Origin of the sequence: Pedobacter nyackensis, from assembly GCF_900176505.1 — a bacterium.
Classification (GTDB): Bacteria; Bacteroidota; Bacteroidia; order Sphingobacteriales; family Sphingobacteriaceae; genus Pedobacter; species Pedobacter nyackensis.
The window spans coordinates 1-57,671 of the sequence record NZ_FWYB01000020.1 but is presented as its reverse complement, the minus strand read 5'-3'; the positions used below and the strand labels follow the sequence as shown (position 1 = coordinate 57,671).

Annotated in this window: 52 protein-coding genes (1 of these 52 running past the window's edge); 30 read left to right on the top strand and 22 right to left on the bottom strand. The window is 38.7% G+C overall.

Annotated elements, in window-relative coordinates:
• On the bottom strand, window positions 1-240 hold the 5' portion of the coding sequence (locus tag B9A18_RS23300; RefSeq protein ID WP_084292061.1) for a YybH family protein. It extends 129 nt beyond the left edge of the window; only the first 240 of its 369 coding nucleotides appear in the window; the start codon lies at window positions 238-240; its stop codon lies beyond the left edge, outside the window.
• An 83-nt stretch (window positions 241-323) separates the two neighbouring features.
• On the opposite strand from B9A18_RS23300, the gene B9A18_RS23295 reads away from it, so the two are divergent.
• Window positions 324-509 (top strand): hypothetical protein, encoded by a 186-nt coding sequence (locus tag B9A18_RS23295; protein WP_084292059.1) that lies wholly within the window; start codon window positions 324-326, stop codon window positions 507-509.
• A 2-nt stretch (window positions 510-511) separates the two neighbouring features.
• Here the strand turns inward: B9A18_RS23295 and B9A18_RS23290 are convergent, their stop codons facing one another.
• Window positions 512-1,027 (bottom strand): ExbD/TolR family protein, encoded by a 516-nt coding sequence (locus tag B9A18_RS23290; protein WP_084292109.1) that lies wholly within the window; start codon window positions 1,025-1,027, stop codon window positions 512-514.
• Between the two features lie 90 nt (window positions 1,028-1,117).
• Here B9A18_RS23290 and B9A18_RS23285 point away from each other — a divergent pair, with 90 nt between their 5' ends.
• The 6 genes from B9A18_RS23285 to B9A18_RS23260 all read left to right on the top strand — a co-directional run bounded on the left by B9A18_RS23285 (window position 1,118) and on the right by B9A18_RS23260 (window position 4,666).
• Entirely contained in the window at window positions 1,118-1,813 is a 696-nt protein-coding gene (locus B9A18_RS23285) for an SIR2 family NAD-dependent protein deacylase (RefSeq protein ID WP_084292057.1), read from the top strand.
• An 83-nt stretch (window positions 1,814-1,896) separates the two neighbouring features.
• Window positions 1,897-2,226 carry an ArsR/SmtB family transcription factor gene (locus B9A18_RS23280; protein WP_084292055.1) on the top strand — a complete coding sequence of 110 codons (330 nt, stop codon included), beginning with the start codon at window positions 1,897-1,899 and terminating at the stop codon, window positions 2,224-2,226.
• A gap of 37 nt (window positions 2,227-2,263) precedes the next feature.
• Window positions 2,264-2,839, top strand: coding sequence for a DUF6428 family protein (locus tag B9A18_RS23275; protein ID WP_084292053.1), 576 nt, complete (start codon window positions 2,264-2,266; stop codon window positions 2,837-2,839).
• A gap of 25 nt (window positions 2,840-2,864) precedes the next feature.
• Window positions 2,865-3,284, top strand: a complete 420-nt coding sequence (locus B9A18_RS23270) for an arsenate reductase ArsC (RefSeq protein WP_084292051.1) — start codon at window positions 2,865-2,867, stop codon at window positions 3,282-3,284.
• Between the two features lie 30 nt (window positions 3,285-3,314).
• Window positions 3,315-4,397, top strand: a complete 1,083-nt coding sequence (arsB, locus tag B9A18_RS23265; protein ID WP_084292049.1) for an ACR3 family arsenite efflux transporter — start codon at window positions 3,315-3,317, stop codon at window positions 4,395-4,397.
• Between the two features lie 26 nt (window positions 4,398-4,423).
• Window positions 4,424-4,666 carry a hypothetical protein gene (locus B9A18_RS23260; RefSeq protein ID WP_084292047.1) on the top strand — a complete coding sequence of 81 codons (243 nt, stop codon included), beginning with the start codon at window positions 4,424-4,426 and terminating at the stop codon, window positions 4,664-4,666.
• Window positions 4,667-4,737: 71 nt separating this feature from the next.
• Here the strand turns inward: B9A18_RS23260 and alaS are convergent, their stop codons facing one another.
• On the bottom strand, window positions 4,738-7,437 hold the full coding sequence (gene alaS, locus B9A18_RS23255; RefSeq protein WP_084292045.1) for an alanine--tRNA ligase: 2,700 nt from the start codon (window positions 7,435-7,437) through the stop codon (window positions 4,738-4,740).
• A gap of 210 nt (window positions 7,438-7,647) precedes the next feature.
• Between alaS and B9A18_RS23250 the strand changes: the two genes are divergently transcribed.
• The 7 genes from B9A18_RS23250 (at window position 7,648) to B9A18_RS23220 (ending at window position 17,552) form a co-directional block, all read left to right on the top strand.
• Window positions 7,648-7,983: a MerR family transcriptional regulator gene (locus tag B9A18_RS23250; protein WP_084239758.1), complete on the top strand. Its 336-nt coding sequence runs from the start codon at window positions 7,648-7,650 to the stop codon at window positions 7,981-7,983.
• A 69-nt stretch (window positions 7,984-8,052) separates the two neighbouring features.
• The gene (locus B9A18_RS23245; protein ID WP_084292043.1) at window positions 8,053-10,074 is read left to right on the top strand and encodes a hypothetical protein; all 2,022 of its coding nucleotides are present in this window, start codon (window positions 8,053-8,055) and stop codon (window positions 10,072-10,074) included.
• Window positions 10,071-11,909, top strand: a complete 1,839-nt coding sequence (locus B9A18_RS23240; RefSeq protein ID WP_084292041.1) for a ComEC/Rec2 family competence protein — start codon at window positions 10,071-10,073, stop codon at window positions 11,907-11,909. Before B9A18_RS23245 ends, B9A18_RS23240 begins: the two co-directional genes overlap by 4 nt.
• A gap of 111 nt (window positions 11,910-12,020) precedes the next feature.
• Window positions 12,021-12,800 (top strand): enoyl-CoA hydratase/isomerase family protein, encoded by a 780-nt coding sequence (locus B9A18_RS23235; protein ID WP_084292039.1) that lies wholly within the window; start codon window positions 12,021-12,023, stop codon window positions 12,798-12,800.
• Window positions 12,801-12,819: 19 nt separating this feature from the next.
• Window positions 12,820-13,497: a hypothetical protein gene (locus tag B9A18_RS23230; protein WP_084292037.1), complete on the top strand. Its 678-nt coding sequence runs from the start codon at window positions 12,820-12,822 to the stop codon at window positions 13,495-13,497.
• Between the two features lie 13 nt (window positions 13,498-13,510).
• Window positions 13,511-15,376, top strand: a complete 1,866-nt coding sequence (locus B9A18_RS23225) for an LTA synthase family protein (protein WP_084292035.1) — start codon at window positions 13,511-13,513, stop codon at window positions 15,374-15,376.
• A gap of 4 nt (window positions 15,377-15,380) precedes the next feature.
• Entirely contained in the window at window positions 15,381-17,552 is a 2,172-nt protein-coding gene (locus tag B9A18_RS23220) for a S9 family peptidase (RefSeq protein ID WP_084292033.1), read from the top strand.
• Between the two features lie 110 nt (window positions 17,553-17,662).
• Here B9A18_RS23220 and B9A18_RS23215 read toward each other — a convergent pair whose 3' ends face one another.
• The 3 genes from B9A18_RS23215 to B9A18_RS23205 all read right to left on the bottom strand — a co-directional run bounded on the left by B9A18_RS23215 (window position 17,663) and on the right by B9A18_RS23205 (window position 22,062).
• Complete coding sequence (locus B9A18_RS23215) at window positions 17,663-18,850, bottom strand: GAF domain-containing sensor histidine kinase (protein ID WP_084292031.1); 1,188 nt, start codon at window positions 18,848-18,850, stop codon at window positions 17,663-17,665.
• A gap of 64 nt (window positions 18,851-18,914) precedes the next feature.
• Window positions 18,915-19,727: a DUF4249 domain-containing protein gene (locus tag B9A18_RS23210; protein WP_235005424.1), complete on the bottom strand. Its 813-nt coding sequence runs from the start codon at window positions 19,725-19,727 to the stop codon at window positions 18,915-18,917.
• Between the two features lie 4 nt (window positions 19,728-19,731).
• Window positions 19,732-22,062: a TonB-dependent receptor gene (locus B9A18_RS23205; protein WP_084292029.1), complete on the bottom strand. Its 2,331-nt coding sequence runs from the start codon at window positions 22,060-22,062 to the stop codon at window positions 19,732-19,734.
• Window positions 22,063-22,150: 88 nt separating this feature from the next.
• On the opposite strand from B9A18_RS23205, the gene B9A18_RS23200 reads away from it, so the two are divergent.
• A complete protein-coding gene (locus B9A18_RS23200) occupies window positions 22,151-22,651 on the top strand; it encodes a DinB family protein (RefSeq protein WP_084292027.1) in 501 nt (166 codons plus the stop codon).
• Between the two features lie 21 nt (window positions 22,652-22,672).
• Window positions 22,673-23,485, top strand: a complete 813-nt coding sequence (locus tag B9A18_RS23195; protein ID WP_084292025.1) for an alpha/beta hydrolase — start codon at window positions 22,673-22,675, stop codon at window positions 23,483-23,485.
• Between the two features lie 49 nt (window positions 23,486-23,534).
• Here the strand turns inward: B9A18_RS23195 and B9A18_RS23190 are convergent, their stop codons facing one another.
• The 6 genes from B9A18_RS23190 to B9A18_RS23165 all read right to left on the bottom strand — a co-directional run bounded on the left by B9A18_RS23190 (window position 23,535) and on the right by B9A18_RS23165 (window position 28,276).
• Window positions 23,535-24,029 carry an Lrp/AsnC family transcriptional regulator gene (locus tag B9A18_RS23190; protein ID WP_084292023.1) on the bottom strand — a complete coding sequence of 165 codons (495 nt, stop codon included), beginning with the start codon at window positions 24,027-24,029 and terminating at the stop codon, window positions 23,535-23,537.
• An 84-nt stretch (window positions 24,030-24,113) separates the two neighbouring features.
• A complete protein-coding gene (locus tag B9A18_RS23185; protein ID WP_084292021.1) occupies window positions 24,114-24,818 on the bottom strand; it encodes a Crp/Fnr family transcriptional regulator in 705 nt (234 codons plus the stop codon).
• A 167-nt stretch (window positions 24,819-24,985) separates the two neighbouring features.
• Complete coding sequence (locus B9A18_RS23180; protein WP_200816428.1) at window positions 24,986-25,594, bottom strand: hypothetical protein; 609 nt, start codon at window positions 25,592-25,594, stop codon at window positions 24,986-24,988.
• 2 nt (window positions 25,595-25,596) lie between these two features.
• Window positions 25,597-26,865, bottom strand: coding sequence for an adenosylmethionine--8-amino-7-oxononanoate transaminase (gene bioA / locus B9A18_RS23175; protein ID WP_084292019.1), 1,269 nt, complete (start codon window positions 26,863-26,865; stop codon window positions 25,597-25,599).
• Window positions 26,862-27,302, bottom strand: coding sequence for an NUDIX domain-containing protein (locus B9A18_RS23170; RefSeq protein WP_084292017.1), 441 nt, complete (start codon window positions 27,300-27,302; stop codon window positions 26,862-26,864). Before B9A18_RS23170 ends, bioA begins: the two co-directional genes overlap by 4 nt.
• Window positions 27,299-28,276 (bottom strand): cation diffusion facilitator family transporter, encoded by a 978-nt coding sequence (locus B9A18_RS23165; RefSeq protein WP_200816427.1) that lies wholly within the window; start codon window positions 28,274-28,276, stop codon window positions 27,299-27,301. Before B9A18_RS23165 ends, B9A18_RS23170 begins: the two co-directional genes overlap by 4 nt.
• Before the next feature lie 135 nt (window positions 28,277-28,411).
• Between B9A18_RS23165 and B9A18_RS23160 the strand changes: the two genes are divergently transcribed.
• On the top strand, window positions 28,412-29,605 hold the full coding sequence (locus tag B9A18_RS23160) for a pyridoxal phosphate-dependent aminotransferase (protein ID WP_200816426.1): 1,194 nt from the start codon (window positions 28,412-28,414) through the stop codon (window positions 29,603-29,605).
• A 270-nt stretch (window positions 29,606-29,875) separates the two neighbouring features.
• Here the strand turns inward: B9A18_RS23160 and B9A18_RS23155 are convergent, their stop codons facing one another.
• Window positions 29,876-31,117 carry an ABC transporter permease gene (locus B9A18_RS23155; protein WP_084292015.1) on the bottom strand — a complete coding sequence of 414 codons (1,242 nt, stop codon included), beginning with the start codon at window positions 31,115-31,117 and terminating at the stop codon, window positions 29,876-29,878.
• Between the two features lie 174 nt (window positions 31,118-31,291).
• On the opposite strand from B9A18_RS23155, the gene queA reads away from it, so the two are divergent.
• Complete coding sequence (gene queA / locus B9A18_RS23150; RefSeq protein WP_084292014.1) at window positions 31,292-32,341, top strand: tRNA preQ1(34) S-adenosylmethionine ribosyltransferase-isomerase QueA; 1,050 nt, start codon at window positions 31,292-31,294, stop codon at window positions 32,339-32,341.
• A gap of 95 nt (window positions 32,342-32,436) precedes the next feature.
• Window positions 32,437-33,123 (top strand): 2-C-methyl-D-erythritol 4-phosphate cytidylyltransferase, encoded by a 687-nt coding sequence (locus tag B9A18_RS23145; RefSeq protein ID WP_084292013.1) that lies wholly within the window; start codon window positions 32,437-32,439, stop codon window positions 33,121-33,123.
• Window positions 33,124-33,147: 24 nt separating this feature from the next.
• On the opposite strand, the gene B9A18_RS23140 is transcribed toward B9A18_RS23145, so the two are convergent.
• From B9A18_RS23140 to B9A18_RS23120, 5 genes are all read right to left on the bottom strand, one after another.
• Window positions 33,148-33,369, bottom strand: a complete 222-nt coding sequence (locus B9A18_RS23140; protein ID WP_008240955.1) for a DUF2795 domain-containing protein — start codon at window positions 33,367-33,369, stop codon at window positions 33,148-33,150.
• A gap of 131 nt (window positions 33,370-33,500) precedes the next feature.
• On the bottom strand, window positions 33,501-34,049 hold the full coding sequence (locus tag B9A18_RS23135) for a cob(I)yrinic acid a,c-diamide adenosyltransferase (RefSeq protein ID WP_084292011.1): 549 nt from the start codon (window positions 34,047-34,049) through the stop codon (window positions 33,501-33,503).
• A 3-nt stretch (window positions 34,050-34,052) separates the two neighbouring features.
• Window positions 34,053-34,838 (bottom strand): ABC transporter ATP-binding protein, encoded by a 786-nt coding sequence (locus B9A18_RS23130; RefSeq protein WP_084292009.1) that lies wholly within the window; start codon window positions 34,836-34,838, stop codon window positions 34,053-34,055.
• Between the two features lie 53 nt (window positions 34,839-34,891).
• Window positions 34,892-35,182, bottom strand: a complete 291-nt coding sequence (gatC, locus tag B9A18_RS23125) for an Asp-tRNA(Asn)/Glu-tRNA(Gln) amidotransferase subunit GatC (protein WP_084292007.1) — start codon at window positions 35,180-35,182, stop codon at window positions 34,892-34,894.
• Window positions 35,179-35,913, bottom strand: a complete 735-nt coding sequence (locus B9A18_RS23120) for a lysophospholipid acyltransferase family protein (RefSeq protein ID WP_084292005.1) — start codon at window positions 35,911-35,913, stop codon at window positions 35,179-35,181. Before B9A18_RS23120 ends, gatC begins: the two co-directional genes overlap by 4 nt.
• 197 nt (window positions 35,914-36,110) lie before the next feature.
• Here B9A18_RS23120 and trpS point away from each other — a divergent pair, with 197 nt between their 5' ends.
• From trpS to B9A18_RS23070, 10 genes are all read left to right on the top strand, one after another.
• A complete protein-coding gene (trpS, locus tag B9A18_RS23115; RefSeq protein ID WP_084292003.1) occupies window positions 36,111-37,109 on the top strand; it encodes a tryptophan--tRNA ligase in 999 nt (332 codons plus the stop codon).
• Between the two features lie 70 nt (window positions 37,110-37,179).
• Window positions 37,180-37,794, top strand: coding sequence for a deoxynucleoside kinase (locus tag B9A18_RS23110; RefSeq protein ID WP_084292001.1), 615 nt, complete (start codon window positions 37,180-37,182; stop codon window positions 37,792-37,794).
• 1 nt (window position 37,795) lies between these two features.
• Window positions 37,796-38,518, top strand: coding sequence for a 3-deoxy-manno-octulosonate cytidylyltransferase (gene kdsB, locus B9A18_RS23105; protein ID WP_084291999.1), 723 nt, complete (start codon window positions 37,796-37,798; stop codon window positions 38,516-38,518).
• A complete protein-coding gene (locus B9A18_RS23100) occupies window positions 38,515-39,048 on the top strand; it encodes a hypothetical protein (protein ID WP_084291997.1) in 534 nt (177 codons plus the stop codon). Before kdsB ends, B9A18_RS23100 begins: the two co-directional genes overlap by 4 nt.
• Before the next feature lie 726 nt (window positions 39,049-39,774).
• Entirely contained in the window at window positions 39,775-42,561 is a 2,787-nt protein-coding gene (locus B9A18_RS23095) for an outer membrane beta-barrel protein (protein WP_084291995.1), read from the top strand.
• Window positions 42,562-43,326, top strand: a complete 765-nt coding sequence (locus B9A18_RS23090; protein WP_084291993.1) for a GLPGLI family protein — start codon at window positions 42,562-42,564, stop codon at window positions 43,324-43,326.
• Between the two features lie 155 nt (window positions 43,327-43,481).
• Window positions 43,482-45,098, top strand: a complete 1,617-nt coding sequence (locus B9A18_RS23085) for a CTP synthase (protein WP_084291991.1) — start codon at window positions 43,482-43,484, stop codon at window positions 45,096-45,098.
• Window positions 45,099-45,118: 20 nt separating this feature from the next.
• Window positions 45,119-46,918, top strand: coding sequence for a membrane protein insertase YidC (gene yidC / locus B9A18_RS23080; protein ID WP_084291989.1), 1,800 nt, complete (start codon window positions 45,119-45,121; stop codon window positions 46,916-46,918).
• A gap of 174 nt (window positions 46,919-47,092) precedes the next feature.
• On the top strand, window positions 47,093-49,945 hold the full coding sequence (locus B9A18_RS23075) for an alpha/beta hydrolase family protein (RefSeq protein WP_084291987.1): 2,853 nt from the start codon (window positions 47,093-47,095) through the stop codon (window positions 49,943-49,945).
• Between the two features lie 62 nt (window positions 49,946-50,007).
• The gene (locus B9A18_RS23070; protein WP_084291985.1) at window positions 50,008-51,279 is read left to right on the top strand and encodes a nucleoside recognition domain-containing protein; all 1,272 of its coding nucleotides are present in this window, start codon (window positions 50,008-50,010) and stop codon (window positions 51,277-51,279) included.
• A 52-nt stretch (window positions 51,280-51,331) separates the two neighbouring features.
• On the opposite strand, the gene B9A18_RS23065 is transcribed toward B9A18_RS23070, so the two are convergent.
• Window positions 51,332-52,228: a LysR family transcriptional regulator gene (locus B9A18_RS23065; protein ID WP_084291983.1), complete on the bottom strand. Its 897-nt coding sequence runs from the start codon at window positions 52,226-52,228 to the stop codon at window positions 51,332-51,334.
• A gap of 95 nt (window positions 52,229-52,323) precedes the next feature.
• Between B9A18_RS23065 and B9A18_RS23060 the strand changes: the two genes are divergently transcribed.
• Window positions 52,324-52,941 carry an NAD(P)H-dependent oxidoreductase gene (locus tag B9A18_RS23060; protein ID WP_084291981.1) on the top strand — a complete coding sequence of 206 codons (618 nt, stop codon included), beginning with the start codon at window positions 52,324-52,326 and terminating at the stop codon, window positions 52,939-52,941.
• A gap of 70 nt (window positions 52,942-53,011) precedes the next feature.
• Here B9A18_RS23060 and B9A18_RS23055 read toward each other — a convergent pair whose 3' ends face one another.
• The 3 genes from B9A18_RS23055 to B9A18_RS23045 all read right to left on the bottom strand — a co-directional run.
• On the bottom strand, window positions 53,012-53,863 hold the full coding sequence (locus B9A18_RS23055) for an energy transducer TonB (protein ID WP_235005423.1): 852 nt from the start codon (window positions 53,861-53,863) through the stop codon (window positions 53,012-53,014).
• A 112-nt stretch (window positions 53,864-53,975) separates the two neighbouring features.
• Window positions 53,976-54,971 (bottom strand): PorP/SprF family type IX secretion system membrane protein, encoded by a 996-nt coding sequence (locus tag B9A18_RS23050; RefSeq protein WP_235005422.1) that lies wholly within the window; start codon window positions 54,969-54,971, stop codon window positions 53,976-53,978.
• Between the two features lie 6 nt (window positions 54,972-54,977).
• The coding region (locus tag B9A18_RS23045) for a DUF7507 domain-containing protein (RefSeq protein WP_144009598.1) at window positions 54,978-57,671 on the bottom strand (2,694 nt) is incomplete at its 5' end.

The following is a 57,671-nucleotide window of genomic DNA, read 5'->3' as shown; positions in this document are numbered from 1 at the left end:
TCCGGATTCATTTATCGTAATGGTATCGGGGATACGCTCAAATAGCGGGCTGCTTTTAGAAAACATATATTTCCAATCAGCAGCAATTTTAGCTTTTCCCACGGTATAACTCCCATCTCCGGCAATCTGCACAAAGTCTTTCATCCAATATTTTGAAACTCCCGCTACATCCTTTTTGGCAATACAGCTGTTTGAATCAAGTCTTGCTTCTTTGATTAATAAAGTATCTGTTGAATTCATAAGCCCAAAGGTAGGTATTGCTACAAAACAGTTATCAAACTTTTATACATCCAACTTGTTTACTTTATACTAATCATCAGAACATGGGACTATTAAAGACCGCATTACTAGGTGCCGTAGTATACGGTGCAGTTAAATACCTTACCAAAAAAGACCTAAACGGTCGCTCCATCGTAGACGACATAAAAGAGAGAGCACCAGAATGGATGGAAAAAGCCAAAAGCATTAAGAACGACATTAAAGTAGAATTAGAGCGCCAGCGATATTAAGATCAATAAATATTTTGCTGCTTCATAAAATCCACTTCTTCTTTGGTAATGTGCTCATCATCAATTGCCGGGGCAGCAGTTATTTTTGCTACTTTTAATTCATCCATAATGTCTACAAAGTTTTTATAGCTGGCAGCTTCTGTGGGCTTAATGATAACAAATAATGACTTTTTAGGGTCGCTAGCATTTGCGGCTTCAACTTTAGTTTTGTTAATCATTAACGATTTTCTAATCCCATCAAACCCTTCAATTACAGGCTGACTTTTACCAGTTTCGCCCATATACCAGGCTAGTTTATTGTTTTTACCTAGTAAGATCGTCATTGAACGGGATGCAGGGACAGGCTCCTGCGTATCATCCATTGCCTTGTCAGGCTTGGCTATATCCATTGCTATAGGTTTAGATAAAGAGGTAGTGAGCATAAAAAAAGTGATCAGCAAAAATGCTAGGTCAACCATAGCAGTTAAATCAACTTTTGGTACAGCTCTTCTGTTTCGGGAAATGCTTAGTTCAGCCATAATCTTTTGGTTTAAGTTAAAATGATGATGTGAAAAGGCTGAATATTCCATAATGTTTATATTCGTATTTAGAATTTAGCCATAAAACAAATGAACAACATAGTGATATTAACCGGTGCCGGCATTAGTGCAGAGAGCGGACTTAAAACATTCAGGGACTCTGATGGTTTATGGGAAAATCACCGCATAGAAGATGTTGCAACGCCTGAAGCCTGGGAACGAAACCCGCAACTGGTACAGCAATTTTATAATGAACGCCGTAAATCGGTACTGGAGGCCGAACCGAATGAAGCACACAAGGCGCTAGCCAGATTACAGGAAAAATACAACGTTCAAATCATTACTCAGAATATTGATGACCTCCACGAACGTGCGGGCTCAAAAAACGTACTGCATTTACATGGATTAATCACCAAAGCGCAGTCGGATGTTGACTCTGGCCTCACCTATCCCATATCAGGTTGGGAACTCAACTTTACTGATTTATGCATATATGGTAAACCCTTGAGGCCCCATGTAGTTTGGTTTGGTGAAGCCGTTCCAAATATGGTACCAGCCACCGCAATCTGTCGGAAAGCGGATATTTTTGCAGTGATAGGCACGAGCCTACAGGTGTACCCTGCTGCCGGCTTAACGACGTATGTACCAAGAGAAACACTTAAATATCTAATTGATCTCAACGTATCCAATATAGCTGCTAACAATCATTTAAAAATGATAGAACAACCTGCTACTATTGGCGTTCCAATGATGGTTGAAGAACTATTAAACCGAAATGATGCTTAGCTATTTATGTAGCTTTCCTGTCAAATATTAAAACTAAACTTGCATATCCACTCTGCTTATCGTAATATTGCGATACAATAATTATGGGACTTACAAAAACGGAAATATTTACGCAGGAGCAGAATCAGCTGGCACAATTGCTTAAGGCAATGGCCCACCCTGCCCGTATCGCCATCTTACAGCAGATCATTTCTGCTAACGCCTGCATTTGCGGCGACTTGGTGGACGAACTCGGCCTTGCCCAAGCTACCATATCACAACATTTAAAAGAGCTTAAAAACGCAGGGATTATACAAGGGACAATTGAAGGTGTAAGTGTGTGTTATTGTATTAACCCGGATACCTGGAAACTATTGGAAAGCCAGATAGGTGACTTCCTTAAATTATACAAAGGTTCAGCAAATTGTTGCTAGCTTTTTTTTAACTACATCAATCGTAAAATTGCAATATATGAATACTCAAGAATTAACAACCTGGCAAACGTTTAAAGCCACTTTAGAGCAAAACCCAAACCTGACATTACAATTTCAGTACGCAGCCGATAAATGGGTTGATGCCTCTTATCACATTACAGAAATCAAACAGGCTCCTATCGTTTCGGTAGATTGCGGTGGGGTAATGAATTCATGGACAGAAATCATTGTACAGTTATGGGAACCGAAAGTTAGAGATAGCGAAAGAGCGATGCAGGTAAGTAAAGCCTTATCTATCGTAAAACTAGTAGAAAAATCATTGCCACTTAATCCACTTGGTGTGGTTAAGATTGAATTCGGAAACTCCCAGTTTGATACCCGACAAATGTATCCGGGAGCATTTGAGATCTCAGGCGAGAATTTAATTATAAACCTTATACCAGATGCCACCCAATGTAAAGCAATTACACGTGGAGGCAGTTGTGGTACAACAGCTACAGGTGAAGAATGCTGTGCACCTGTAACAGAAACCAAGACTGAAAAGCCAAAAATCGAATTGAAAAATCTCGTTGCTGATGGGCCGTCATGCGCACCTGGCTCTGGATGTTGCTAACCAATTGTTTATTAAAATAAGATAGATGAAAAAGATACTTGTATTATGCACCGGTAATAGCTGCCGCAGTCAGCTTGCTGAAGGATTCCTCAGATACTTTGCGGGTGATAAAGCCCAAATTTACAGTGCCGGAATAGAAACGCATGGCGTAAACCCCAAAGCCATAGCAACAATGGCAGAAATTGGGATCGACATTTCCGGCCATACTTCAAACAACGTGAATGAATATGCAGACATAGACTTTGATTATGTCATCACGGTGTGCGACAATGCTAAGGAAAGTTGTCCATATTTCCCTACCAAAGCACAAAAATTCCACTACAACTTCCCTGATCCGGCGAAAGCTATAGGAACCCAAGAAGAAGTTGAAGCAGAATTTAGAAGGGTTAGAGAAATGATTAAAACCTATTGCGAGAATTTTGTGAAAGAAAATCTAAGCAAATAACCTTCTATAACCCTAATTTACTCAGTAACAATGTCAGCAACAAACTGTGCGCCTGCATTCGAAAGAAAGCGGCTTGGCTTTCTCGATCGTTATTTAACTTTATGGATTTTCCTTGCAATGGGATTTGGGGTAGCCATTGGTCACTTCCTCCCTTCCTCTTCTGGTTTTATTAATTCCTTTTCCAGTGGCACGACAAACATTCCTCTAGCCATTGGTTTGATTCTAATGATGTACCCACCACTTGCCAAAGTGAAATATGAAAACATGGGCCTGGTATTCAAAGACACCAAGGTCTTAAGTGTTTCACTTGTGCTCAATTGGGTAATCGGACCAATGCTAATGTTTTTTCTGGCCATTACCTTTTTGAGGGATTACCCCGAATATATGGTCGGCCTGATCCTGATTGGTTTGGCCCGCTGTATTGCAATGGTAGTGGTATGGAATGAGCTTGCGGAAGGAAATCGTGAATATGCAGCTGGATTAATTGCCTTAAACAGTATTTTCCAGATACTACTTTACAGCGTATTTGCTTATGTTTTTATTACCGTGCTCCCTCCTTATTTTGGGCTTAAAGGGCTAGATGTAAACATCACCATTAACGAAATCGCTAAAAGTGTTGGGATTTACCTGGGTATTCCCTTTGCGATGGGCCTCATCAGCAGGTACGGCCTGATTAAATTAAAGGGCGAAGCCTGGTTTCATGATAAGTTCATACCCATGATTTCCCCTATTACGCTGATTGCTTTACTATTCACCATAATGGTCATGTTTAGTCTTAAAGGCGGGCTCATTGTACAAATCCCAATGGATGTAGTAAGAATTGCCATCCCTTTGATGATATACTTCTCTATCATGTTTGTGGTCAGTTTTTTCGCCGGGCGATATTTCGGTGCAGATTATTCAAAAAGCACTTCGATAGCATTTACAGCTACCGGCAACAATTTTGAACTGGCCATAGCTGTAGCTATCGGGGTATTTGGTATCAATTCAGGACAAGCTTTTGCGGGCGTAATTGGCCCACTCGTTGAAGTTCCTGCTTTAATCGCATTAGTGAATTTAGCTTTTTGGTTCAGGAAGAAGTATTTCTTATTTGATCCCACAAATTGTTTGTAGCTTTGGGGCTATATTAAAAAATCCTCATGGCTGTATTACATAGAAAAGAAGAGAAAATTGAAGTTGTGCTTAGTAAACTTCCAAAAGATTACACTGATAAGCAATTTGTTGATATGTTTATACAACTGTACTCAAAAGATTGGGGAAAAATTAAAGCAAACTACATCAAACAATCTCAAGATAAAGAACCTGGTACGATCATCACTATGCCTAAGCCGGAAATCTATTTGAAAAACGTTCTGGAGGTTTACCTAAAGAACTCAAAATAAGACTAAGCACAAAGAAGAAGCCCCATTATGTTATGCATAATGGGGCTTATCTTTTTTATCTGATTGGGGCTTTACTTGATCAGGCCTTCAGCTTTAACCAGGACAGCAGTCAAACCATCCTTGTTCTTTCCACCTGCAGTAGCGTAGAATGGTTGTCCACCTCCACCACCTTGTATATCCTTAGCCAGTTCTCTTACAATATTAGAAGCATTCAAACCTTTATCCTTAACCAGGTTTTCAGATAACATTACCGTAATACCCGGTTTATCATCAATCAAGGTTGTGAACACAAGGAACAAATCATCAACCAGATCCTTTACAGCAAATGCAAGATTTTTAACCGCATCTGCATTAGGAAGATCTACATAAGTAGCAATCAGGTTAATTCCGTTGATGGTTTTAAGATGGTGTACGATTTCATGTTTAAGGTTCGCCGACTGCTCTAAAACAGCTTTTTCTGCATCTTTTTTCAGTTTATTATTTTCTTCAATCAATGCAGCAACGGCAGATGTTAAATCTTTATTTCCTTTTAGCAAGGCACGAAGCTCGTTAAGCTCTCTATTCTGATCTAAAACAAAGGCCTCCGCTTTATCAGCTGTAATCGCTTCAATACGTCTCACTCCTGCTGCAACAGCACTTTCTGAGGTAATTTTAAAGTAACCAATCTGACCGGTTGCCTGCACGTGTGTACCGCCGCAAAGTTCTTTAGAGTAGTGATCATCAAAGGTGATGATACGAACTAAATCGCCATATTTCTCTCCAAACAATGCTGTTACACCACTTGAGATTGCCTGATCGTACGGCACATATCTTTGTTCTTTAAGCGGGATGTTTTCCCTTACCTTTTGGTTTACCAGGTGTTCTATTTGGGCCAACTCCTCATCAGTTACCTTAGCAAAGTGCGAGAAGTCGAAACGCAGGTAGTCGGGGTTTACCAATGAACCTTTCTGGTTCACGTGATTGCCCAATACCTTTTTAAGTGCTGCATGCAATAAGTGCGTTGCACTGTGGTTATCCTGCGAAAGCAGACGCTTATTCTCGTCAATAACTGCCCAGAAAACACCTTCAACATCTTCAGGTAAAGTATCTGCATAATGAACAATTACACCATTCTCTTTTTTAGTGTCGGTAATTTCAACAAAGAACAAACGGCTATGATCTTCAAGTCGGCCGGTATCACCTACCTGACCACCACTTTCTGCATAGAAAGGAGTTTTACTCAATACAATCTGATATTGTTCCTTGCCTTTAGCAACTACCTTACGGTATTTTATAATCTTAGTTTCAGCTTCAAAGTCGTCATAGCCAACAAACTCTACTTCCAGGTCTGAATTAACCAGTACCCAATCGCCGGTATCTACCGCAGTAGCAGCGCGCGACCGTTCTTTTTGCTTTAATAAGGCCTTGTTGTATTCCTCCATATCTACTGACCAGCGTTTTTCTCTCGCCATCAGTTCGGTAAGGTCGATCGGGAAACCATAAGTATCATTCAGCTCAAAAGCAAACTCTCCCGAGATCACCATCTGATCCTTCAAAATACTATATACCCATTGATCTTCAAAAGGCTTTTCAGGCTCGATCGCATTCTCAGACATCAGGAATTCAGCCTGCTTTTTAGTGTAGTTATCAAATCGTTGTATCCCTGTAGCTAAAGTTCTTAAGAAGGAAACTTCTTCCTCCAAAACAACCTTTTGCACGAAATCCTGCTGTAGGGACAACTCATCAAAAACACCTTTAAACTGCGCTGCCAAAACAGGTACCAGTTCATTTAAAAATGGGTCTTTTAAATTAAGGAAGGTATAAGCATAACGAACTGCACGACGTAAAATACGACGGATCACATAACCTGCTTTGTTATTTGAAGGCAGTTGTCCATCGGCAATTACAAACGAAATAGCACGGATATGATCGGCCATAACGCGCATAGCGATATCTGTTTTCTCATCAGCACCGTAAGCTATGCCCGCTTTGTTAGCGATAAACTGAATCAGCGGCTGAAAAACATCCGTATCGTAGTTAGAAGCTTTTTCCTGCAACACGCGCACAAGGCGCTCAAAGCCCATTCCTGTATCAACATGCTGCGCTGGTAGAGGCTGTAAGGATCCATCTTTAAGGCGGTTAAACTGCATAAATACATTGTTCCAGATCTCAATTACCTGCGGATGATCGGCATTTACAAGTGATTTACCTGATACAGCTTTACGCTCTTCATCCGGACGGCAGTCTACATGAATTTCGGAACATGGTCCACATGGTCCTGTATCCCCCATTTCCCAGAAATTATCTTTCTTATTACCCAGAACAATGCGTTCTTCAGGCACAAATTGCGTCCAAAGCTCGTAAGCTTCAGTATCTCTTGGCAAACCTTCTTTATCATCTCCTTCAAAAACAGACACGTAAAGCTTGTCTTTAGGGATTTTATAAACCTCTGTAAGTAATTCCCAGCTCCAGGCAATGGCCTCTTTTTTAAAATAATCTCCAAAGCTCCAGTTGCCCAACATCTCGAACATAGTATGGTGATAGGTATCAATACCTACTTCTTCTAAATCGTTGTGTTTACCTGAAACCCGAAGGCAACGCTGTGTATCAGTTACCCTTGGGTATTTAGCAGGTGCTTCGCCAAGAAACAGATCTTTAAACTGGTTCATCCCAGCGTTGGTAAACATTAGGGTTGGATCATTTTTAACTACAATTGGTGCTGATGCAACAATATGATGCTGTTTCGATTCGAAAAATTTTAAGTATGCCTCTCTGATTTCCTTAGCTGTCATCCTTCTATTGATTTATTTTGAGCAAAATTAGCATATTATTGGATTATTCCGGTAAGATCGGTTTACATTAAATGGCAAAACTTCTGATCAAAGGAGCAAGGAGCTGATCTAAAATATTTTTTCAATCTCTCCATGGATACCTGACTAACTTTTCCTAAGTTTGAACACTTTAAATAAAAGCTGTAACAAACTAATAATCAATACAAAAATATGCCTTACAAGGAACGGGAAATCAATAAAATGTATTACACCATGGGGGAAGTGACCGAAATGTTTGGTGTAAACGCATCTCAAATCCGCTTTTACGAAAAGGAATTTGATGTACTACAGCCTAAAAAAAATAAAAAAGGCAACAGGTTATTTACTCCGGAAGACATTGAAAATTTAAAAATCATTTTCCACCTTGTGGATGATAAAGGCTTTACCCTAAAAGGGGCTAAAGAGCACTTAAAGAACAATAGCGGTGAGGTAAAAGAAAACCAAAAGATCATCGCTTCTCTGGAGAAGCTAAAAGACTTCTTATTAAAGCTAAACGAAGAGATTTAATTTATTTCTTAATTATTTTTTTTTATCTGGTAATTTCTACGGTGATTTAGCTTATTTAAGCTAATCACCATGAAAACACTATGCTTACTTTCTTTACTGCTACTTACACAAAATGCAGTAGCACAGGAGGACGAAAAAAACAGGGATATCATAGAGGCGCTGGCCGAAAAATCATCTGAAAACGACGACTTCTCGGAAGTAACAGAACGTCTTGGCTTCTTTCGAAAGCACCACATCAACCTGCATAAAACAACGCCAGAGGAATTAAAAAGCCTATTATTCCTCTCCCCGCTTCAAATCAACAGTTTCTTTAGCTACATAGCAAAGACAAGATTACTGGATATACTGGAACTTCAAGTCATACCAGGCTTTGATATAGAAACTATCTCCAGATTACTGCCATTTGTAACCTTAACAACATTACATGATTATGATCAATTGAAGCCTATAAAAATGCTATCTACGGGCGAGCATGAACTGATTTCCAGATATACACGCCTCTTGAAAAAGCAGAAAGGATTTAGAGATTTGCCGGGTAGCAGGTATTTAGGAAGCCCGGAAAAAGCACTACTCCGCTACAGATACAATTTCCAGGGAATAGTGTCCGCAGCTATTGTGATGGAAAAGGACGCCGGAGAACACCTATTCAATAAAAAAACGGGTTCGGATCACCTTTCAGCACACCTGGCCTTATTTAAGCTGGGAAGAGTTAAAAAGCTGGTCCTTGGCGATTACAGTTTACAATTCGGACAAGGATTAACGCTATGGTCGGGTTTTGCATTTGGCAAAGGACCTGATGTAACCAGTGTTGCTGCTAAAGATGTAGGACTAAAACCATACACATCGGCAAATGAATCATCTTTCTTCCGCGGAGTAGCAAGCACTGTAAATCTTGGCCGAAATATTTATTTAAGTTCCTTTATTTCATTCAGAAAGCTCGACGCAAGTTTAAAGATTACGACCGATGGAGGCTACAGTCTCTACAACATTAGCATGAGCGGTTTACATCGCACACAAACAGAGCACAAAAATCAAAAAACACTGGGACAACAGGTCTATGGTGGAGTATTGCAATACATTAGCGACAATCTAAATATCGGCGGCATTGCTTATCAAGCTGACTACGAACACCAATTCACCACAGGCCCACAACTTTATAACAAGTTCAGTTTTACAGGAAAACACTTTAGCAATATCGGCTTACACTACAACTACACTTTCCAGAACATCTATCTGTATGGAGAAATAGCACACAGTATAGGCTCAGGAATGGCTACAATCAATGGTGCCATGGCAAGTCTATCACGTAAACTATCAGCAGTATTATTGCACCGTAGCTACGATATAAACTATCAAAGCTTTTTCAGTAGAAGTCTGGGAGAGGGTACCGAAACCAATAATGAAAAAGGTTGGTATGCCGGATTAAATTACATCCTACCTGGCAATTTCATCTGGTCGCTGTATGCCGACTATTTCAAATTTCCCTGGCTAAAATATCGGGTCGACTCTCCCTCTGCCGGCTATGAATTACTCAGTCAGATCAGCTATACAAAAGGGAAAACGTTCAAAGCAACGATCCGGTTTAAAATAGAAAAAAAGCAACAAAACCCGGATACTGGTGACGACTATAACCAGCTCGATCAAGTGGCAAAACAAAACTACAGATTGGAGTGGAGTTGGAAATTAAATGTAAAGTTTAACTTTCACCAAAGAACAGAAATCACTCAATACCAAAAAGGTATAAAACAAAATGAGATTGGATACCTGATCTATCAGGACGTCAATTACTCACCCATCTCATCCAAACTATCAGCCAATATTCGTCTCGCCTGGTTTAACACTCCATCCTACAACAGCAGGATCTATGCTTATGAGAATGACGTTTTACACGGATCCGGATCCGGGCAATATTCAGGCAAAGGCATACGTACTTTTATGAATATCAGATATCGACCAATGAAGAAAACCGACGTTTGGTTCAGATACGGTCTTTTCATGTATCTGGATGTAAAAACAATAGGTACAGGACTAGATGAAATAGAAGGCAGCAGTAAATCAGAGGTTAAAATACAAATCAGATATCAATTTTGATAAACTTCACTCCAGACACGGCTAAAACGGAGATTGCTTTTGTAAGGATATTGGTTCCTTTTGCGCTGGGGATTTTTAGTTTTTACGGATGTGGAGCGACATACCTTTTCAACTACATCTTTTTATTTAGCCTTATTTTATTCGCCACCTTATCTGTAGTAAGCATCAGGTACAAGCATGTAAATATTCATCGATATTCAGGAATTACAGGTCTAACAATCCACCTATTAATACTTACATTAGGAATATTATGTGTTATTTCATATAAGCAACATATATACACTGATTTACAAAATATTAAAAACTTAGAATACCTTAAAATCAGAATCATCAATGAACCACAAAACAAACAGAATATAATTCTGTTTAACGCAGAATCAACCAAATCAACAATCGCAACCAACTCATTATCAGGCTACAAATTCAAAAATTACATTTTTCAGTCTGTATCTGGAAAAATCAGGGTATCTATACGCACAAATGAAGGTATTCCGCTCCGGTTAAAGTACGGAGATGAGTTGATTATACCTGCAAAGCTTTCGGTAATCCCCGCTGCACTCAATCCCAATGAGTTTGATTACAAAGCATGGCTGGCCACACAGAACCTGTACCACCAAACCTATTTAAAACCCCAGGAAATAGTTAAACTTCCTACCAATAGCGGGAATAGATTGATCCGGTTTGCATTCGACTTAAGGGCCGAGCAAGTTGCGATTTACCGCAAGCTCATCAAAAATGATGATGCATTTGCTGTTGCTTCAACACTGATACTCGGTTACAGAGCAGATTTAAGTTCTCAAATGCTTAATATTTATTCAAAAACCGGCACGATACACGCTTTATCAGTCTCAGGCATGCATGTAGCCCTGGTTTATCTAGTCCTGAATCAGTTATTATATTTTTTGAATAGAGAGCAAGCCACCAGAATCATAAAAACCACCCTAATACTCAGCCTGATTTGGTTTTACACCCTACTGACAGGCTTCTCCCCTTCTGTCCTTCGCGCTGCAATCATGATTTCCGTATTCATCATCGCCAAACTATTCAACAGAAATACAAACAGTTATAACATCATTGCTTTTGCGGCTTTTTGTTTATTGCTCTACGATCCGTTCCTGCTGTGGGATGTAGGCTTCCAACTCTCTTTTATGGCCGTCATAGGCTTAATTTATCTGCAACCTAAAATCGAGGGCTGGCTATACGTAAAAAATCCCTGGCTGAATAAAATATGGAGCACTATAGCCATGTCATTAGCTGCTCAATTAGCCACTTATCCTTTCAGCGTATACTATTTCCATCAGTTCCCCCTCTACTTTTTATTCAGTAACCTATTTATTACGCTTCCTACCGCCTTAATTATGTATATCGGACTAAGTATACTTCTTTTCAAATTGGATTGCTTAGGACCTACCTTAGAATGGCTCATTGATTTCACAAATCGTGGATTAGATCAGATTGCCCATTTACCTTTTGCAGGGATATCGGCCATTTGGCTTAGTAAAACCGAATTAGTGTTACTATGTTTCGCTTTAACCCTTTCTATAATTGCTATTGATGAGCAGCGAAAGCGTCTATTACTTGCAGCAACAGCACTATTTCTATGCCTTCAAAGTGCGCTTGCAATTGATAAACTGCAAGCGCTACAGCAAAAGAAGACCGTCAGGTATGTACTAAAGAAAAATTACGCAGTCGCAATAATCTACTCCAATAAGGCCGTTCTGTTTACAGATCTGAAACCAGAAAGTAAAGCTTTCCTATATTTTGTTAAACCCGCACTCGATCAGCATAGGGTAACACAAATTCGATTCAAGGACACTATTAATCATCCTCCTTAAAAGCAATTAAAAAAACATGTTTTCAATATCTGAAAGTATAGGTTAAATGAAAACCTTTTGGTAGTTTTTCTTCACCTTATTATATCTTTGAACAAATAACTAAATATTTGTATGACTGAATCCTTGGTTTTATATACCATTAGCCAGCGTATTGCTACCATATCCATCAACCGTCCTGAAAAACGTAATGCATTAAATCCAGAACTAGTTGCTCAATTGACGGCTGCATTTGTAAAGGCTTCGGAAGATGAAGAGGTAAAAGTTGTCGTCTTAAAAGCAAATGGCACAACATTCAGTGCTGGTGCCGATCTGGCTTACCTGCAACAGTTACAACAGAACACCTATGAAGAGAATCTGGCTGATTCTGAAAACCTTAAGCGACTATTTACTACCATCTATTATCTACCTAAAGTAGTCATAGCACAAGTTGAGGGACATGCCATAGCCGGAGGATGCGGATTAGCCACTGTTTGTGACATCACTTTTGCTGTTCCTGAGGCTAAGTTTGGCTATACCGAAGTAAAACTAGGCTTTGTACCTGCCATTGTTTCCTGCTTTTTGCTACGCAAGACAAGCGAGACTATTGCCAAAAAGATACTGCTTACTGGTACGTTGTTCTCTGCACAAGAGGCCTTAGACTACGGACTGATCACTTTTGTAACAAAGGCAGAAGATATTGCTCTAAAAGTAAATAATTTTGCATTAAGTTTGTGTAATGAAGCTTCCAGCAATGCGTTAATGGTTACAAAGCAACTCATCGGACAGACCACGAATCCCGACCTGGATAAAAGCCTTTCGGAAGCTGTGCGCATCAATGCCCGCGTGAGGGAAAGCGAAGATTTTAGAAAAGGAATTGCTGCCTTTATCAGCAAAGAAAAAATCAACTGGTAAACTAAATTATTAATAAAATATGCTTAAATCTATTAAAACAGGAGTTCTGGCGATTATTTTAATCGGCACAGCCATCATAGCAAAAGCCCAGAAAGTTATAGATGCAGGAACAATTACTTATGGGGTTGAATATGTGTTGAATGATGATCAGAAAAAACAAGTTGATGCTTCGGTTTTACCTTCAGAAAGTAAGGTAGAATTTAATGGCAATATGTCTAAAGTACAAATTGATATGGGCATGGCCATGTTAAAAATACTTACTGATGCCTCTATTAAAAATGCACTGGTACTGGTTGATATTCCAATGATGCAAAAACAATATGCAGCTAAAATGTCTAAAGAAGATATTGAACAACAATCAGGTTCATTAAAATTTAGTGGATTCACTGCAACTGGTGAAAAACAAAACATAGCAGGTTTTAATGCTGAGAAATACAATTACAAGGATAACAATGGCGCCAGCTATGAATTATGGGCCACTAAAGAACTTAAACTTGCTGCAGGAGCAATCCCTCTGGGATTTGAAGAAGTAAAAGGTACACCTATTAAATTTTCTAATTCGCAGGACGGGTATAAAACAGTACTTACTTTGAAAAATGTAAAAGAAGATAAGGTAGGTCCGTTCTCTCTGGACATCCCCAAAGGATATGAATTAAAAACTATGGAAGAACTAAAGGCAATGAGGGGCGGCCGATAAGCCTGAAATAAAAATGCTAAAAAGTCTATTTTTTTTTATCCGTTTCTTTTTATTCTGGCTGCTTTTCTTTTTTATTGATCGCCTGATATTTATACTTATTAATCATAAAAAGGTAGCTCATGTTTCTTTAGCGGAAACCACAGCTACATTTTATTATGCTTTACCCTTAGACTTGTCCATGACGGCTTATATTGCTGTCATTCCGCTTTTAAGCTATGTCTTTTGGCTTCTAAATGGCCGCAAGGTAGTCGAACTGAAATGGCTATCCATATATAACACGATACTGGTATGCTTATTCAGCATACTCTCCGTTGTTAACTTTAACATTTATAGGGAATGGGGCAGCAAGGTAAACGCCAAAGCCCTCGACTTCGCCTTTTCATCGCCAAAAGAAGCAGTGGCATCAAGTGCCTCTTCTCCAGCGGCTTTATCGATATCATTATTGATCCTGCTAGTTACCTTAGCCCTGTTCCTACAGCGCTATGTAGTTTCAAGAAAACTAAACTTCACAGCCAATCCGATTTGGCTTAGAGGACTGCTCTGTCTGGCTTTGATGGCTTCAAACTTTCTGCTCATCAGAGGAGGAGTTGGTGTATCACCAATAACCCAAAGCAGGGCTTACTTTTCAAAAGAGCAGGTATTGAACAATGGAGCAGTAAACACAGAGTGGAATCTGATTTCAAGTATCCTGTCTGCTAAAATGACTAAGGCCAACCCATATTTATATATGGATCACAAACAGGCTAATCAGGATATCAAAGCTTTGTATACTCCATTAAAGGACACTACGGTTAACATACTAAACACCAAACGTCCGAATGTAGTATTGGTTATCATTGAAAGCTTTACGTCCGACCTGACTAAAACCCTGGGCAATGAAGATGGTATTACTCCGAATTTCGACACCCTGATAAACAAAGGGGTACTTTTCACTAACATCTATTCACCAGGAAGTCGTACTGACAAAGGGCTAATTGCTACACTGGCAGGTTTCCCTACCCTTGGTACCGGAAGCATCGTAAAATGGCCGGAGAAAATGCAAAAGCTACCAGCAATATCCAAATCTTTATTTAACAACGGCTATAATACTTCCTTCTATTATGGAGGAGAATCTGAATTTGACAATTACAAAGCTTTCATTTTAAGCCATAATTATCAGAAGTTGGTTGACAAAAACAATTTCACAGGTAATGAAATGAAAACCAGATGGGGAAAATTTGACGAACTGGTATTTCAAAGGCAACTTAGCGACCTGAACCGTGAAAAACAACCGTTCTTTTCTACTATCCTTACACTAACCAATCATGAACCATTTGAAGTACCCGGAACTCCGAAATTTAAGGGTACAGATAATGTAGATAAATTCAAAAGTACCTCCTACTATACCGATTCTTGCATCAATGCTTTTCTAACCGACGCAAGGAAACAAGTGTGGTATAAAAATACACTGTTTGTATTTGTGGCCGATCACGGACACCTATATCCAAAAAACACCTACGACATCTCTACCCCTCAGCGTTACCATATCCCATTGTTATTTTATGGGGATGTTATTAAAGCTGAATTTAAGGGGCGTAAATTTAACAACATTGGCAGTCAGACTGATATTGCGGCTACCTTGTTAACGCAATTGGATATCCCGGCAATTGATTTTCTATGGAGCAAAAACCTGCTTAACCCCTATAGTAAACCTTTCGCTTTTTTCAGCTGGGACAATGGAATGGGCTTTATTGACCATCAGCAATGTGTTACTTTTGATAATACAGGCAAAATGATCCTATACAACAGCAATGAAAAAGATACTTCGCAAACTTCAAAAACACTCGATTATGCAAAAGCATATCTACAAAATGTATATCGTCAATTTATAGAACTTTAATAAAATGAACTTCAGAAACATAGTTTTTAAACTGGCATTGGTCGTCCTAATCGGCTTTTACGGAAAAACCCATGCGCAAAATAAGCCTGAACTAAGGTGGACAAAAGACGGGAATGCTTACTACCAGATTATGGATGGTGAATTGGTGACGATCTCCTTACCAGAAAATGAGCGAAAAACCATTGTAAGCAGAGATTTACTTTACTCGAGCGGTGTAAACCTGGGTAATATTAAAGATTTTGATCTTTCTCCTGATGGCACCAAAGTGCTCCTATATACCAATAGTAAGAAGGTTTGGCGTTACGAAACCCGTGGCGATTACTTTGTGGCTGACTTAAAAGCCAATACCCTTACTCAGGTAGGAAAAGGCAAACCGGCCTCATCATTGATGTTTGCTAAATTCTCGCCGGATGGAAATAAAGTTGCTTATGTAAGTCAACATAATCTTTATGTAGATGACCTTCAAAGCAAAAGTTCTAAAGCATTAACGAGTGATGGTACCGACAGAATGATCAATGGAACCTTCGACTGGGTGTATGAAGAGGAATTTGATTGCAGGGATGGTTTTAGATGGAGTCCTGATGGGCAATCTATTGCCTATTGGCAAATTGATGCGACAAAGATCAGCAACTTCCTCATGATTAATAATACAGACTCTATTTATGCTTTTACCATTCCGGTAGAGTATCCTAAAGTTGGACAGGATCCTTCTTCCTGCAAAATAGGTATTGTAAGTATCGCGAGTTCACAAACCAAATGGTTGAACATTCCCGGCGATAAAGTACAAAACTATATCCCAAGAATGGATTGGGTGCCTAATACCAATGAGGTTATATTACAACAACTAAACAGAGAACAAAATGTAAGTAAATTGTTTATCGCCAATGCTGCCACCGGAGAAACTGGTACCATTTATACCGAAACCGACAAAGCCTGGATTGATCCGAACAAGGACTGGGAATGGGTAAACGGTGGAAAAGAGTTTATCTGGATGAGCGAGAAAGACGGATGGCGCCATGCATACCGTATCAGTAAAGACGGAAAGAAACAAACCCTGATTACCAAAGGAGATTTTGATGTGATAGAGAAATCACTGGTTGACGAAAAAAACAACCTATTCTATTATATCGCTTCTCCTACAAATGCTACTCAGAAATACCTGTTCAAAACAAAATTGGCAGGAGGCGGAAAACAAGAAATGGTTACTCCTTCTATTTTACCTGGTACACACACTTACGAAATCTCGCCAAATGGCATATTTGCGCGCCATACCTATACCAGCGCAATTGTACCTCCTATTACCGAATGGATGAAGCTAACAACCTTAAACCCGCTAACAATGGCAGGCAGCATCACCAATCAGCTAGGTAAAATAAAACCTCCTAAGAACAAGGTTGAGTTTTTTAAAATAAAAACCGAAGATGGCGTTGAACTGGATGGCTGGATGAAAAAACCTGATAATTTTGATCAGACGAAAAAGTATCCTGTAGTATTTTATGTATACGGTGAACCAGCTTCACAAACAGTTACGGACACTTATGGTGCAGGTCAGAACTGGCTTTATGCCGGTAATATGCCTCAAGATGGTTACGTGTATATTTCAATAGAAAACAGAGGCGCCCCTGCCCCTAAAGGACGCGAATGGCGTAAAAGTATTTACAAAAACATCGGGATATTGAACATTCGCGATCAGGCAATGGCCGCTAAAAAGATTTTGGATTGGTCGTTCATAGACAAAAACAGGGTTGCTGTTTGGGGCTGGAGCGGCGGCGGTTCATCAACATTAAATCTGATGTTCCAGTATCCTGAAATTTATAAAACAGGAATAGCCATTGCTGCTGTAGGAAATCAGCTTACTTACGACAATATATATCAGGAACGCTATATGGGCTCTCCTCTCGTTACTAAAGAGGCTTATGTTAAAGGCTCACCAGTTACTTACGCCAAAAACCTAAAAGGTAATCTGCTTTACATCCATGGAACCGGAGATGACAATGTGCACTATCAGAACGCCGAAATGTTGATCAATGAACTGATCAAAAACAGAAAGGTATTCCAAATGATGTCGTATCCTAACAGAACCCATAGCATAAATGAGGGCGAAGGCACGTCCGAACATCTTGCACTTACTTATACCCGCTTTTTACAGCAATTTTGTCCGCCGGGAGGGAAATAAATTAAAAACTTCCATATAGCATTGAGGCCGCCATTTTAACAAAAGGCGGCCTCAATGCTTATACAAAGAAAATAATAGTCAATTTGTAGCGGAAGAATTCCGCTTGTATTTTAAAACGGCAATTGAACGATAAATCTGGATCCCTTATTTTCACCTTCACTTTCGGCATATATCCTACCTCCATGTGCTTCCACCAATACCTTTACAATAGAAAGGCCAAGTCCTGTAGAATGCTCCCCACCGGTTGGTTGGGCACTTAAGCGGGTGAAACGCTGAAACAATCGCCTTTTATCATCAAGAGTTAAACCAGGGCCTTCATCTTCAATTATAATATTCAATTTTCCCTCTCCTACCTTTACACTTACAAAGATATTGGTATTTAATGGCGCATATTTAATTGCATTATTGATTAGGTTATCGACCACTTCATTCAGTTTACCTTCATCAGCATTCATAACCTGATCCGTTTCAGATATGAAATGTATGGTCTGTCCTTTTTTTTCAGCCAGCAGCTGATTCATCCCCACCACATTGCTTACCAAATGAGACACATTTAGCTTTACCAGAAGTAATCTAACCTCTCCGGCTTCCATACTACCTGATTGCAGCAATTCATCGATAATGCGAACCATATTTAAGCTGGCAATCTTTATCTGATCGCACATGGTATCTACAACTTCAGGATCATGCTTTTTAAGCTTAATCAAATCAGCACGTACAGGTATAGTAGTTAACGGATTTTTTAAATCGTGTGCCGTTGTATTTAAAATTTGATTATGCTGAGCTTCCGACAATTTTGAAGCAAGTTTCAGCTCAATCTGATCCATTACGATATCCCTTAGGTCTCTTAAAACTTCCTGTTCATCATCGGTAAGTGTTCTTGGCTCTTTATCTATAACACAAAAAGACCCCAGATTAAACCCATCCTTTGTTTTAAGTGGATATCCTGCATAAAATCTTAGTCCAAAATCACCAGCAACCAATGTATGGCCCATTGTTCTTGGATCTAGTGCAGCATCTTCAACCATATAAAAATCATCGGCTAAAACTACAGTTGCGCATAACCCTTCTTCACGATCCATCTGTTGCGCATCCAGTCCATACTTAGATTTAAACCAAACTCTATGCGAGTCAACAAGACTGATAATTGCCACAGGCACTTTAAGGAGTTTTGCGGCAAGTTTAGTTAGTTTATCAAAGGTATGATCCGGGGGAGTATCCAGCACATCATACCTCTTTAAGGCCCTAACTCTTTCTTTTTCATCTGTAATCAGATCTTGATCTGTGTATGTAGCCATGAGATTATTAATAGAGATAACATAAAGTTATGCATTGTTCAATCGTAAAGCAAATTATAATCCTCTACTTAATAACGGCCGATCGCTTACTACTGGTATACGCATTAAAAATCCCCAATGCTCCATTACTAAAATTAGAAACCGGATTTGACGGTGCTACAGGCGGCCCACCCTCACCACTACTCTGACTTAAACTATAAAAATAACGGTAAACATTACGGTCTATACATTGCAGCTCTACATGTAGGCTATCGCCAACCATTAAATCCTCTAGTTTATAAAATATTACATCAGAAACTTTGTTGCCATCGGTAAAGCGATCTTCACTCACCATATCCTCTTCCGTCTTTCCGTTTGACCTTAATATATATCGGTACTGATTCTGTATCCCAGCGGGATCATTATAATTAACGGCCATATAATTGTTTGTGGCGCCAAAAAAATTAAACTGTTTGAAGGTCAGTGAATCCAATACTACTCTACCCGGCATGGTTGAACTTGCTGTATAAGTTTTGCCACCTACAGTAACATCAAGCGTATATTTATTACCTGGAAGTCCCCTGAGTTTGACACTTTGATATACACCTGGTGAAACTTCGGTATAACTTATCTTAGTTCCATTTGGCCTGATTAACACAACCTGGGCACCAGCAACCCCATTAAACTTATTAGGCTCTGTAAAATTATAGGTCCTGGAAACTTTTACCAGTTGATTCTCATTTTGGTCACTTATTCCGCCGTCAATAACAATAACGGGCTCGGAATTATCCAACTTAAGATCAATCACCTCCTCACAGCTGCTAAATAATGTCCCTACAAAAAGCAAAATCAGTAAACGTGTCCTATTAAATTCCATCATTCCCATTAAATAAATCATCTTATTAAAACTTAAAATTCCAGGTTACCGAAGGTATAATTCCAAACAAGGTTGTACGTACCGCCTGTGTTTTGGTTGCATCATCCGGATCATCCTTAAAATCAATAGAAAAGGCATTTTTACGATTGTATAAATTATAGATACCGAACGACCAGCTAGACTGCAATCTCTTTCCTGGCTTCCCCTCAAGTGTAGCCGAAACGTCTAAACGATGGTATGCTGGCGTCCGGGAACCATTCTTTTCTGTATAATAGAAAACCGTGCGGTCATTAATCTGGTATTTTCCACTTGGATAAGTAACTGCATTTCCAGTATTATAAACGAAAACCGACGAAAAGGTCCAACGCTGACTTGCCTTATAAATACCAACAACTGACAAATCATGTGTTCGGTCCTGTTTAGCATAAAACCACCTGCCATTGCTAATGGCATCAAACTGTCGCTCTGTACGCGACCAGGTGTATCCTAGCCAACCATTGAATCTACCAAATCTTTTCTTAAAAAAGAGCTCCAGCCCATACGCCCGACCATCACCATACAATAAATCGGCTTCTACATTTCCATTTCCGCGCAAATCTGTTCCACTCCGGTATTCTATTTGATTTTGCATCCATTTGTAATACACTTCAGCAGAAAACTCATAATTATCATCGTTAAAATTTCTGAAATACCCCGCAGCTACCTGATCAGCTATCTCCGGTTTTACATTGTTGCTGTTCATAATGTACAAATCCGTTGGAGAAGTAGATGTTGAGTTCGACATCAGGTGCACATTCTGAATATTACGTGTATAAGCACCTTTTAATGAACTCGAATTGTCCAGCCGATAACTGGCCGATAACCGTGGTTCAAGATTAAGGTAGCTTTTAACAAATTCGCCAGCCTTATAGTAGGTTGTATTTGTAGTGTTGCCATCCACATCATATGACTTGATATTACCCGGTCCCATTAAAGAAAAACTACTCAGGCGCAAGCCATATACCAGGTTCATTTTGCTACTTACTGTCCATTCATCCGACACATAAGCAGCAAGCTCAAGTCCTTTACGGTCTTCGTATTTTGTTGCATTAACACTTGATGTTTCTGTTGCGGTCAGCTTACCTGGTGCAATCGTGTGGTGAATTGCATTTACACCAAACTTCAGGTTATGATTACTACTCAAACTATACTCAAAATCCTGCTTCAGGTTAAAATCTTTGATGGCTGAATTCACTTCAAAGTTGTTCTCTTCCATGAAATTTTGAATTACATAATTGTAATTGCTATAAATTAAAGAAGTATTAGAAAATAGCCTACTGCTGTATAAGTGATTCCAGCGTAGTGTAACCGTCGCATTGCCCCAGTTAAATCCAAAAGTATCAGAAAGGCCAAGTTTATCCCTTCCAAAATACCCGGAAAGATAAAGTGTATTTTTTTCATCCAGCTGATAGTTGACCTTAGCATTTAAATCGTAAAAAAAGAGCGTATTGCTATTAATCGAACTATCCGAAGACAGCTTCAAAAAAGCGTCCAGATAAGTTCGCCTGGCACTTAACATAAACGAACCTTTATCTTTTACAATCGGACCTTCTACTTTGAGTCTGGAAGAGATTAATCCAATCCCCCCCTCAGTAGTAAATTCCTTTCGGTTTCCATCGTTCATTTTAATATCGAGTACTGAAGCTAACCGGCCTCCATATTGCGCGGGCATTCCGCCCTTATACACACTCACATCTTTTATCGCATCCGAGTTAAAAGTAGAAAAAAATCCGAGCAGGTGCGATGCATTGTAAACAGGTGCCTCATCCAAAAGGATCAGGTTCTGGTCTGTCGAACCACCCCGAACATAAAACCCACTATTCCCTTCACCGGCAGACTTTATTCCAGGAAGTAGTTGCAGTGTTTTAAGTACATCACGCTCTCCCAGCAACACAGGCACATTGTTAATTTCCCGTACATTTATTTTCTGTAAGCCCATCTGCGGGCTGCTCACATTTTCATTTCTCTTCGTTGCCGAAATCACCACTTCATTTAATTGGTTATCTTCTTCCAGAATAAAATTAATTCTAGTGTTTTTAGTTACATTAATATTTTGCTTAACCGTTTTATATCCAATAAAAGTAGCTGAAATCTCATAGCTCCCCTCCTGTGAACTAATCGCATAAAAACCATATGAATTGGTCACCACAGCGGTACTGGTATTACCTGTTAACTTCACACTTGCGCCGATTAATGTTTCGCCAGTTTTAGCATCACTTATATTTCCGTTAACAGTTATTTTATTCTGAGCAAATATGAATCGTGGTTGAGCAATTATAATAAGAAGTATCAGAATAACTCTATTGGTGTTTAGCATAATTACAACGTAAATCGTAAAAATAGAAAATTAAAATTTGCAGTTAGGATTAATCTTACCAAATTAGCTTTTCAAATATCATATTAAAATGTATCGGAAAATTGATGATTTCCTGAAAGACTGGAAAAATGAGGAAGAGTTTACCTTAAAGATTTTTAGTTTAATCAGTGCTGAAAGCAAATCCGAAAGGATTCACGAGGATGTCCGTACTTTAGACCGACTTGCCTGGCATTTAACTCAAACCATCACTGAAATGGGGAAACGTGCCGGGTTACTTGCTGAAGATTTATTGGAACACCAGGATATTCCTGAAACCATAGAAATAATCAGTGACATTTACAAAACCAACTCTGAACTACTTTGCCGTGCTGTACGATTAAAATGGACAGATTCGGCTCTTGAGGAGTTGGTACCGATGTACGGCGATGAGTGGATGAAAGGAAAAATTTTACATATACTTTTGACCCATCAAACGCATCACCGCGGACAAATGACTGTAATTATGCGTGTATTGGGAATACCTGTTCCGGGACTTTATGGTCCTTCTAAAGAAGAATGGGTTGCAATGGGCTTACCGGCTATGAACTAACATTATTAAAAAACCGACCCTATGAACGAATTCTATTGGACTTATCAGCAAACAAAATTCAGGGGTCTCAATTGGATTCCAGATAAATTTGATAAAGTAATGATCATTGTTCATGGTATTGGGGAACATATTGGCCGTTATGATCATGTTGCAGCTTTTTTCATGGAACGAGGTTATGCAGTTACCGGTATAGATCATTATGGCCATGGGAAAACGGACGGACTTAGAGGGGCTTCCCGGGGCTTCGAATTTATGTTCGATTATCTGGAAGCTTTCTTAAGTCATGTAAAAACGCAATTCGAGAAACCTGTAGTAATGTATGGACATAGTATGGGTGGTGGTGTGCTGACAGGGTTTTTGCTTAAACGACAGCCCAAATTGCTGGCAGCAGTAATTTCTGCTCCTGCACTCATCGTTGCCATGCGACCGGGTGCATTTCTGAAAGGTTCTTTAAAAGTGCTGACCAGCCTGGCTCCAAATGTTCGCGTAGGTCAGGGACTTGCTATTGAGAAAATCTCACATGATCCAGCTGCTGTTGAAAAATTCAGGAAAGATCCGTTACGCCATGACAGACTTAGTTTCAGACTGGCTAATGACATGATACAGAATGGAAGCTGGTGTCTGCAACATGCAGATCAGTTACATGTTAAATCTTTGCTTATACATGGTAACGCCGATGAGTTTACTGCAGTAGAAGGTTCCCGACTATTTGCTGAACGTGCGCCCAAAGAATTGCTTACTTACAAAGAATGGGACAATTTGTATCATGAAATGCATAATGAACCGGAAAGCAAAGAAGTATTGCTTTTTATTAACAAATGGTTAGATAGATAAAATAAAAAGCTCCCTGATCGGGAGCTTGAGCAATTCTGATTCCTGCAGCTTAATTCAGATTATTCCTTCTCAGTAAATGGGTTAAATCAACAAAATGCCCCGTGCCTACTTCGTTTAGCACAAAAAAGCTGAATGTTCCATTAATTTCCCCAAACGCCCCCAGTTTATTAACCAGCAAATTGTGATAATCCTTCATATCAATTGCAAATATCTGCAGGAGAAAATCATAAGTCCCACTGACGTGATGACAAAGAGAGACCTCCGGGACACGATTTATAAACTCCAGAAAAGACTTTAGATTTTCGCTACTATTACTAGCTAAACTAATCCCGGTAATCGACATCAGTCTACGGTCCAGCATCTTCCTGTTCAAAACAGCTACATATTGTTTAATGTATCCTTTGTTCTCTAACTTTCTTATCCTTGCTCTTACTGCATTAGGTGATAAGTGGGTTCTTCTGGAAATTTCATGAGCACTAGCCCGTGCATTTTTTTGTAATTGAGACAGGACCTTAATGTCCTTCTCATCTAGATTGTGAGGCATATAATTAGAGTTTTTTTGAATATGACAAAATTACTGACAATGGAATGCTAGAAAAACTATCCATAGATACTTTTTAAAATCAAATTATTTTCTATTGCACTCACTACGTATTCGACTTAAAAAATTAGGGCTCATCTCTAAATAACTGGCAATGTGTTTTATAGCAAAACACTGTTCTATTCCAACACCAAAAACCCTAAGAAACTCCTGATAACTTGGTCTCGCCTTCAACCTTAGGAGGTCCGTTTTCTCTAATTCATCCACCCCTTCCATCGCCATAATACTGTTTGCAAGATCTCCTGCCTCCGGTGCATTTAATTTTAGTTTTTCAAAACAACTCCTGGAAAAGGGAACAACCACAGCACCAGCAGATAATTCAAAATTAAAAGGACTAGGCTTATCATTAAAAAAACCTGAATGAATAGCAGCTATTTTACCTGGCCCATAAAACCTTACCGTCTTTTCAAATGGTAGCCCCTCCTTGTCCTTTGCATCGACAAAACAACGCCCATATCCAGACTTCAACCAGAAAGAGGCTGTACAAATTTCTCCTGATCTTACGATCCGCTCCTTTTTAGCAAATGTCCGTACCCAAAGCATCGGCGAAATACATCTACGAAGGTGATCACTAACATTTAATAAGCCATTCAAATAGCGAATAAAATCATCAACCACCTGCATATCGAATTCAGAGTGCGTGAGTTCTTCGCACACTCTACTACAAAACTTCCCGGTGTAGTCGGCCTTCTGTCCGCATCTACCAATTAAACATTTCTTATCTTTTTGCATAATTTAATATTTTCTATAAACTATACATGTTCCTTCAAAGAAACCTCGATAAGCAAGTGCTTTTATAAAATTGTTACACAATTACGTAATACTCAAAAACAGAAAAGCCTGCTTTATAATTGAATTACAAAGCAGGCTTTCACCTATAAAAATTAATATCTGTTATATTACGATACCTGTTTACCTAAATTCTGTATCCAATCGGCAAACATATTCTGTTCCATCTTTACAACCACATCTGCATGTTTTTCCCAGTCGGCCGAAAAGGTCTGCAACTGATTTATCATTTCCTCCAAATGTCCTTCCTCCTCCAAAATAATAGATTTGACATTTACTTTACTCCCTGCCTTGGTTAAAACATCCTGGTAAACAGGATATAATTCATCCGCTCTTACTTCAATAGCGTAGGTAACAAACAAATAAGCAGCAAATTTCAACTCACATCCTATCAAATCAAACTCCTCCTTCAAATAACGACAAACTGCTACATCCAGTGCATTCAAATAAAACTTAGTATGATTAGGTGTTAAAAGCTCATCATTGGTATAAGTTTTACAAAGATCTCCATCCAACTTGTCCAATTGCTTTTTCAAATAATAAGCATGACGGTGCTCTTCAGCGGCATGTTTAAGAATAATCAGGTTCACCTGCTCTTTATGTTCAGATGCCGAAATTTTCTTTGCTCCAGCATTCTCCATGTAAGACAATGTATTTAACCATTTGGAGTGTAAAACATTATCATTTACTATATTCTCCAAAATTGCCTGAATCTGCATATTTATATATCTTTTAGTGCCTGTAAAATCGTTCGGTAAATATACTCCAGATCTTCATTACTTATTACATAAGGAGGCAAAATATATAATACATTGCCTAAAGGTCGCAATACGATACCTTGTTCTAAAAAATACAGATATAATTTATCCCTTAATCCACATAAATAAGAAGTATCATTACCCGTCTCCCATTCCATGACCAGTATAGTACCAGCTTGCCTGATCGCTTTCAACTTAGGATGGCCTTTGATCTTTTCTGCAAATTCACGGTGTTTACTTTCTACCCTTTTAATATTCTCCAGTGTTTCCGGCTTCAATAAGATATCCAAACTTGCCAATGAGGCTGCGCAGGCTACAGGATTAGCTGTAAATGAATGCCCATGGTACAGCGTTTTAAGCTTATCGTCACTTAAAAAAGCCTCAAATATCTTAATGTTACAGGTTGTCACACCAAGTGGCATCGTACCACCTGTAAGTCCTTTTGAAAGGCAAAATATATCGGGTTTAAGACTTAATGCTTCGCATGAAAAGTACTTTCCTGTACGACCAAAACCCGTCATTACCTCATCTGCAATGGTTAAAATACCATGCTTCTGACAAGTAGCAAGCAGTTCGTCAAGATATTGAGCTTCATACATCAGCATTCCACTGGCTCCAAGTACCATGGGCTCGAAGATAAAGCAGGCAACCTCGTTAGACAGGTAGTTAATTTTCGATTTAAGCTGCTCGATATTCTGGGCATTGGGTAGGTCTATAAACTCTACGTCAAATAGCAATTGGTTAAAGGGATCAGTAAATATACTTCGACCGCTAACCGACATGGCGCCAAAAGTATCACCATGATAGGCATCTTTAAAAGCAATGACTTTTTTACGGGTAATTTTACCAGTATTAACCCAGTACTGTAAACACATTTTTAATGCTACTTCAACTGCGGTAGAACCATTGTCGCTATAAAAAACTTTAGACTGATCTCCAGGCAATAGGAGCAGCAAACGCTCAGCCAACTGTACGGCAGGTTCATGTGTGAATCCTGCAAATATCACATGTTCAAGTGTATTCAATTGTTCGGCAACTCTAGCTGCAATATGGGGGTGTGCATGACCATGAATATTCACCCACCAGCTGGAAACTGCATCAATATACTTTTTACCTTCTTCGTCAAACAAGTAAACTCCCTCTCCTCTTACAATAGGAATATGAGGTAAAGGGTTTTTCATTTGGGTATAGGGATGCCAGATCACCTGTGCATCACGTGTTGTCAAACTCATAATTCGTATTGTTTCAGTAATAGCTCCACCGCAGTTTTATCTGTTTTAAAGGTCACATTGTCTGTTTTAAGTTCATCCAAACCAATCCATCTGAAAGACTGGGAAGTGCCTTCATCAAAATCAAAAGCAATGGTTTTAAAACTAAGGTTCAATGGATATACTTCTTTAACCAGGTAATAGATGCTTAATATCTGACTATCATTAAATGAAGACTGCTCGTAAAAATCAGTAGTATATAAATGGCCCAGCACCTCTATTTCGGCATTACATTCCTCCATAAATTCCCTTTTAAGGGCATCAACAAGACCTTCACCAAGTTCAAGACCTCCTCCCGGAAATTTACTAAAAAGCTTACCACCCGATTGTTCATCACTAATCAATACCTGATTTTCAGCATTAATTAGCAAGCCGTATACCCTTACGTTAAAATAACTCATTGATCAAAATGTTTTTGGTTTTTAGTCGCATTTTCTATAGTCCACTTAATCTCCCCTCTAAAAGGCTCTTGTCTGACCGAACATTCCTTCATTCTGCAATAATTGCAGCAGGCCGGCAAACAAGGGTCGGCATGAATAAACAGCTCGGCCATATGATCAGCATTACCATTAATAATTTTATCTATTTCAGAAATTTCCTGATGAACACGGTTCAGATCAAAATAATAAGGAAGGGTAATATGGCAATCGATATGGAGGTCGGCACCATATTGCTGCGCCCTTAAATTATGTACATCTATCCATGGATCTTTTCTGCTTTGCTGCAGTATGTCTACAATGCTTTTTACAAGCTCAACATTACTTTCATCCATCAAGCCACCTACCGAACGTCGTGTTAGCTTATAGCCATTAAATACTATATATAGTCCAAAAATGATAGAAATTAAACTATCCAACCAAAAAATCCCGGTCATTTTAATAAGTATAATCCCAATCACCAATCCCGCACTTGTAACGGCATCGGTTAACAAGTGTTTTCCATCTGCCTCAAGGGTAATGGACTTATATCTCCTCCCCGTATTGATTAAATAATAGGCAAGAACAAGGTTTACTACCCCTGTAACCCCAATAATAGTAGCACCTTCAAAGAGCTGGACAATTGGTTTTGGATAGATAAAATCGTATCCCGATTTAAAAATGATGATAACACCTGCTATTCCAATCAGTACACCTTCAATAAAAGCAGAAAAGAACTCTACCTTCCCATGCCCATACGGATGGTTCTCATCCTTTGGCAAAGTAGCCAGATAAATGCTATAAAACGCGAAACTACTAGCCAGAACATTCACAATACTCTCCGCTGCATCTGTTAGGATGGCATTGGAATTTGTCATGAAGTAGGCTACGAACTTGGCCAGCATGAGCAATATGCTGACGCACAGTGCGATTAGTATGGCTTTTTTTTTGGGTTGCAAATTGCTGAGTTTAGCAGCCAAAAATACATTTTAACCCTGAAATTATGATAAAAAGTATTTTTTTTAGTTTATAATACCGTCAGGTTTCTATATTTGCTATTTCACAAAATAATATTTGCTTGCGCATTAAAAACTATGACATTTTTATCAAAAAGAATCAACAACCTATCTGAGTCGCAAACCATTAAAATGGCGAAGTTAGGAAGAGAACTATCTGCAAAAGGGATAGACGTTATCAATTTAAGCTTTGGTGAGCCGGATTTCTTTACACCGAACGAAGTGAAGGAAGCAGCGAAGAAGGCGATTGACGAAAATTACTCTTATTACACCCCGGTTTCAGGTTACCCTGAATTACGTAAGGCTGTTGTTGAGAAGCTTTTGAAGGAAAATGGCTTAACCTATACTTTTGATCAGATTGTGGTTTCTACGGGAGCAAAACAATCACTGGCCAATGCAGTAATGTGCTTGGTTGATCCGGGAGAGGAAGTTATCGTTCCAACTCCTTACTGGGTATCGTATTCAGAAATGATTAAGCTTGCAGAAGGTGAAACTGTATTCATCAACGCTACAGTTGAGAATAACTTTAAAATCACAGGAGCACAATTAGAAGCAGCAATAACACCTAAAAGTAAATTGTTCATGTTCTCATCTCCATGTAACCCAACAGGATCTGTTTACAGCAGAGAAGAACTTGCTGATCTGGTTGCAGTATTTGAAAAACACCCGAACATCTATATCATTTCTGATGAAATCTATGAGCACATTAATTTCGTTGGAAAGCACACGTCAATCGCAGAATTTGACTCTATAAAAGACAGAGTGATCCTGATCAATGGTTTCTCTAAATCTTATGCTATGACTGGCTGGAGAGTTGGCTATATGGCTGCAAACAAAGAAATTGCAAGTGCTTGTGATAAACTACAAGGTCAAATCACTTCTGGAACCTCATCTATCTCACAACGTGCTGCTTTAGCTGGTTATCAAAGTGGATTAGCTTCAGTAACACCAATGGTTGATGAATTCAGAAAACGTAGAGACATCGTTTATGCTTTATTAAAAGAAATCCCGGGTGTTAAAGTAAACCTTCCTGATGGAGCGTTTTATTTCTTCCCTGAAGTGAAATCTTATTTCGGCAAAAAGAATGGCGAAACAGTTATCAATACTGCTGAAGACCTTTCTTTATACTTATTGAATGAAGCCCATGTATCAACAGTTACCGGTGAAGCTTTCGGAAACGAAGACTGTATCCGCATCTCTTACGCTGCTTCTGAAGATCAATTGAGAAAAGCAGTTTCAAGAATCAAAGATGCCTTAGCTAAACTTAGCTAATCATTATATCACAGTTAATCTAACACAGATTAACCCCAAAAAAAGCAGGTTCCAAATGGAACCTGCTTTTTTTTATTCTAACTTTTTTGCTTCTAAGCCATCCTTTCTGCTCTTTAATTTTGGAGTAGCGAGTTTTATGCAGGTCCGACATTTCTAAACAATATAAGCATGCAGTGAGAAAGCCTTGGAAGATTTGCTCCTTCTTCAGGAGCCTAATATTCCAGATTTCGAATAGTCCTGCTTATATTGTTTAGTGCAGAGGCCCCATAATTACGAGCGGATCGCTTCTACAGGATCCAACCTCGACGCCGAATAAGCCGGCCAGAAGCCTGAAATCGTACCAATCAGGAACGACACCCCAATACCCAGCATTATGTTACTCATATACAATACCATATCAAAGCCCACTGCACCTAAAATCAAAGTTCCAATATATACAAGCAACAAGCCTAATAACCCACCAAGCAAACAAAGGGCTACTGCTTCAAATAAAAATTGCAATAAAATAAAATAATTTTTTGCGCCGAGTGACTTCTGAATACCAATGATATTGGTACGTTCTTTTACAGAAACGAACATAATATTAGCAATACCAAAACCGCCTACCAGAATAGAAAAACCTCCAATTACCCACCCGGCAATATTCACAACAGTAAACATTTTATCCAGCTGATCAGAAGCGATTGTACTCTTATTCAACGCAAAATCATCTTCCGATCCGGGTTTTATTTTATGAATAGCACGCATTGCTCCTCTTATTTCGCTTTCAATTTCTTCGAGTGCAATATGCTCCATCCCTCTTACAGTGATCGTGGGACCGTAACGGCCATTTTCTACATCAAACAATCCTTTTGCAAAATTTAAGGTAATGAGCATATTTTTATCCTGCGACATTCCCAGCATATCCTCCCCTTCTTTCTTAAACACACCAACAACCGTTAGCTTGCGTCCCATTACCACGATCCGCTTACCTATTGCAGGTTCTCCATTAAATAAACCATCAGCAATTTCAGCGCCCAGAATAACCACAGGTGAGCCCGATTTACTTTCATTTTCAGTGAAGTACCTTCCCTCCTGAAAATCAACAGTCCATGTTTTGTTAAAATCATGTGAAGCTGCTCTTAGCTCTGCTCCTTCTACCGAATTACTGCGATATTTAACAGTTCTCCCACTCGCTGAAACCTCATAAGAAACGCCAACAGCATGCTCCATTCGCTCTTTTAGTGCTTCATAATCCCTTAATGACGGCTCAGGTCTATTTACATATTTCCACCATGGATAATCTCCAAACCCACCCCATGGCCATTTCTGAATAAAAATAGTTTTTGAGCCTAGCTTATCAATACTAGCTTGTAGCTTTGCTCTGAAGGTATCAGCGGCAGAAAAAACGAATATGATAGCAAAAATACCGATAGTGATTCCCAACAAGGAAAGCATGGTTCTCAGTTTATTTTGGCGCAAAGCATCAGCTGCGAACCTAAAACTTTCTCCTATTAGTCTGATAATAATCATAATTAAAGTTTAGACCAAAACTACCCAAAAAGGTTACAGTAATACTTCAGTTATAATATAAAAAACATCTTCACCTAAAAAATATTAAAACTCTTTAATCAACTCTAAAAGAAATGTATCCTAATCAGGATAATATTTTGTAAATTTGCGGCCTTAATTATCACATCAAAACATATGAAGTTATCTCAATTTAAGTTTAATTTACCCGAATCGCTGGTTGCCAACAACCCTTCTGAACAAAGAGATGAAGCCCGTTTAATGGTTTTACATAAGGATAGCGGTAAAATTGAACATAAAATATTTAAAGATGTTTTAGATTATTTCGATGATCAGGATGTTATGATCCTAAACAATACTAAGGTTTTCCCTGCCCGTTTATACGGAAACAAAGAAAAAACCGGTGCTACTATTGAAGTGTTTCTGTTAAGAGAATTGAATAAAGAGCTTCGTTTATGGGATGTTTTAGTAGACCCGGCACGTAAAATCCGTGTTGGGAATAAATTATATTTCGGTGATGACGATCTTTTGGTTGCTGAGGTAGTAGACAACACTACTTCACGTGGCCGTACCATTCGTTTCTTATTTGATGGCACAGATGAAGAGTTCAGAAAGAACATCGAAATTCTAGGTGAAACACCACTTCCTAAATATATCAAACGTAAGGCTACTGCCCAGGATAAAGAACGTTATCAGACTATTTTCGCAAAACATGAAGGTGCTGTTGCAGCTCCTACAGCAGGTTTGCACTTTAGCAGAGAACTGATGAAACGCCTGGAATTAAAAGGTGTAAACTTTGCAGAAGTTACTTTACATGTTGGATTAGGTACTTTCAGGTCAGTTGAAGTTGAAGATCTAACCAAACATAAAATGGATTCTGAGCAATTCATCATTGAACAGAAAGACGCGGATATAGTAAACCTGGGAATAGAACGTAAGAAAAAAATCTGTGCAGTTGGAACCACGTCAATGCGTGCAATTGAATCTGCAGTTTCTTCAGGAAGAATGCTTAAACCTGCTAACGACTGGACCAGCAAGTTCATCTTCCCTCCTTACGATTTCAGTATTGCAAACTCAATGATTACTAACTTCCATACTCCAGAGTCAACATTATTGATGATGGTTAGTGCTTTCGGAGGTTATGATTATGTAAGACATGCTTATGAAGTAGCTTTGAAAGAAAAATATCGTTTCTACAGTTACGGAGATGCCATGTTGATCATCTAACGTAAAGATTAAAAAATTACTGATAGGAGATTTGAAACCATTCGTTTTAAATCTCCTATTTTTGTTTATAAGCACCCCATCAAAATAATCAAAAGATGAAATATTATGCCATTATAGTGGCCGGCGGATCAGGCAGCAGAATGCAAAGTGATATAGCAAAACAATTCTTATTGCTGGAAGGGCTACCTGTATTAATGCACACCATAAAAGCATTTAGCGAATGTTCATTAATACCTCATATCCTGCTTGTACTCAATATTGATCTGCACAAATACTGGGAAGAACTTTGTCTGCAACACAGCTTTAACATCCAACATGAGGTAGTTAGTGGCGGATCGCAAAGATTTCACTCGGTTAAAAATGGCTTAAAAGCTATTAAAGGCAAAGGAATTGTTGCTGTTCATGACGCAGTAAGGCCACTGGTATCTGCTGAACTCATTTCAAAAAGCTACCAGGTTGCGGAAGAAACCGGAAACTGTGTTGTTGGGGTTACACCAACAGATTCGGTAAGAAGAATATCCGAAGGAGGAAAAAGTGAAGCATTAAGCAGAAATGAACTGGCCCTAATACAAACACCACAAACCTTTGACATCGATTTACTCAAAAAAGCATACCAGACTCCTTTTAGAAATGATTTTACAGATGATGCTTCCGTAGTGGAATATTCAGGAGTTAGTATAAATCTGATTGAAGGAGAAAGACAAAACATAAAGATCACCTATCCGGAAGACCTGGAGATTGCGTCGATTCTGATGAAGAAAACAAAAAAGGCTCCTTTATAGGGAGCCTTTTTTGTTTGTTATCCATTAATATTCGTCTTCATTAAAGAAGAAGTCATCCTTGGTAGGATAATCAGGCCAAATTTCTTCAATGGTTTCATAAGGCTCACCATCATCTTCCAAGGCTTGTAAATTTTCGATCACCTCTACTGGGGCACCTGATCTAATACCGTAATCAATCAATTCATCTTTTGTTGCAGGCCATGGAGCGTCTTCCAAATGCGATGCGAGTTCTAATGTCCAATACATATTTCTTATACTATTAAGTTATTCAAATTTATTTCGCAAAAGTATATTAAAAAACATGAGCAAAACAAATTTTTTTTCTACTATTTTCAGTTCTATCATTCTTACGTTTAACAGGACTGAAACATCATTAATTATAATCGCGGAATCCAGATGTTTTCTTCCGTTTTAGCATCTGCATTCAGTTTTCGTGCCAAAACAAACAAATAATCGCTTAAACGATTCAAATAAATAGTCATTTTTTCGTCAACAAAGCTTTCTGAGGCCAAATGAACCGTTAAACGCTCTGCACGGCGACAAATACACCTTGCAATGTGACAATAAGATACGACCGTATTTCCGCCAGGCAGCACAAAATGCTTCAACTCGGGTAGCACCTCGTTCATGTCATCCATCTCCTTTTCCAATAAATTGATATCGCTTTCATGGAGATCAGGAATCTTCATTCTCGATTTTTCCGGATCAGCAGCCAGAGAGGCGCCAACCGTAAAAAGGCGATCCTGTATTTCTTTTAGTATTTTTTGATGGTGCGGCGCTATATCCTGGCACATGATCAATCCGATATAGGAATTCAATTCATCAACTGTACCGTAACACTCTATTCTTAAATGATACTTAGGTACGCGGGTTCCTCCGATCAAAGAGGTCAACCCCTTATCACCGGTTTTCGTGTATATCTTCATAAATTAAACTATTGTTTCAAAGTCGTCATTCTTCGCCATCATGCTCGACAAGCGAGGCGATACCGTTTTTACAACTTCATTCTGGTAATCTTTTTCAATCAAGCCATCCCGCATACGAACAATACGATGGGCATGCTGGGCGATGTCCTCTTCGTGCGTAACCAGGATAATCGTGTTTCCTTTGCTATGAATTTCTTCCAGCAAGCCCATTATCTCCACAGAGGTTTTAGTATCCAGGTTTCCAGTAGGCTCATCAGCCAGAATAATAGAGGGATTATTGATCAATGCCCTTGCAACAGCCACACGCTGACGCTGTCCGCCTGAAAGCTCATTAGGCTTATGAGTTACCCTATTACCTAAACCAACGCTCTCAAGCGCTTTAAATGCACGCGCATCACGTTCCTTCTTGTTTGCTCCGGCATAAATCAAAGGAAGCGCCACGTTATCCAAAGAAGTAGAACGGGGCAACAGGTTAAAAGTTTGAAAAACAAAGCCGATCTCTTTATTACGAATGCCGGCAAGCTCATTATCCGACATTTGACCTACACTGGTTCCATTTAAGATATATTCGCCCTTACTAGGCGTATCTAAACAACCTAAAATATTCATCAGGGTCGATTTCCCGGAACCGGAAGGTCCCATTAGCGCCACAAATTCTCCTTTATGAATATCCAGTGTAACAGATTTCAGCGCATGGATAACCTCGGTACCGATTACATACTTACGACCAATATCTTTAATATGTATTAATGCTTTATTTGACGCTGATGTACTCGTGGCTCTCTCCATTGCTAGTTTTTTGATGTTAGACAGTCTCCTGCATTCCAATGTTACAGCTTCCTCTACTTTTCTATGATCTTTGGCACCATAAAAAATGACTCATTGTGAAGGGCGGCATTCTTCAAGCCATCCGCTGTGCTGATCTCCTGCTTCACCTCATCTTCGCGCCAAACATTTTCATCAGCATTCATATACACCAAAGGCTCCACACCCGTGGTATCCAGTTCATTTAACTTTTCCATAAAAGTAAGGATCTTGTTCATATCAGGTATCAATGCATCAATTTCTTCTTCTTTAATGGCTATTCTTGCTAAGTCTGCTACTTTATGTATGGTTTGCTTATCTATAATCATTTGTCAACAAGTTTACTGTTTATCAGTTCAAAAATACGGTCTTTTAACTCATCTGAATCATTTATTGTCAAATTGGTCGTCAAAACAGGCTTATGGACATAAACATCACCTATTCCCGGTTTCGAGCCATATTTCGTACCATCATCCCACATCATTTTCCAGACGTTCGTTAAGCTCACCGGTACTATAGGAATTCCCTTTTCAATCGCTAATCGGAAAGGCCCGTTTTTAAAAGGCATCAACTTTGGCGGATAATGCTCGTCGGAGATTTTCCCTTCCGGAAAAATAATCAGGCTCATCCCCTTTTCCAGATTATCACCTGCACGTTTAAATGCTCTGAAAGCCGACATTTTACTATCCCTGTTTACAGGAATATCAATGGTCTTAAAAAATATCCTCAAAACCGGATTTTTCAGCAATTCATCTTTCCCCATAAAATAGAAACGCCCCTGTGCCAGCATGCAAAGAATCATAATATCATGATTCGATGTATGGTTTGAGCAGTAAATATAATTTTGATCAGCTTCCAGTGGCTCTTCGAAAGTAAAACGAGGAACAAACCCAATAAAAAGAGCACATAACCAACTCTTTAGCTTACGCAAGCCATTTAACAGACCATAGGTACCAGGATTTTTAGCCGCCAAATAATAGAACGGGTAAAAAGCCAGGGAGAAAATGGAGATAACTATTGTAGAATAAGCTCTATGTACTTGTTTAAGGATTTTAACCATTGAATTCAAAAATACTAAAAATAGCCTTTACAGGCACTAAACTGCAATTAAGGTATAAACAATCAAATTATACACAAAAAAAGAAATTATAAGCAAACTGAGTTAGGGTTTTTTCTTAATTTCGGCCCTTTGAATCCTGGTAGACTTAAAATCAAAGCAGACCAGAAGTTCATTATTTTTAATCATATAATAATCAGATGAAAGAAACGGTAGTTAGTGGTATTCGCCCGACAGGAAAATTACATTTAGGGAATTATTTTGGTGCAGTCACCAACTTTGTAAAAATGCAGTATGATTATAACTGCTTTTTCTTTATCGCTGATCTACACTCTTTAACTACACACCCTACGCCCGGCGACTTACATGGCTATGTTAAACATGTCCTGGTAGAATACCTTGCTTGTGGCATAAACCCAGAAGAAGCAACAATCTATGTTCAGTCGGACGTTCCTGAAGTAGCGGAACTGTATTTATACCTGAATATGAATGCATACATGGGCGAACTGGAAAGAAGTGCTTCATTTAAAGATAAAGTAAGATCACATCCGGATAACATAAACGCAGGTTTATTAACTTACCCGACTTTAATGGCGGCCGACATTCTGATTCACAAGGGTACAAAAGTGCCTGTTGGAAAAGATCAGGAACAGCACCTTGAATTTACACGTACCTTTGGAAACCGTTTTAACAGGTTATATAATTCAGATTATTTCCCTGAAGCATTTGCTTTTAACTATTCGCAAAACCTTGTAAAAATCCCCGGTTTGGATGGAAATGGAAAAATGAGCAAATCAAGTGGAGACGGCAATTGCATCTATTTAGCTGACAGTCCTGAGATCATTCGTAAAAAAGTTTCGCGTGCAGTATCTGATAGTGGGCCAACTGAAGAAAATCAGGCTAAACCGGAAGCGATTCAAAACTTATTTGATTTGATGAAGATCGTTTCAACGGCAGATACTTTGGCACATTTCGATGAGTTGTATAACAAAATGGCGATCCGCTATGGCGATTTCAAAAAACAACTTGCTGAGGATATGATTATTTTCAATACACCGATCCGTGAAAAAATCGAAGACCTATCTAAAGACAGCTCTTATTTACGTCAGGTTGCAATACATGGTGCTTTAAAAGCGAGAGAGAGTGCTCAGAAAACAATACGCGACGTTAGAGAATTAATCGGATTCAAACCGTTTTAATTATTAGATTTGAGATGTGTGATTTGAGATTTACGTTTCAAATCACACCATCAAAAAACATATCAAAAATATGCATATAGCAATAGTTGGAAATATAGGTGCCGGAAAAACAACACTTACAGGCTTACTGGCCAAGAATTATGGTTGGGAAGCCTTGTATGAGGCTGTAGATAATAATCCTTACCTGGAAGATTTTTATAGCGATATGAAACGCTGGAGTTTTAATCTTCAGATCTATTTCCTTAATAGTCGTTTCCAGCAAATTGTAGACATCCAGAATTTCAATAGAAATGTAATTCAGGACAGAACAATATATGAAGACGCACACATCTTTGCTGACAACCTTCATGAGATGGGATTGATGACTACCAGAGATCATCAAAACTATAAAGCAATTTTTGAAAATGTTACTTCTTTCATTAAGCCACCCGACTTATTGGTATACCTGCGTGCTTCGGTACCTACATTGGTAAACAACATTCAACGTCGCGGTCGCGAATATGAAACCAGTATCCGTATCGATTATTTATCTAAATTAAATGAGAAATATGAAACCTGGATTAAAAGCTATAGCCTGGGAAATTTGCTGATACTAGACAAAGACAAATTGGATTTCACCAATAATCCTGAAGATCTGGGTACTATCATTCAATCTATTGACGCTGAGATTAACGGATTATTTTAAGATGAAAGTACTTGGTATTATACCGGCACGTTATGCTTCTACCCGTTTTCCGGGTAAGCCTTTAGTTGATATTCAAGGCAAAAGCATGATCCAAAGGGTTTATGAACAAGCTTTGAAAGCCACAAGCTTAAGTAAAGTGGTGGTGGCAACAGACAACGAACTCATTGCTGAAGCTGTGCGCAACTTTGGTGGTGAATTTGTAATGACTGCCCCTGCACATCAAAGTGGTACAGACCGCTGTGCGGAAGTATCCAGGCATTTCCCTGATTATGATATCGTAGTCAATATACAGGGTGATGAACCTTTTATTGATCCTAAGCAAATTGATCTGGTCGTTTCTTGTTTTGAACAAAACGGTATACAATTAGCTACCTTGGTTAAAGCAATTCACACCAATGATGAACTGTTTAACAACAACATTCCAAAGGTTGTAATGAACAGTAAACAAGAGGCTATATATTTCAGCAGACATACCATTCCTTACCTCAGAAATGCGGAAAAAGAACAATGGTTAACCGCACACCAGTTTTATAAGCATATTGGAATTTACGGTTATCATGCCGAAACACTCCAGGAAATTACTAAACTTGCTCCTTCTTCACTGGAAATAGCCGAAAGCCTGGAGCAGCTACGTTGGGTAGAAAATGGTTATACCATTCAAACCCGCATTACAACAATCGAAACCATTGCCATTGATACCCCTGAAGATCTACATAAGATATGAAGCGCTATTTAATTCATTGTTTATTTCTGTTGACTATTATAAGCGCCTGTACTTCCACTGATCGCGAAGTAAAAGGTAGCACCGAAGATCATATTGTATTAAAGCCATTTAGTGATTCTGTTCAGGTAGATACTTTTAAAGTATCTCTTGCAGGAGATGTGCTGAAAGACATGACTATTAAGTTCAGCATAACCTCATTTAAGGGAAAGCTCATATACAATAAGGATTTTAAAGCCACAGATTTCATAGACAACTATAAATCTTCCGTTGATTTACAAAAGAAACGGAAGCAGGTAGACTTCATACTGAATGAGTACAAACAATTTTTAGATGATGAGAACTTCCTAGAACCGGCGGTTACTGAAAATGAGAATCCTGACGATAATACTCCGGATAAAACATTCTATGAAGAATTGAAACAATCCATGCTCAATGGCTTTAAGTATCGAACTGGAAAAGAGACCAGTGTGTATATTGCCTGGTCTGAAAAGGAGAAAAAAGTTAAGCCTTATTACAATTGCTGTAAATAATTTTTGTTTTTAATTTTATTGCAGAAAATGCACTTATTGAAGTCCAGAAGCATGTAAGAAACTAAAAGGGCCATATTTTGTATACCTCTTCAAAAAAAAACAAAAATTTTATTATGATTCTTATAAATTTTATATTATGTTTATATAATCAAACAAAGAACAACTAGTTTGTTTTCCTAAACCAGCATATTCTAACCAAATATACTTTAACAAAAATGCCCGGAAATTTTCGGGCATTTTTATTTAATAATCTGAGCAATGATGCAGTAGTTGACGCCCCATAAACCACAGATTAATACACATCAACAACCTAACAATCAACAGCTTGCGATTTAAAAAATAAAACACCTTTTAGAAGTCTTGCCATACCTGCCCAAGCTTAGAGGTACCTGCCAGGTACTTCGTTGGTCCTTACACTAATGAGGTACCAATCACCTACCTAGCGGGTACCTACAATCTACCTATTCCTCTAAAGGGCCTCTTCATGGTGAACTGGCTATTAATTTTGGAGATCCCAGAAGCCAATAATCAAAGAAAGGTTATTCAAATATCTGTCTGGTAAGAAAACGCGTAGAATTAATTCGCGGTTGGTGACTTTTGCATGAAGCAAATACAACCAAAGCCCTTGGCCCTGACTCCAAAAAAAACAATATAATTTCAAATTATTAATGCGAAAAACAAAATTTTCTTAGCTTTAAGCATTACGCTCTTACTACCAGGTAATTTATGCTCAAAAAGACTTTCATCCTTATTCTCTTCCTATTGCCTTTTTTTTCAGCTTTAGCACAAAAAGCAAATATAAAGGGCTTGGTTACGGATGCCGTAGAAAAAAGAAAGCTAGAACACAGTTCCGTACTACTTATTAACGCTGCCGACTCCATACTGGTAAAAACCACGCGGACTGACAAACAAGGATTCTTTCAGTTCGAAAACCTGCAAAAGGGTAATTATAGAGTTTTAATCTCCTATCCCAAAATGGCCGATTACATTCGTGATTTAAAATTATCCGATAATGCCAATCTCGATATGGGTGTCATTAATATGGAGTTAAAATCCAAACTTCTAAAGGAAGTTGTTATACAAGCTTCAAAAAATGCAGTCCGGTTGAAAGGTGATACCCTCGTTTTCCAGGCCGATAGCTTCGCTGTCCGCACCAATGCCAACGTGCAAGAACTACTAAAAAGATTACCTGGTATTGAAGTGGATAAAAACGGAAATATCAAAGCACAAGGGAAAGCTGTAAAAACAGTACTTGTAGATGGAGATGAGTTTTTTGGTGATGACCCACTCCTGGCTACAAAATATTTAAAGGCCAATGCCGTGGATGAAATTCAGGTATATGATAGAAAAAGTAAAAGTGCTGATCTGACAGGTATAGATGATGGGATAAAAAACAAAACCATCAATATAAAACTCAAAGAAAATGCTAAAAACGGCTATCTGTCAACGCTCGACCTAAATACTAATATGTCGGATCTTGGTGATTACGGAGGAATGGTAGGACTCTTCAAAAACAAGCTAAAAGCAGCAATTTATGGCACCTATTCCAGTTTAAATAATGAATCGAAAATCAATAATTCGATGAGAAAACTGAAGGGGGAAGATTACGACCTGATTGAAGTAGGTGATGATGGTAGCTCTATCATGTACGTTTCTGATACAGATGATGACGATTACAACATCAACTCGGCCGGCTTGCCAAAAAATTTAAGCTTGGGGGCTTATTATGCTGATAAATTCAGAGACAATAAAATGGGGCTTAAAATCAATTTTAAAAGCTTCAACAATGATAATGTGAACCATACCACATATAATTCTGAAGAATTACTACCCAACGACACCAAATTTACCAGTGCAGGTAAAACCGACAATATTGCCAATTCAGCAGGAGAATCATTAAGGGGAACATACAATTATACCATAAACCCACTGTCGACCTTAAAAGTATCTTTTGGTCTTAGTAAAAAACGAAATCAAAACAGCTCACAAAGCTCGAGTGGAACACAAGGCGATAACGGCTTTTTTATTAGTCAGAATAACCAGCGAAATAGCGGACATGGAACAAATGAAATTTATAACGGAAATATAAACTGGTCGAGGAAATACAAAAAAAGAGGGCGCACACTATCAATAGATATCCAACCCGAAAGCCAGACCAACAAAAACACAGAAAACAGCTTAAACCTGACCAATTATTTCAACAGTACGGGCTTGATCGACAGAGATGAACGTACCGACCTTAGGAAAGAAAATTGGGGAACACAGAATTCGCTGGGCACAAGAATTAATTACACCAATCCGATTTCTAAAAAGTGGACTCTTGAGGCTGGATATAGCTTTAAAACCATATCATCAGGTAGTAACCGGATGGTTTTCGACAACATCAAAGATGATGCAAACAAAATTGATTCTTTAAGTAATGACTTTAAGTTCCTTAATTTTTCAAATGTGGGTAAAATGATTTTGCAGTATAGCTACCAAAGATTCTCTATATCCAGTGGATTAGAAGCTACCCAAACCAATTTCGAATTGAATGATCAGGATAAGGGAACAGATTTCAAAAGAAATTACCTTAACCTTTCGCCCAGAACAAACCTGTTTTATAAGGTTAACAATAACACCAGCTTAATTGTTAATTACAACGGTTTCATGCAACAGCCAAGTATAGACCAATTACAACCGGTAAGACAGATCAACACTCCTCTATATCAGGTAATTGGGAATTCAGGTTTAAGACCCTCTTTCACTAACAGTTTTGGATTAAACTACAATAGCTTTCAATTCAAATCGGATCAATATATTTCCATTAATTTCAATTATAGCTTTACCAACAATGCCATCGTAAATACAGAGCTGGTCGACGATTTTAATAAACGTATATCCAGCTTTATCAATGCCAATGGTAACAATTCAATAAACGGTAACCTGAGCTATTCAAAAGGCTTTTCTAAAGCCCATATACGCTTAGGTGCAGACTTAGGTTTCAGCAGTTCAAATACTATAGCCTTAATAAATGCAACAGAGAATAAAGCATCAAACATGCAATATGATTTAAGAGGTTCCTTTAATTATTATGCTCCTAAGGTTGAGTTCAGTTACACTCCTACCCTTGCGCTTATGACCGGTAAATCATCTATTGGGGAAATCAATGACGGAAAAAGTATTACCCATGATCATGAAATTTCGGGCACAGTACAATTGCCTTTTAAACTTGAGTTTAATACATCCTTTTCCCTTTCCTTCCGCCCAGCGACTTCCACATTTGGGCAAGATCTTAACACAGCCATTTGGAACAGCCATTTATCTACCAAAGTACTCAAAAATGAAACCCTGGAGTTTAAAATATCAGTTACCGATATCCTAAACCAGAAAATAGGATACAATAGATTTGTAGGAGGTAACGTTAAAAGTGAAAATACCTATAGTTATATTCCCCGTTACGTGTTAATTGGGATAAACTGGAATTTAAGTGGTAATTTTATAAAAAAAGCAGTTGCAAAAATAATTGATTAAATGAGACAAAGGGCTATAGTTTTATTTCTTTTATGCAATTGCTTCCTTGTGTTAAAAGCACAGCAGACCTTTATTCCCTATGGAAAAATCACTTTCGAGAAGAAGGTAAATCTGATCCGGGCGTTCGAAAACAGCCCGATTCCGGAAGAGGCTAAAGAGAAAATGAAAAAATATGCACTCAGCAATTGGGAGCTCCTTTTTGATCAGGAAAAATCGTTGTACAAACAGGTAAAGAAAGAAGAAGAAAACAAGAACTTCGGCCCATTCTCCTTTTCTTTCGGAAGTCAAACAAATGAAATCTATACCGACTATAGCAAAAAAAACAGAATATTAAGGCGTAGTATCATGGAAGATGATTACCTCCTTACAGACACCATTCCAGGTGTTAAATGGAAAATTATGCATGACGTAAGAACTATTGTAGGTTATGAATGCCGCAAGGCCATAGGTGTAATTCACGACACTATATATGTGGTAGCTTTTTATACAGATGAGATTTTACTGCGGGGAGGTCCCGAAGGTTTTAGCGGATTACCCGGTACGATATTAGGTTTAGCTATCCCACGCTACAACACTACCTGGTTTGCCACAAAGGTGGAAGGCTTCGCCAATCACCAGGCTGAAATTACACCCGCAACAAAAGGAAAAAAAATAGAAACTGAGAAGGATTTAAACAAACTCCTCGAATTATTTACCCGTTACAATCACAATAAAAAAGAAAAATCTGAAGAAGCAAAGAAAAGGCTATACGGTTATACACTGTAACTTTTTATGCGCTAAGATTTTACCATATCTTTCTTAATTTATTGATTTTTTACAAAAAGAGCCAATGCCTTTGGTTTTATTTGCTAACTTTGTATCCCGTACAAAAACAATAAAGTATCGATACAATTGCTGCTTTATTTCAGAAAATCACAAACATGACTAAGTATATTTTTGTTACGGGCGGTGTTACTTCCTCATTAGGTAAGGGCATCATCTCCGCTTCTTTAGCCAAATTATTACAAGCACGAGGCTATAGTGTTACCATCCAAAAGTTCGACCCGTATATCAATATTGATCCGGGAACATTAAACCCTTATGAACATGGGGAGTGCTACGTTACCGAAGATGGTGCCGAAACAGATCTTGATCTTGGTCACTATGAGCGTTTCTTAAACGTCCCTACTTCTCAAGCGAATAATGTTACCACAGGTCGTATTTATCAGAATGTAATCAACAAAGAAAGACAAGGTGAATACCTTGGAAAAACTGTTCAGGTTGTTCCTCACATTACTGATGAGATCAAAAGAAACATGCGTTTGTTAGGTGAAACCGGTAAATATGATATCGTAATCACTGAGCTGGGCGGAACCGTGGGAGATATCGAATCTTTACCATTTATAGAGGCTGTACGCCAGTTTAAGTGGGAAGAAGGTGCACATAACGCTATTGTTATCCACCTGACCTTAATCCCTTACCTTGCTGCTGCAGGTGAGTTAAAAACCAAGCCAACACAACACTCTGTAAAAGCATTGCTGGAATATGGTATCCAACCTGATATTTTGGTTTGCCGTTCAGAACGTCCTATTTCACTTGATATCCGTAAAAAAATTGCATTATTCTGTAATGTAAATGTTAATGCGGTAATCGAGTCTATTGATGCCTCTACGATTTACGATGTTCCTTTGTTAATGATGAAGGAGCAATTGGATAAAACCGTGTTGAGCAAGCTTAAACTTGCACAGAAAAACGAGCCGGACATGGAGAAATGGAAAGATTTCCTTGGCCGTTTAAAAAACCCAACATCCGAAGTGAAAATTGGTTTAGTTGGTAAATACGTAGAACTACCTGATGCTTATAAATCAATCATCGAATCCTTCGTTCATGCCGGTTCAAGAAATGAATGCAAGGTAAAAGTTGAGTATATCCACTCAGAAGGTATCTATCCTGACAATGCAAAAGAAAAACTTGCCCATTTAGATGGTGTATTGGTTGCTCCGGGCTTTGGAAGTCGCGGTATTGAAGGAAAAATCGATACCATTAAATATGTGAGAGAAAACAACGTACCATTCTTCGGTATTTGTTTAGGTATGCAATGTGCGGTAATCGAATTCGGCCGTAATGTATTAGGGCTGGAAGGTGCTAATACTACTGAAATTGATGAAAACAGTGTACATCCTGTGATCAACATGATGGAAGATCAGAAAAACGTTACCGCTAAAGGGGGTACTATGCGTTTAGGCTCTTACCCATGTGATTTGAAAAAAGGTACTAAAGCCTTTACTGCTTATGGAAAAGCGCACATTACTGAGCGTCACAGACATCGCTATGAATTTAACAGTGCTTACCTGAATCAGTACGAAGAAGCTGGAATGATCGCTTCAGGTGTTAATCCAGAAAGCAATCTTGTTGAAATTGTTGAACTTAAAAACCATCCTTTCTTTGTTGGTGGACAATTTCACCCTGAATTAAAATCAACTGTTGCTAATCCTCACCCACTTTTTGTTAAATTTGTCGCCGCTGCGATGGAGTTTGCGAAGAAAAAAACAAAATAATAAGCGTTTAATTAACAATAATGGATAGAAATACGTTTACAGGATTATTCCTGATCATGATCGTTTTAGCCGGTTCTTTTTATTTTTTCAAGCCGAGCGAGGCTGAAATGAAATCAATTCAGGAAAAACATAGAACTGATTCACTTGAAAAAACCGGAGTTGTTGCTCCTACCCCTGCAGCTACCATTGCACCAATACCCGTAGTAGATTCAGCAGCATTAAAAGGACCTTTTGGTGGCAACATTAGCGGAACAGTACAAACGAGTCTGCTTGAAAATGAAAAATTAAAACTGACTTTCAGCAATAAAGGCGGTAAAATTTTATCAGTACAAGTTAAAGGGCACAACACTTATAATGGAAAACCGGTTATTCTATTCGATGGCGATCAGAATAAATTTGGTTTAAACCTGAACATTGGTGGTAAGATGGTAAATACAAATGATTTGTATTTTACAGCTACACAAAATGCAGGAAGCATCAGCATGCGTGCTAATTATGCAGCAGACAAATACATTGAATATGTATATGATCTGAAGCCAAATAGCAGTCAGGTAGGTTTAAACATGAACCTTAATGGTTTAAATCAGATTATTCAAAACAATACCATCACTTTAAATTGGGAAGCAACTTTACTTGAACAAGAAAAATCAAGTAAAAAAGAACAGGAACACGCTGCACCATATTATAAATATGTAGATAAAAACCCTGATCACTTAGGTGTTGCTAAAGATGTTAAAGAAGACCTTAAGGAAGGCAAAATCCAATGGTTCTCCTTTAAACAACAATTTTTCAGTGCAGCGTTAATCCCTAAAGATGCGTTTGAAAAAGGTGATCTTGAAGTTAAAGTACTTACAGAACCAGGTAAAATTAAATGGTACGGTGCTAACATGAGCATGCCTTTTAACCAACTAGCTTCACAAAGCTATGGCATGACTTTCTATTTCGGTACCAATAAATTCGACACCTTAAAAGAACAAGGCTTCGAACTGGAAAAACAAGTAGACATGGGCTACTGGCCACTTAAATACATCAACAGATTTATTGTTTTGCCTGTATTTAAGTTCCTGGAAAGCTTTGGCTGGAACTACGGATTAATCATTCTGCTTTTAACCATCATGCTAAAAGTGGCTATGTCGCCTTTAACTTACAAGTCATACCTTTCAATGGCCAAAATGAGAATTTTGAAGCCTGAAATGGATGAGATAAAAGCTAAAGTTGGCGAAGATAATCCTACACTATTACAACAAGAGTACTTAAAACTTTATAAACAAGTAGGTGTAAATCCATTAGGAGGTTGTTTGCCAATGTTGCTGCAATTGCCTTTTGTAATGGCTTTCTTCTTCTTCTTCCCTAACTTATTTGAATTAAGAGGCGAATCATTCTTATGGATGAAAGATCTTTCTACTTATGATGATTTCATCAAGTTTGGCTTTAACATTCCACTTATTGGTGATCACTTGAGTTTGATGTGTGTGTTGATGACCATATCTACACTGATCTATACTTATTTCAACAACCAGATCTCTGGTGCAACAGGACAAATGAAATATATTGGTTATATCATGCCAATCATTTTCTTAGGTGTACTGAACAGCTATCCATCAGGATTAAACTACTATTATTTCCTGGCGAACATGTTAACATTTGCTCAACAGTTCCTGATCAAAACAATGGTTGATGATGAAAAGATTCACAGAACATTGCAGGAAAACAAAACTAAACCTGCAGAAGAGAAAAAGAAATCAAGATTCAGTGCCAAATTAGAAGACTATATGCGTCAACAGCAACAAACTGCTGCACAGCAAAAAAAGAATAAATAATCATAATAGCTATTTTACTAAAAGGGGCTGTATCATGAACTTGATACAGCCCCTTTTTTATATCCATAAATAACCTATTCATTGTAAAATTTGACGTACAAATAAGGATATCTGTATAAAAATTCCAATTTTTATAGATTGAACTCAAAAGGTCATAAACCACAATCATTAAACATGTTAAAAAAACTGATTCCACTTTTACTTTTATTCCCTGCAAGCGTAAGTTTTGCACAAAAAAAGCCTTTAGACCATAGCGTTTACAACAATTGGGAGGCTGTTGGTGCAAAGCAACTATCCAATAATGGATTATGGGTTGCTTACAGCATAAATAAACAGGAAGGTGATGCAATGTTATACCTGAACAACCTGATGGCCAATACGAAGCTAAATGTGGCCAGAGGAACAAATTTACAGTTCAGTAAAGATTCAAAATACGCTGCCTTTGTCATTAAACCCTTATACAAGGATATTCGCGAGGCAAGGATTAAAAAGAAGAAGCCTGAGGAAATGACAAAAGATTCATTAGGTATTGCTAACCTTGGCAATTCAGCCATTGTTAAAGTAGCTAGAGTTAAATCTTACAAAATGCCCGAAGATGGAGCTTCAGTAATGGCTTATCTATTGGACAAACCATTAGATACAGCTAAAAAAGCAAAATCTGCAGGTACAACTCCAACACCAGAAAAAAAAGAAGATAGTGCCATTACTTTTGCTCAGGAGCTTGACACTAAAAGCAAAACAGAAGGGACAGACCTGATTTTTAAGAACTTAATTACCGGAGCTGAACGCACTTTCAAATTTGTAACAGACTACAGCTTCAATAAAAACGGTAAACAACTGGTTTTTGCAAGCTCTGGTTCAAAGAAAGAAAAATCTGCCCCTATGGGCGTGTTTCTTTTCAATACTGAAAAAGGAACGCTAAAAACATTGGTTAACGGAAAAGGTAACTTCAAAAACTTCATTTTTAATGAGGAAGGTGAATACCTTGTGTTCTTAGGAGAAAAAAGCCCTGAGAAACAGGAAATCAAAGATTTTAACATTTATTACAATTCTCCTACCCTTGATACCGCACAGATTTTAGTCGACAATGGGATTACTGGAATGCCCGCCAAATGGGTTGTTAATGGCGATGCCAAACTAATTTTCAGTAAAGATGGCAACAAGCTGTTCTTCGGTATTGCTCCGGTAAAAACACCTAAAGACACTACTTTAGTTGATTTTGAAAATGCCAAACTTGATATCTGGAGTTATAAAGACGATTACTTGCAGCCAATGCAATTAAAAAATCTGGAAAAAGACCTTAAAAAATCATATCTATCTGCAATTGAAATATTTAGCAGCGATCCAAAAATCATCCCTTTAACTGATGTAAAACTACCGGATGCTATGCCCGTAAATGAAGGAAATGCCAATTTCGTACTGGCCTCAACTGATTATGGCAACAGATTACAGTCGCAATGGGCTGGTGGTTCATTAAGAGACTATTACCTGGTTGATACAAAAACAGGATCAAGAAAGAAGATTATTGAACGCTTAAGCGGATCAGTAATGACCTCTCCTGCCGGAAAGTACATCCTTTATTTCGACAAGAGAACTTCGAACTGGTATACTTTCAATGTGCTTACCGCAAAAACTACCCATTTGAACAATGGTATGAGTGTTAAGTTTGTTGATGAAGAAAATGACGTACCTGATGATCCGGGAGCATACGGACTAGCAACATGGGTAGAAGATGATAAAGCGGTATTGATTTACGATCGTTACGACATCTGGGAATTTTCTCCGGATGGCAAAACTGCAGCTCAAAATATAACTAATGGATTTGGCCGACAAAACAAGCTTACTTTCCGTTATGAAAAATTAGATCCTGAAAGCAAATTTTTAGGCAAGAAGGAAACCATCTGGTTAAATACCTTTAACAATGCCACTAAAGAGCATGGTTGGTATAAAAAAAACATTGGCGACCGTAAAAATCCAGAGCTTGTAGTCATGGAAAAGATGACTTACACGGATCTTGTTAAAGCTAAAGACGCAGAGCGTTTCATTTTTGACAAGGGAAATTATGTAAACTCTCCTAATGTTTATGTATCAACGGATATGAAAACGCAGGTAAAACTCAGCAATACTAACCCTCAACAACAGAATTACAATTGGGGGACTGCTGAGCTGGTAAAATGGACAACACCTAAAGGCTTTAATGCTGAAGGCATCTTATACAAGCCAGAAAACTTCGATCCTGCAAAAAAATACCCAATGATTGTGTATTTCTATGAGAAACTATCAGAAGGACTTTACGGCTACCAGGCCCCTGCACCTACTCCATCAAGATTAAACATCCCGTTTTTTGTAAGTAACGAATACCTGGTATTTGCACCAGACATCAGCTACGAGACAGGCTATCCGGGCAAGTCTGCGGAAGAATACATCAACTCAGGCGTTGAAAATTTAAAGAGAAACTCATGGGTAAATGGTGCTAAAATCGGTATACAGGGACAAAGTTGGGGCGGTTATCAGGTGGCCCACTTAATTACCAGAACCAATATGTATGCAGCTGCATGGGCAGGTGCCCCAGTAGTAAACATGACCTCAGCTTATGGTGGTATGCGTTGGGAAAGCGGAATGAACAGACAATTTCAGTACGAAAAAACGCAGAGTCGTATTGGTGCAACCCTATGGGAAAAACCGGAGCTTTATATAGAAAATTCACCATTGTTCCATTTCCCTAAGGTAAACACTCCGGTTGTTGTTATGGCTAATGATGCCGATGGAGCCGTACCATGGTATCAGGGAATTGAAATGTTTACCGGTTTAAGAAGATTAGGTAAACCAGTATGGTTGTTAAACTACAACAACGACGGACATAATTTAATGCAGCGTCAAAACAGAAAAGACATACAGATCAGAGAGCAACAGTTTTTTGATTATTACCTAAAGGATACAAAAGCTCCGGTATGGATGGTTGAGGGTATCCCTGCTACTGAGAAAGGCAAAACCTGGGGTTTTGACCTGTCAGGTGAAAAACCTTAAATTTAAAATAGAGATATTAGAATCAAAACTCTAAATTTAGGGCCTAAACTAAATCATCTTTAATGGCATTAAGTAGAATCTGGTCTGCTTTTATACTCATTGCAATTGTGGTAGCGAGTATAAAATGTTTCTTTTTTGGACAAAGTGAAATTTTTAACTGGATGATCATTGGTAAGGCAGATGATGCCGCCAATCCTTTAAAAGTTGATGGGGTTATTGAAACCTGCTGGACTGCCGTAAATATATGCTTGAAACTGATTGGAATTATGGCCCTGTTTATGGGTTTTATGAGCATAGCTGAAAGAGCTGGTGGTATCAGATTATTATCTAGAATCATCAGCCCTTTCTTCTCTAAATTATTCCCTGATGTGCCGAAAGGTCACCCCGCTACAGGGCATATGGTGATGAACTTTTCAGCCAATCTCTTAGGCCTCGATAATGCAGCCACTCCATTTGGTTTAAAAGCAATGGAGAGTCTGCAGGAACTTAACCCAAGTAAAGATGTAGCTTCCAACGCACAAATCATGTTTTTGTGTCTACATGCATCAGGGCTTACCTTAATTCCTGTAAGTATTATAGCCATCAGGGCTTCTTTAAATTCGGCCAATCCTACCGAAATCTTTATTCCCTGCATGATCGCTACATTTGTTGCTACCATAGCAGCCATGTTAATCGTTTCATTTAAACAAAAAATCAATGTATTTCAGCCGGCTATTTTGGCTTGGGTGCTCGGCATTTCTGCTGTAATTGCTACATTGGTATTATACCTCGTTACTTTAAACACTGCCGAACTGCAATCATTTTCAGGCATCTTGAGTAATGGTTTATTATTACTCATATTTTTCCTGATTGTATTGGGGGGCGTATACAAAAACATTGATGTATTTGACGCCTTTATTGATGGAGCCAAAGGTGGTTTTGAAACCGCGGTAAGAATTATCCCCTATCTGGTAGGGATGCTGATTGCTATCAGCTTATTGCGTACCAGCGGAACATTTGACATTATCATCAATGCCATGAAACATATTTGTACCTCATTAGGTGTCGACTCACGATTTATTGATGGTATTCCGACAGCCTTGATCAGGCCATTAAGTGGTGGTGGTGCCAGAGGAATGATGGTTGATACCATTACTACGCATGGAGCCGATTCCTTTGCCGGTAGGTTATCCAGTATTTTGCAGGGATCATCTGATACTACTTTTTACGTAATAGCAGTTTATTTTGGATCTGTAAATATTAAAAATACGCGTTACGCAATTGGCGCGATGTTACTTGCAGATTTAGTAGGTGTTTGCACGGCAATCACACTTTGTTATATGTTCTTCGGCTAGTTAAAAAGACACAATCAATACGAGGCATTTTTTGTTCCTCCTATTAATTAACTCATACCATTTCTTTCAAAAATATATCCTTAACCGTTTTTATCTGCTCTTCGTAAATTGTTTTTCTACGTGTTCCAAAGTATAGGGTATTTTCAATGGGCACATCTCCTTCCCACAGGACTTTAATGTTGCCTGCATCCAATTCACGTTTTGATAAAAAATCAGGCATAACTGCTATCCCGTCACCGGCACTTAAACACCTGATGATCGAGCATAAATTGGGTACAATATAGTTTGGTTTAAAATCCGGACGCTTGCCAAAGTTATTATGCCAAAACCTGCGTTGATGTTCCATATCTCCGGTAGTACCATACCAGGTTTGCTGCTTTAACCAGCCCAGTTGCTCATCCCTATCCCCCTCCTTTAGGAGCTTTTCAAATCCTGCTGTCTCCGTGTTTTTCCCACAAACCAACACAATCTTTTCTTTAAAGAAGGGTTCGTAGAATAAGCCCTTATAATCACCTTTCTGAGGAGTGATGATCAGGTCGAGAATACCACTATTCAAATCACTCAACATTTGTGGATACTCTCCAAACTTAATGATCACATTAAAAGGTAAAGTGGGTAAATAAGATTCCAGTGTAAATTGAAACGTCTCAAAACACATACCTATGCTGATGGTAGGAATATCCTTCTCTACACTTTTATGAAAATGCCTTTCCGCTTCTTCCAGTTTGGTTAACGCTTCAAGTATATAGTTGTACAGTATCTTCCCTCTTTCCGTTGAGATCATCTTTCTCGAGGTTCTATCGAAAAGTTTATGACCAACATAAGCCTCCAATGAGCTTAAATGCAAACTTACCCCCGGTTGAGAGATGTATAAAGCGTCGGCAGCACCTGTTAGCGTGCCCGTTTCATAAATCGCTTTAAACGTTCTGAACCATTCTAGATTCACCATAGCTATTATAATTATGATACAAAAGTATAAATTAAACTATTATAATTATACATAGTATGAAAGTAACTTTGTATTGTTATTAATAAGATAAAACGATGAAGAGAATATTTGTAATAAACGGAGGACAGGTTTTTGGCCATTCTGGCGGTAAATTCAACAAAACCATAGCTGATAAAACGATCAGCTTTTTCAATAATAATGAAGGATTTGAAGTACGCGCTACCGACATCAACACACCATATGATATTAAACAAGAAGTAGAGAACTATAAATGGGCTGATGTGATTATTTACCACACTCCGGTATGGTGGTTTCAATTGCCTAATGAGTTTAAAAAATATATAGATCTGGTTTTCACAGCAGGACATAATAACGGCATTTACCATAGCGATGGCAGGTCATCGGCCAATCCAACCATCAATTACGGGACAGGTGGTTTGATGCATGGTAAAAAGTATATGTTAACCACTTCCTGGAATGCACCTAAAGAAGCTTTCACTTTACCGGGCGAGTTTTTCAACGAGAAAAGTGTAGATGAAGGACCAATGTTTGGCTTTCACCGGATGAACGCTTTTACAGGTCTGGAGCCCTTAGAAGGCATACATTTCCATGATGTAGAGAAAAATGCAGATGTGATAAAAGACCTTAAACGTTATGAAGAGCATTTAAACAAAATCTTCATTGAAGATTATAAAATGGAATTATCAGCATAAAAAATGCCCGCTTTAAGTGGGCATTTTTTTTAATCGAACAATTCTATTTTACTTTTATTGTTGGTAGCTCTTACTGCCCCAATGAAAAATTAATTGGTATGTTATACTTTACACGAACTGCTGTGCCATTCTGAATACCAGGCATCCACTTCGGACTAGCATTCAACACCCTAACAGCTTCCTCATCAGTTCCAAAACCAAGTTTTCTTTCTACTTTAATATCAGTAAGGGAGCCGTTTTTTTCGATAATGAATGACAGGTAAACCTTACCTTGTATATTGTTCTCCTGAGCCATTGCAGGATATCTTATCGCTTTCGAAAGGTATTTATAAAACTTATCCATTCCACCGGGAAAATCGGGTTGCACCTCCAGTCCTACAAAGGTATCATATACTGTGTTATCACCTACGGCAACCGCACCGACTGGCCCTTTTCCAGGAGTACTGATTACCACATCTACACCGTCAGGATCGCCTTCAATTGTCTTCTGCCCAGGATCTTTTGTAGCCAGATCTTTTATTTGCACAGGATCAGTATCAATCACCCTACTGTCCTCCACCACTATTGGCGGTGGGAATTTGATCTGAGCCTGTTTTGCTGGTGGTGGTTCAACTGCTGCCGGTGGTGGCGTCTCCGGATTTACAGGTGGTGGCGACTGTACAGTTATCGTTGTTACCTTTTCGGTCACTGTCTCAATGTTTTCATTCCCTTTAATCAGGCTGGCGATTTTTGGAGACAAGAACAAAAGAACAAACAGACTTCCCGCGATAAGTAATGCTTTGCTCGTATCCGATGAGCTGTCCCTTCGAAGCGCGTAAGCGCCATAACTTTTGTTTTTCTGATCAAATACTACATCAAGCCATTCATTGCCAAATAAATCGATTTTCGAACCCAACATTGCTTTAAATTTTAGAGTTAACATTATACAATTGTTTCAGCTTCATTGACCTCTCTGTACAAGGCTTGATGCTTTATTTATAATATTGATGCGAACTCCTTCGGCTTTCCATAAGCCGGATAAAGAAATATTTAAATTAAAAAACCCTTGGACAAATAAAGGATCTTGGTACTCGGCCAAAAGTCAGGCCCATTGTCAATTCATGAGAACCATTTTTATTGCTTCCAAGTTTACTGGTCACATGATCGTAGGAATATCCAATCCGGAATCTTTCGCTCACAAACACCTGTACAATAGCAGATATAGAATTTTGTTTACCTAAATCAAGCTCAGTAATATTCTTTTTCCACAAACCCAGGCCAGTTCTATAGGAGGCCCCAAGCCAGAGTTTATCATTGAATATAGTCATCACATTCAAGTCTACACTTGTTGGCCCTCTAAAGTCTTCCTTAACCATCAGACTAGGCCTAACTCTAAGATCCGGAGAAATATTAACCAGACTACCTGCAATAAAGTAAGCATGTCTGCTTCGAGCGATATTAAAAGACTGCGATCTTGAAATGCTAACTTCTGAACCGGAAAACGCATCCAGCACTGAAAGCCCCATATACCAAAAATCAGAATTGTAATAAACACCAAGACGCAAGTCGGGCTTTAGTCTATTTTCATCACCTAACGCTACAGCCTGGTCGCCCCCTTCCGAAGTATGTATCATATCTCCGCTTAAGTTATATTGCACTACGCCCACTCCTATTCCAAAACTTAACCTTTGAGTATCATCAGCATTCAGTTGCAAACGGTAAGCATAGTTTGCGGTTACAGACGTGGTAAATTGGGGGCCTATTTTATCCGACACGACCTGAAAGCCAAGGCCCATTTTCCTATCTCTCGGGTCCACTATTCCATCGATAGAGATAGCCCCTGTTTTGGGCGCTCCTTCTACCCCCATCCATTGCGAACGTAAAGCCAGTTGTGCAAACCATTCTTCCTTGTATCCCGCATAGGCAGGATTTACGCTTAAGCTGTTAAATACATATTGAGAAAACTGAATATTCTGCTGCGCGCCAGACCGCCCCGCAAATAAGCAGAGAAGAACAAGGAGAACGAACAAATATTTTACAGGTTTCATCATTAAATATTATCTTTTTAAAAGTACCCAGCTTCGACGAGTCTCTTCTGTTTTTCCTTTTTTCAATTTCAACACGTAGAAATAAGTCCCATCGTTTAAGCCCTTACCATCCCACTCATTTCTATAATTACTGTTTCTATATACCTCATCACCCCAGCGGTTATAAATAAAAATACCTACAGCCTCATAGTTTTCCATTCCAGTAATCAGGAATGTATCGTTCTTACCATCTCCGTTAGGAGTAAACGTATTTGGAATATCCAGAGGTGGTGGTGCGACATCGATTCTTACCTCAGCAATATTTGAAGGCAGACCATTTGAGTCATCAATTTTATAAGTAAACCTTTCTGTCCCGTAAAACCCTTTATTCGGTCTGTAGCTAACCTTTCCATCTTTTGCGACTAATAGCTTTCCGTTAGCAGGCTGCATCTTCACGTCTATTGTAGCTACATTTAATGGGAATAATGCCGGACGATCGTTATTTACAATCGGTACTTCGACCTCTTCCTCTGCTTTAGTTGAAGCAAAATCATCAATTGCTATTGGATATCTGGTGATATCAGTTATCGTTGGATCATCATTATTTTCAGCCGTTCCTGAGATATCTGTAACCTTTACTCCTTGCATTGTAAAACCGTCCACCTTTGCAATATTTGTGATCGATCCTGCTACCTTCTCAGCCTGTGTAGGAGTATATTCTACAGTAACAATAGTAGTTGCTCCGGGAGCAAGAGTAGTTTGCTTAAGCGTAATTGGTCCCTGGAATTTCGGATCTGACAACACAAGGTCTTGAAGTGTAACATTTCCTTTATTGGTAATTTTGAAGGTATAGGTAACTGTTTTAAACCCACGGTTCAGCACACCTGATTTAACCAATACTATTGCAGGATTGGTCTGTACTAATACTTCCGCAGTGGCAGATTTAGTCATTGGATATTCTACAGAACTTACCGTAGCAGTATTTACAACTTTACCTGAATTGCTTGTTGGAATTCCATTCTTATCAAGGTCGTTCTGACTAATGGTATATACACCTTCATATACCCAGGACTCATCTTTCTCCAGGATTCCGTTACCGTTATCTCCTTTTGGCTGATTAAGTATTCCGCCCAGAAGTGGATCATTTAACTTAATCTGATTGTGGTGGGCATTTCCGTTATTATATACGGTAATGGTGTATTTTATTTTATCACCTACGGCTGAGATAGAACTCTTGTCTGCTATTTTGCTGATCGCAATATCCAAACAAACCGGTACACTTACAGTAATCGTAAATGGCTGCCCGGCACAACCACCCGTTTCGGCTCTTGGTGTTACTGTGTAGACAACATTTTGCGCCGTTGTAGAGGTATTGATTAACGTACCATTGATGATTTTCCCTGATCCGCTGCTTGCGCCTGTTATCGCTGTTTTGTTTACTGTCCAGGTAAAGTATGCAGGGACAGCGTTACCTCCTTTTCCAGTATTATCAACATTGCTTTGCAAGTTATAACTGAATGAAGATTGTATGCAGCTAAGTGAATTAATCGCATCATTATAACCTTTAGGTACTCTATTTACCGTCACATTAGTTAAAGCAGAAATGCCACTTGCACAACCTGTAGTGTTGGTTACTTTAACTGTATAATCTCCTATTTGGTTTACGTTAAATGTTTGGTTGGTAGCACCAGGTATCAGCACTCCATTTTTGTACCATTGGTTACCTGATGGTGATGATGAGGTAAGCATTACATAACCTCCTTCACAGAAAGTTGTCCTACCACCAGGTGTAATTTCTGGCACTTCAGGGTAAGGAACTGCGGTCACCTGAACAGACTGAGACGGCGAACTACTGCAACCATTTGTATTGGTTACAATAACCATATACTGACCGCTCATTGTAGCTGTGTAGGTTTTATTGATAGCCCCAGGAATGATCTGACCATCTTTATACCATTGGTTACCGCTTGCAGCTGATGAAGTTAAGATTACTGAACTACCTACGCAGAAATTAAGTTTATCGGCATCTACCACTACTGTTGGTGTAGGTGGTAAACTATGAACAATCACTTGTACACTTGCAGATACTACATAACAACCGTTCTCATTGGTTACTCTAATAGTATAGGTTCCGGCTTCATTTGTTGTATAGATTTTGTTTGTTTCTCCTGGAATGATCAGACCGTTTTTGTACCATTGGTTGCCTGTTTCAGATGATGAAGTCAACACTACTGAGCCACCTTTACAGAAGATCAACTGATCTGCATCAACGATGATAGTTGGAACAACAGGTAATGCGTGCACTACAACTTCTTTGCTCGCAGATTCAAGGAAACAACCGCTAGCATTGGTGACTTTAACCGTATAGGTACCAGCTTTGTTTGTTGTATAGGTTTTATTGGTTTCACCTGGAATGATCTGACCGTTTTTGTACCATTGGTTACCCGTAGCTGATGATGAGGTTAATATTACTGAGCCGCCTTCGCAGAAAATCAGTTTATCTGCATCAACGATGATTGTTGGAACCGGAGGTAGCGGGTTTACTATTACTACTATTTCGTTGGATACAGAGCTAAAACAACCCTCTGAATTGGTTACCACCACTGTATATTTACCGCTTGCAATTGCCATATATGTTGGGGCTATTGCACCTGCTATAGCATTTCCGTTCAGGTACCACTGGTTACCTGCCGGAGCATCTGATGTTAATATTACTGAACCACC

Bases quoted from the DNA above. Each gene is read 5' to 3' on its own strand.
- B9A18_RS23295 (WP_084292059.1), top strand. From the start codon at position 324: ATGGGACTATTAAAGACCGCATTACTAGGTGCCGTAGTATACGGTGCA.
- B9A18_RS23290 (WP_084292109.1), bottom strand. From the start codon at position 1,027: ATGGCTGAACTAAGCATTTCCCGAAACAGAAGAGCTGTACCAAAAGTT.
- B9A18_RS23285 (WP_084292057.1), top strand. From the start codon at position 1,118: ATGAACAACATAGTGATATTAACCGGTGCCGGCATTAGTGCAGAGAGC.
- B9A18_RS23280 (WP_084292055.1), top strand. From the start codon at position 1,897: ATGGGACTTACAAAAACGGAAATATTTACGCAGGAGCAGAATCAGCTG.
- B9A18_RS23275 (WP_084292053.1), top strand. From the start codon at position 2,264: ATGAATACTCAAGAATTAACAACCTGGCAAACGTTTAAAGCCACTTTA.
- B9A18_RS23270 (WP_084292051.1), top strand. From the start codon at position 2,865: ATGAAAAAGATACTTGTATTATGCACCGGTAATAGCTGCCGCAGTCAG.
- arsB (WP_084292049.1), top strand. From the start codon at position 3,315: ATGTCAGCAACAAACTGTGCGCCTGCATTCGAAAGAAAGCGGCTTGGC.
- B9A18_RS23260 (WP_084292047.1), top strand. From the start codon at position 4,424: ATGGCTGTATTACATAGAAAAGAAGAGAAAATTGAAGTTGTGCTTAGT.
- alaS (WP_084292045.1), bottom strand. From the start codon at position 7,437: ATGACAGCTAAGGAAATCAGAGAGGCATACTTAAAATTTTTCGAATCG.
- B9A18_RS23250 (WP_084239758.1), top strand. From the start codon at position 7,648: ATGCCTTACAAGGAACGGGAAATCAATAAAATGTATTACACCATGGGG.
- B9A18_RS23245 (WP_084292043.1), top strand. From the start codon at position 8,053: ATGAAAACACTATGCTTACTTTCTTTACTGCTACTTACACAAAATGCA.
- B9A18_RS23235 (WP_084292039.1), top strand. From the start codon at position 12,021: ATGACTGAATCCTTGGTTTTATATACCATTAGCCAGCGTATTGCTACC.
- B9A18_RS23230 (WP_084292037.1), top strand. From the start codon at position 12,820: ATGCTTAAATCTATTAAAACAGGAGTTCTGGCGATTATTTTAATCGGC.
- B9A18_RS23225 (WP_084292035.1), top strand. From the start codon at position 13,511: ATGCTAAAAAGTCTATTTTTTTTTATCCGTTTCTTTTTATTCTGGCTG.
- B9A18_RS23220 (WP_084292033.1), top strand. From the start codon at position 15,381: ATGAACTTCAGAAACATAGTTTTTAAACTGGCATTGGTCGTCCTAATC.
- B9A18_RS23215 (WP_084292031.1), bottom strand. From the start codon at position 18,850: ATGGCTACATACACAGATCAAGATCTGATTACAGATGAAAAAGAAAGA.
- B9A18_RS23210 (WP_235005424.1), bottom strand. From the start codon at position 19,727: ATGATTTATTTAATGGGAATGATGGAATTTAATAGGACACGTTTACTG.
- B9A18_RS23205 (WP_084292029.1), bottom strand. From the start codon at position 22,062: ATGCTAAACACCAATAGAGTTATTCTGATACTTCTTATTATAATTGCT.
- B9A18_RS23200 (WP_084292027.1), top strand. From the start codon at position 22,151: ATGTATCGGAAAATTGATGATTTCCTGAAAGACTGGAAAAATGAGGAA.
- B9A18_RS23195 (WP_084292025.1), top strand. From the start codon at position 22,673: ATGAACGAATTCTATTGGACTTATCAGCAAACAAAATTCAGGGGTCTC.
- B9A18_RS23190 (WP_084292023.1), bottom strand. From the start codon at position 24,029: ATGCCTCACAATCTAGATGAGAAGGACATTAAGGTCCTGTCTCAATTA.
- B9A18_RS23185 (WP_084292021.1), bottom strand. From the start codon at position 24,818: ATGCAAAAAGATAAGAAATGTTTAATTGGTAGATGCGGACAGAAGGCC.
- B9A18_RS23180 (WP_200816428.1), bottom strand. From the start codon at position 25,594: ATGCAGATTCAGGCAATTTTGGAGAATATAGTAAATGATAATGTTTTA.
- bioA (WP_084292019.1), bottom strand. From the start codon at position 26,865: ATGAGTTTGACAACACGTGATGCACAGGTGATCTGGCATCCCTATACC.
- B9A18_RS23170 (WP_084292017.1), bottom strand. From the start codon at position 27,302: ATGAGTTATTTTAACGTAAGGGTATACGGCTTGCTAATTAATGCTGAA.
- B9A18_RS23160 (WP_200816426.1), top strand. From the start codon at position 28,412: ATGACATTTTTATCAAAAAGAATCAACAACCTATCTGAGTCGCAAACC.
- B9A18_RS23155 (WP_084292015.1), bottom strand. From the start codon at position 31,117: ATGATTATTATCAGACTAATAGGAGAAAGTTTTAGGTTCGCAGCTGAT.
- queA (WP_084292014.1), top strand. From the start codon at position 31,292: ATGAAGTTATCTCAATTTAAGTTTAATTTACCCGAATCGCTGGTTGCC.
- B9A18_RS23145 (WP_084292013.1), top strand. From the start codon at position 32,437: ATGAAATATTATGCCATTATAGTGGCCGGCGGATCAGGCAGCAGAATG.
- B9A18_RS23140 (WP_008240955.1), bottom strand. From the start codon at position 33,369: ATGTATTGGACATTAGAACTCGCATCGCATTTGGAAGACGCTCCATGG.
- B9A18_RS23135 (WP_084292011.1), bottom strand. From the start codon at position 34,049: ATGAAGATATACACGAAAACCGGTGATAAGGGGTTGACCTCTTTGATC.
- B9A18_RS23130 (WP_084292009.1), bottom strand. From the start codon at position 34,838: ATGGAGAGAGCCACGAGTACATCAGCGTCAAATAAAGCATTAATACAT.
- gatC (WP_084292007.1), bottom strand. From the start codon at position 35,182: ATGATTATAGATAAGCAAACCATACATAAAGTAGCAGACTTAGCAAGA.
- B9A18_RS23120 (WP_084292005.1), bottom strand. From the start codon at position 35,913: ATGGTTAAAATCCTTAAACAAGTACATAGAGCTTATTCTACAATAGTT.
- trpS (WP_084292003.1), top strand. From the start codon at position 36,111: ATGAAAGAAACGGTAGTTAGTGGTATTCGCCCGACAGGAAAATTACAT.
- B9A18_RS23110 (WP_084292001.1), top strand. From the start codon at position 37,180: ATGCATATAGCAATAGTTGGAAATATAGGTGCCGGAAAAACAACACTT.
- kdsB (WP_084291999.1), top strand. From the start codon at position 37,796: ATGAAAGTACTTGGTATTATACCGGCACGTTATGCTTCTACCCGTTTT.
- B9A18_RS23100 (WP_084291997.1), top strand. From the start codon at position 38,515: ATGAAGCGCTATTTAATTCATTGTTTATTTCTGTTGACTATTATAAGC.
- B9A18_RS23095 (WP_084291995.1), top strand. From the start codon at position 39,775: ATGCTCAAAAAGACTTTCATCCTTATTCTCTTCCTATTGCCTTTTTTT.
- B9A18_RS23090 (WP_084291993.1), top strand. From the start codon at position 42,562: ATGAGACAAAGGGCTATAGTTTTATTTCTTTTATGCAATTGCTTCCTT.
- B9A18_RS23085 (WP_084291991.1), top strand. From the start codon at position 43,482: ATGACTAAGTATATTTTTGTTACGGGCGGTGTTACTTCCTCATTAGGT.
- yidC (WP_084291989.1), top strand. From the start codon at position 45,119: ATGGATAGAAATACGTTTACAGGATTATTCCTGATCATGATCGTTTTA.
- B9A18_RS23075 (WP_084291987.1), top strand. From the start codon at position 47,093: ATGTTAAAAAAACTGATTCCACTTTTACTTTTATTCCCTGCAAGCGTA.
- B9A18_RS23070 (WP_084291985.1), top strand. From the start codon at position 50,008: ATGGCATTAAGTAGAATCTGGTCTGCTTTTATACTCATTGCAATTGTG.
- B9A18_RS23065 (WP_084291983.1), bottom strand. From the start codon at position 52,228: ATGGTGAATCTAGAATGGTTCAGAACGTTTAAAGCGATTTATGAAACG.
- B9A18_RS23060 (WP_084291981.1), top strand. From the start codon at position 52,324: ATGAAGAGAATATTTGTAATAAACGGAGGACAGGTTTTTGGCCATTCT.
- B9A18_RS23055 (WP_235005423.1), bottom strand. From the start codon at position 53,863: ATGTTAACTCTAAAATTTAAAGCAATGTTGGGTTCGAAAATCGATTTA.
- B9A18_RS23050 (WP_235005422.1), bottom strand. From the start codon at position 54,971: ATGATGAAACCTGTAAAATATTTGTTCGTTCTCCTTGTTCTTCTCTGC.